Raw genomic sequence first — 41,416 nt, 5'->3', positions numbered from 1 at the left:
CCTATATTCTATTAGGTGTCTATGCCACAGTGCCAGTCACTCACACAATTTAGAATCTTATAGCATTGCAAATGACATATTCAAGTAAAAATCCACGAAGACTCCTGCGGGAATACACGCAATGTAAGACGCAACAGACGACGCGAAAGCGACGGTTGCGGCTTACAACGTGCCCGCGGAAAGCGAAGTGGATTTTTACGTTTTGAGAAACCTATATTCTATTAGGTGTCTATGCCACAGTGCCAGTCACTCACACAATTTAGAATCTTATAGCATTGCAAATGACATATTCAAGTAAAAATCCACTAAGACTCCTGCGGGAACACACGCAATGTAAGACGCAACAGACGACGCGAAAGCGACGGTTGCGGCTTACAACGTGCCCGCGGAAAGTGAAGTGGATTTTTCCGGTTTGAGAAGCCTATATTCTATTAGGTGTCTATGCCATAGTGCCAGTCACTCAAACAATTTAGAATCTTACAACGTGCCCGCGGAAAGCGAAGTGGATTTTTCCGGTTTGAGAAGCCTATGTTCTATTAGGTGTCTATGCTAAGTACCAGTCATTCAACAATCCGCCAGAAAGCGCAGTGGATTTTTTAAGACATAAAAATTCGGGTATTATGCTGATATAGAAGAAATTATGAAGAGTCCTGTAATTTCTATTACATTCACGCATTTTGCCGACATTGCTTTATTTTCCTCGTCACTGTACAACTACGTAGTTTTTCACCATACAATCCCATTAAATTTTTAAATCCTCATTTTTTTAGATTAAATTAATGATTCATTAACATAATAAGTAATGGGCGGCATAAACTATTTAGTAAAGGAGAATGACTCATATGAGAAAATATATATATAATGTTGTCATTATATTATTTGTTTTACAAATGAGTCATGTGCAAGTATTCGCAAATTATGAACAACAAAATATAGCAACGGCTAATTCAATAGAAACATTACAACAGCAAATTCAGAATGAAGTGATGCAATTGTCTACTGAATTTGATATTCGATACACTGGTAATATATCTGACTTAAAAGACCAACTAACAGAGCTTATAAAACATGCCATTACAGATCCATATATTTACGCCAATATTTCTAGTTTCAAATGGAAATATGATGGCTATGCAAATAATATTGTCATTCAATTTCAGTTTACCTATCATATCTCACAGGAAGAGGAGGCATTTGTCGAGCAAAATTTGACAACTATTGTTGCATCTATGCATGGATTAAGCAAACTGGAGAAAATACAGGCTGCACATGATTATATCGTCTTAACTTCTGAGTATTCAAAGGATAGTGAAGGAAGTCAGTATTCCCCATACACGTTGCTAACTGAAAACAAGGGTGTATGTCAGGCCTATGCTTTAGTACTATATCGGATGTTAGAGATGCTAGACTTTGAAGTACAATATGTACCAGGTAAAGTGGGAGAACAATTGCATGCATGGGTATTAGTGAAGCTTGATAATGAGTGGTACCATATTGATGTTACATGGGATGATCCATTGCCCGATCATAAGGGCGAGGTACGCTATAATTATTTTCTCGTTTCTGATAAGCAACTAGCACAAGATCATACATGGGATTATGCAAGTTTTCCAGCGGCAACAAGTGAAAAATATGCTGATTGGCAGCAAATAACTAAAGTTGAAGTTCTTACGAAACCTTTAACTAATTATTTAAATTATAATAGAGGGCTCGCTATGCTAGAAGAAAATACACTTCATATAAAACAATTAGTAGAACCAACGCCTCTGTTATTCAATCAGGATCAAAATAACAGCAAGTCTGTTCAAATAGTTTTCGATGAACAAAATGAAAAATTCATTCTACAGAGAAGTTTTACGCTTCGTCCGATTTTTGTGAATGTAAAAACGAATGCTAAAGTTGGACAAAAGAGGCTCATCAGCGTTGACAGAACTGAAAAGAGAATGCCACAAGAAAAATACGTCATAATAAAGGAGGTGTCCCCTTTGCTTGGGGCACCTCCTTCTTCATATTAACAACTAAGTTTTTTTGTATTACTTATGCTCATTAAGTGCCTTCTCTAATGTTTGCATATTTTTCTTCATCAATGTAAAGTACGTTTCATTATTTTTTACATCATCGCTTGTTAACACACTTAAATTATGCAATACAAGTGATTGAGCACCAACTTCTTTTTGAATGACTTCTGCTAATTTAGAAGAAACATTTTGCTCGAATAAAATGTAATGAATATTTAAGTCATTCGCTTTATCGACAATTGCTGTTAGTTCTTTTTGAGAAGGTTCATTTTGTGAGTTTAAGCCTGCAATTGGGACTTGTGTTAAACCATATTGGCCAGCGATGTAGCCAAATGCTGCATGTGACACAAAAAATGTCTTGTCTTGAGTTGCATCAGCCATCGCTTTGTATTCACTGTCTAAATCTTGTAGCTCTTTTACTAGAGCTTCATAATTTGCTGTAAATGTCGCTTCTTGTGCTGGCATTTTTTCAACTAATGTATTTTTAATAGATAGTGCTAAATCTTGACTAATAATAGGCGAGAGCCATACGTGCGGATCGACACTACCATGATCATGTGCATCATGAGCTTCATGCTCATCATGCTCATCATGATGATCTTCCTCAGTTGCATCATGTGCTTCATGCTCATCATGGTGATCTTCTTCAGTTGCATCATGTTCATGGTCATGATCAGCTTCATCTTCTTCGTCATGCGAATGGCCAGTGCTAACCGCTAATTTTTCATCGGAAATTTGAGCTGCAGTCGCAACCATTGTAACGTCTTCCTTGGCTAAAGTTTTTTTAGCATTTTCAACAAAGCCCTCAAGCCCTAAGCCGATGTAAAAAAATATATTCGCATCTGCTAATTTCATCATATCTTTTTGTGTTGGCTCAAATGTATGCTCGTTTGTACCAGGAGGATAAATAGAAGACACTTCTACAAAATCGCCACCGATTCGCTCTGTAAAATAGCTCAATGGATAGACAGTTGTGTATACGGATAACTTGTCTTTATTGTCCGTCGTCTGTTTCGATGTAGATGATTTATCACCGCAGGCAGCTGTGAATAATGCAAGCACAGTAATTAAGAAAAATAGAAATACTTTTTTCATATGTTAGATACCTCTTTCAAATAGTAATCATTACGATTTATTTTTTTGACAGTTTCTATAATAACGCACATCGGAAAAAAGTACAAGAAAAAATGACCTTCGAAAATTAATTCTTTTTCGAAGGCCATTTTTCAGGCACAGGATCAAAGCCACCAGGATGAAGTGGCTGGCATTTTAAAATACGTATTACGGTTAATATTAGACCTTTAATAGCACCGTGCTTTTGAAAAGCTTCTAGTCCGTATGAGGAGCATGTTGGATAAAAGCGGCACGTTGGTGGCGTCATAGGTGAGATAAATTTTCTGTAAAACTGAATGAGCCATATAAAGGGATATTTCATGCTTGACCATCCTTGTGATGTGAATTTGATTGCTCAGGCTTAGCATCAATTGTTTGTGTAAAAAAGTCGCCTTTTTTCTTGAGAATGACAATGACGGAGACTCCAAACATTAGCATCATCATGGCAATCATAATTATTATTGGTAATGGCACACCCATTGTTTTCACTCCAATTTCTATTCGTTATTGTAATTATAAAAGATGATCTTAAGAATGTGTTTATAATTTGCTTGGCTAGGTTCAAACGATAGCTGAAACAAATTAAGGCCCTGCGACTGTCAACAGATTTTTACAGAAGTTTTCTGATCGGGCTATATAAATCTGGTGCAATTACGTCATGGCGTAATTGATTATTCATCGTGTTGATGAAAACTTTGATTAGGCTTTTCATCAACCGTATGCTTAAAGGCATAAGCACGATTGACACTTACAATGGTAGCAATTGTAACTAAAACAACGATTATGATTGCTACCGTTAAGAGCGAGACTAAACTCATTGCATTCACTCCGTTCTTGTTCATTATACCTATTATAAAATAGATGCTCTAGTTTAGTTGTGAAGGAAGTTTGACATTCCAGCGAATAAAACATTCTGTTTACCACCATACTATGGAAAAAGGGGTGTTATAAATGGATCGTCAGCGTGTATATTTTTCACTTGCTCAAAAAACATATTATACAAATCCATACGAGGGTCAATGGAATTTCGAGCTCAACGTAGATCGACAAGCATTGGATGTTTTCGAAAAAATATTTCAACAAATGCAACTATTAGAAATTGCGAATGGATGGCGTGCGCAATTACCTTATTTGCAATATCATTTGGACAGAGAAAATGACGAATTAGATTTACGGTTAAAGAAAATTTACGCACTCATTCACGAATATGGAGATGACGATACAAAGGAATTTGTAGAACAGCTTCCATATTTCAATAAACGTGTCTAGCTGTTTATGCTAGACATTTTTTATCTTAAATATTTTATTTTAGAAATAGTAATTGGAAAATGATTTCTATAAAAATAATGGAAAGCGTACCAATACTAACTATAGCCATTTTTATTTGAATGTTGTTCTCAAGTGAAGTTATATTACAAACAGAACAGCTTAACGCGACTCTAGAAGGGTTTACCATTGTCATTAATGATGAACTAACATTTTGGATACAAGCGAGTAAAGTGGGAGAAGCTCCAATCTGTATCGCAGTTTCTGTTTGTAATCGAATAAACATCGTATTTGAAGCCGTATTACTACCAGTTAAAAAACCCCCCGTAGCGCCAATTAAAGGTGTAATGAATATAAAAAGTGAACCAAAAGAATGTGCAGCAGTTAAAGATAGTAGCTGAATCATCTTTGCCTCTGACATCATTTCTGAAACAACAATATATAAAAAAGTAGTAAGCAATACTGGGTAACATTTATTGATTGTTAATTTAATGCTATCGATTATTGATGCGCTATTTAAACGGAATAATATACATGTAAAAAGACAAACAATGAAGAGAAAAAATCCAGGCGAATATAAAAAAGATAACTGAAAATGATAAGACTTTATTGTTACGGTAAATAGGTGAGTTAAAAAATCTTTAATGGGCGGAATGGTTCTTGAAATGAACAATAAAACGATTAACAGCAAATATGGAGAAATATTTTTTAACAATGCATTAGAACGATGCTGATTGCTCCTATTGTGTAAAGTAATCATTATAAAAATTGTTATGATAACTGTTAATGAGCCAACTAAACCTGCAAGCTCCACACTGATGAAACGATTACAAATCCACACGCTTAAACCTAATAGCAATCCAATCCATAGTATTTGCAATTGTTTCTTTTTCATTGCTTTTTTTCCCACTCCAATATAAGTAACTAAAAAGGCGAAATAAATATAAATAGGGATACACAGAAGGGCACTACCAACACCTAAATCCTCTAAGGGAATGTTTCCTAATGATGCACCAATCATTGTGCCCATCGCTAACGTCCCCCAAGGAATTATACATAAACTAATTAATGCAATGAGGGAAGATTGGATCGCATTAAATTTTAAAGCTATTAAAATAGGTGCAATAACAATTACCGCTAAGCCAAAGCCACTAACAGATTCAATTAAAGGTGAAAGCCCTAAAGCTAATAACAACACTTGATACGTTTTGTCATCGGTAGAGGTGGCGATGGCAGTAGCTATTTTTTGTATCGCTCCAGATTTATCCATTAAATGAAATAATAAAATGCCAAAAAATAAAATATAAATTACTGGCACTGTTGTAAGAAAACTTTTGATGAAAGGTTTAGGAAGCAACACGACGCTGGTGTGAAATACAGGAGAAATAGCGATAACGGTTGTAAGTATGCAAGCGACAGTGCCAGTAAAAATAGAAGATTTTTTTAAAATGAATATCATAAATAAAATACTAACTAAAGGTAATAGTGCTAAAACGACTTTTATCATTGAACAACACTCCTATGTACTATTTATTCGCTTTAGTATATTTTATTTTCACTAAAGTGTAAATATGTAATGTTAGTTATTTTTTCTGTATTGAGGGGAACCATCTTATAAGTTGATTGTTGTAGATAATGTACAATATCATAGTAGAAGGGCAATCTCTGAAATAAAAATTTCACTAAAGTAAAAATAATAGTAGGACGAACAATAACGAAGTAGTGAGAGGAGCTTTTATAATGGGATTTGGAAAGCAAGTAAATGCTATTAGAAAAAAAAATAAGATGACATTACAGGAGCTTTCAGTCGTCAGTAACGTGAGTGCCTCGATGCTATCTCAAATTGAAAGAGAAGAAAAAAATCCAACTATTCAAATAGCTTGTCAAATTGCGGAGGCATTAAATACAACGCTTTCTGCTTTGTTAGATCAACAGGAAAAAAGGGATATTGTAGTTATAAGAAAAGATGAACGCCCAATATATGTCGACGAAAAGTCTGGGTTTCAACGTCATTTATTATCACCTTCCGTTCCTTCTAGAGGCATTGAGTTTGTTTTAAATATCATTCCAGCCAATAAAGAATCGGGTATATTTCCTGCACATAAATCAGGCGTAAAAGAGTATATTTTTGTTAAAAGCGGGAAGTTACGTGTTGAATTAGGACGTGGCACTTTTTATGAAGAATTAGCAGCAGGGGATTCCTTCTTTTTTGAAGCGGATACAGAGCATCGATTTATCAATATAACAAATGAAGAATGTCACTATTTCCTTGTAATTGATTCCTCACAGTATATGAAGTAATAAGTCAGCAGAACGTAATGAATACATTCGTTACAATATAATAATAGGAGTGGAATGGAATGTTTTCATTTACAGATTTAAATGGTTTTCAAGTCGATTTAAGCTTTACAAGAGGTGAGTTTGAAGTTGAGCCGAAGCATGTACTTATCTTTTTAAAGCATAAAAATAAATGGTTATGCACGATTCATAAGCGTCGTGGCGTAGAAGTTCCAGGTGGTAAGGTAGAACCTGGCGAAACATTAGAACAAGCTGCTGTTAGAGAAGTATTTGAAGAAACAGGTGTACATGTGAAAAATCTTCGTTGGTTCGCAGAATACGCTGTCCATGGTGAACTATTGTTTTGTAAAACAGTCTTTACTGCGCAATTTGTAAGTCAGGAGAAGGTAGAGTTTGACTTGGAGACATCAGGAATGGTCTGGCTAACTGATGAAGAGTTTGTAAGTCACCAAAATTTAAGCTTTCATATGAAGGACGAAGGCATGCAAAAAATGCTAGAGGAGCTGAAGCGTTATGACGATCAATGGTGAAATAGTTGAAAAACGTCCATACCCTTCACCGAATCCAGCTATTCGTTTATCAGAAATTACTTATTTATCACTTGGATTACGGGTTAAAGGCTTGCTAGCAGAGCCTAAGGCAGAAGGTACATACGATGGGTTTTTATATTTACGTGGAGGAATGCAAAGCATCGGCATGGTGAGACCAGCTCGTGTTGCTCAGTTTGCCGCACAAGGTTTTATCGTTTTTGCCCCTTACTATCGAGGGAATAGAGGAGGAGAAGGTCGTGATGAGTTTGCCGGTCAGGATCGTTATGATGCAGTGCATGGAGTAGATGTGCTAAAGCAATTTTGCAATGATAATATTCATGTGTTTGGCTTTTCACGTGGAGGTATTATGGCGCTGTGGACGGCAATTTTACGTAAAGATATTACATCGGTTGTTACGTGGGCAGGTGTTTCAGATGCGACAGCTACTTATTGGGAGCGGACAGATATGCGTCGTATGATGAAACGCGTAATTGGAGGGACACCTAATCGTGTACCAGAGGCTTATGATGCACGTACACCTTTATTTGAAGTTGAACACATTACAGCACCGGTGCTTATTATTCACGGCTATCGTGATGAAAATGTAGATATTGAACATGCAAGGCAATTAGTATTTTTCTTAGAGGACGCCAATAAAAAGTTTGAAACGTGGTATGATTACCGTTTTGCACATCAATATCCACCTGCTCAAAATCGCGAAACTGTGCGCGCTTTGTGCGAATGGATGAAGAAACAGTGAAATTTTAGCAAAGGGATATTTTAAATTGTTTGAGTGACTGGCACATATAAATCATAAAAATCCACTGTGTTTTCCATGGGCACAAGGTAGGCCGCAACCGTCGCTAACTGCGCCGTTTTTGCGGCTTACGCTACTTGTGTTGCCATAGGAATGTTCGTGGATTTTTATTATGTTAGTTATAAAATATAGGACTAGAATAGTAAATTGTGTGAGTGACTGGCACCGATTATTTTGCGTAGGTGCTTAAGAAAGATTGGATTTTTTCCCAATATTTTGCTCCTGCTACATTTTCGGCTCTACCGTGGCCAGCACCTTCAACAAGTAGTTTTTCTTTAGGCACATTGGCTGCTTCATAGACTTCATTTAGCATTGAAGAAGGGACGAATGTGTCGTTACTACCGTGGATAAATAGCATCGGTGTTTGTGATTTTGCAACTTGTTTGACCGTATCAGCTTCACCAAGTGTATAGTCAGCCTTTAATTTCGTTACGGCTGAAGCAAAATACATGATAGGGAAGGCTGGTAAGTGGAAGTTCGCTTTTAGCTGATAAGAAAATTCGCCCCAAACAGAAGAATAGCCACAATCCTCGATGATTGCCTTAACGTTTGTAGGTAATTCTTCGCCAGATGCCATCATTACTGTGGCGCCTCCCATCGAAACACCAAAAAGGACAATTTCTGCATCGTTATTTAATTGAACCGTATTGTCAATCCATGACACGACATCTAAGCGATCATGCCAGCCCATTCCGATATAGTCTCCTTCACTTTTACCATGACCTCTCGCATCAGGAATAAGTACATTATAGCCCATGTCATAGAAGTGTTTTGCATACTTGGTCATCTGTAATCCATCACTTGAATATCCATGAAAAATAATTGCCCATTTGTTTGAATCATTTTGATTTTTAATGGAATAAGCATGTAGTTTTAGTTGATCTACGGATTGAATCGTTGTTTCTTCGTAATGGCTGTTAAACCATGTTTCACGAGCCTCTTGCTCTTTCACTTCATTCGGATTAGAATCAATTAAATTATGTGGTGCATCAAGAACGGCTGATTTATCAGATTGTGGATTTAACGCCAAGTTGTAAAAGTAATTGCCCGCAATAAATCCTGCTCCAATAAACAATACAAATAATGAAACGATGATGCCAACTAGTATTTTGTATTTTTTTTTCATATGTATCCTCCAATACTATCCAAAACATAAAAATTTGAAGAGTATTTTTTATAAAAACGGGTAAAAAAAAGGGAACGAATAAATCGTTCCCTTAGCCGCATTATTATTTTAATGGACCACCAAGTTTAGTGATTGCTTCAGAAACATTTGAGAATTTCTTGAAGTTGTCATTGAATAGACCAGCAAGTTCAGCAGCTTTTACATCATAAGCAGCTTTGTCTGCCCATGCATCGCGTGGGTTAAGCACTTCTGAAGGTACGCCTTCAACTGCTGTAGGAATGTGTAAGCCAAATACAGCATCTTGAGTAGTTTCAACGTTGTTTAGTTTACCATCGATTGCAGCACGTACCATTGTACGAGTGTAAGAAAGCTTCATACGGCTACCTGTACCGTATTCGCCACCAGTCCAGCCAGTGTTTACTAAGAATACTTGTGCGCCATGCTCATCGATTTTTTGACCTAACATTTCAGCATAAACAGTTGCTGGAAGTGGAAGGAAAGGAGAACCGAAGCATGTAGAGAATACTGGTTCTGGCTCTGTTACACCACGTTCAGTACCTGCAAGTTTAGATGTGAAACCACTTAGGAAGTGATACATTGCTTGTTCTTTTGTTAATTTACTGATTGGAGGTAATACACCAAATGCATCAGCAGTTAAGAAAACGATTGTTTTTGGATGACCTGCAACAGATGGATCAACAATATTTTCAATATATTGGATAGGGTAAGCAACACGTGTATTTTCTGTTAATGAAACATCATCGTAATCACAAACACGAGTTTCAGGATCTACAGCTACGTTTTCTAGTACAGAACCGAAGCGGATTGCGTTATAGATTTCAGGTTCTTTTTCAGCAGAAAGGTTAATTGTTTTTGCATAGCAACCACCTTCAATGTTGAATACGCCGTTGTCAGACCAGCCGTGCTCATCATCACCGATTAATTTGCGGTCAGGGTCAGCTGATAAAGTTGTTTTACCAGTACCAGATAAACCGAAGAATAATGCCACATCGCCAGCTTCACCTACGTTTGCTGAACAGTGCATTGATAGGATGCCTTGTTGTGGTAATAGGTAGTTCATAATACCGAAAATAGATTTTTTCATTTCACCAGCATATTCAGTACCACCGATTAGGATGATTTTCTTTTCAAGTGATACAATAATGAATGTTTCAGAAGATGTACCATCGATAGCTGGATCTGCTTTAAAGTTAGGAGCTGAGATAACTGTGAAGTCAGCAACATGAGAAGCTAATTCTTCTTGTGTTGGACGGATAAATAATTGATGGGCGAAAAGATTATGCCAAGCATATTCATTGATTACTTGGATGCTTAATTGTGAATCTTTGTCAGCACCAGCAAAACCGTTGAATACGAATAATTCGTCACGTTCTTTTAAGTATTTAACTACTTTTACATATAAGTTATCGAACACTTCCGAAGAAATTGGTTGGTTTACTTTACCCCAGTCAATTTTATCTTTTGTGCTTTCTTCTTCTACCGTATATTTATCTTTAGGTGAACGACCAGTGTATTTGCCAGTTTCTGCACGAACTGCGCCATCTACTGTTAACATAGCCTCACCACGAGATGTAGCTTTTTCCGCTAATTGTGGTACTGAAAGTTGAACGTTAATGTTCCCGCCGTTTAATAATTCCTTCAGTTCGTTTGCAATTTCTACTGAATTCATCGATTAAATACCATCCTTTTTTATAGTATTCCCTTGAGTTTGAGGGAGTTTTTCTTAATTTCAAAAATAGTATAACACAATTGCTTTAATAATCTATACTAATTCAAAAATTATTTTCGTGTTTTAAATAACTTTCAACAAAAAGTCATAAAATAATTGACAACGTTCGACCTTTTACGTAAGATGAGGAATTGAACGGATACTCTTATCCCGAGCTGGTGGAGGGTCAGGCCCTGTGAAACCCGGCAACCTGCATGAACTATTTCACGACATGCGCTGGTGCCAACCTGATGCAAGGGGAAAACCCTTGAACGATAAGAGTGAAAGGTTACGAAGTCATTATTCCTTTCCTCATGTAAAGTACGTGAGAAAAGGATTTTTTTTATTTTCATAATGAATGTAAAGGTAAGTATATACAATTCTTTCCTTATTATAATGACGGATCTTTCGAAATCCTCATGTTAAAAGCAACAACGGCTTGAAAGTTCTATCCTTCAGGAGCGAACTTGACATGGGTAATGAGTACCGTATTAATTTCGCAAATGCTATTTGTAAGAGTAATAGGAGGAAAATCAAATGACAAACCGTCGATTGTTTACATCAGAGAGTGTAACAGAAGGACATCCCGACAAAATTTGTGACCAAATTTCGGATGCCATTTTAGATGCCATTTTAAAAGAAGATCCAAATGCACGTGTAGCGTGTGAAACAACTGTAACAACAGGATTAGTATTAGTAGCTGGAGAAATCACTACTTCTACTTATGTAGATATTAAAGGTATCGTGCGTGATACAGTAGCAGAAATCGGCTATACACGCGGTAAATATGGCTTTGATGCTGAAAACTTAGCAGTACTAGTTGCAATTGGTGAACAATCACCAGATATTGCCCAAGGTGTAGACCAAGCACTAGAAGCGCGCGAAGGTTCTATGACTGATGCAGATATTGAAGCTATTGGCGCAGGCGACCAAGGTTTAATGTTCGGTTACGCTTGTAACGAAACACCTGAGTTAATGCCATTACCTATTAGTTTAGCGCATAAATTAGCTCGTCGTTTAACAGAAGTACGTAAATCAGGTGAACTAGCATATTTACGTCCAGACGGTAAAACACAGGTGACAATTGAGTATGATGAACACAACATCCCAGTTCGTGTCGATACTATTGTTATTTCAACACAGCATGATGAAGAAGCATCACTTGAACAAATTCAATCAGACTTAAAAGAGTTAGTAATAGCACCAGTAGTACCTAGTGAGTTATTAGATGCTCAAACGAAATATTTCATCAACCCAACAGGTCGTTTTGTTATTGGTGGACCTAAAGGAGATGCTGGACTTACTGGGCGTAAAATCATCGTTGATACATACGGTGGCTATGCACGTCATGGTGGTGGTGCATTCTCTGGTAAGGACGCTACAAAAGTAGACCGTTCAGCTGCATATGCTGCTCGTTATGTGGCAAAAAATATTGTTGCTGCAGGTTTAGCAGAACGTGCTGAAGTCCAACTTGCTTATGCCATTGGTGTAGCACAACCAGTATCAATCGCTGTAGATACATTTGGTACAGGAAAAGTAAGCGAAAGCGAAATCGTACAATGGGTTCGCGAACTATTTGATTTACGTCCAGCAGGCATCATTAAAATGCTAGATCTACGTCGCCCAATTTACAAACAAACGGCTGCTTATGGTCACTTTGGTCGTACAGATTTAAATGTACCTTGGGAAAATACGGACAAGGCTGATGCATTAAGAGAAAAAGCAAGTCTATAAGCTATTTTGTAAAGAGCATTCTAATATGTGGTAAACATATGCAAATGTTTTAGTGAAGGGGCTACGTAATGGCCCCTTTCTAACTTGCTTCAGCATTCACACCCCACTTCTAAAGGTTGGATTTGTATGCTGAAGCAAGTTAAAGGCCCAGACGGATGTCATAGATTTTCTAAGGCGCTTTTAGAGCATACTGTAAAAATTTGGATGAAATGATGCCTAGGCGTAATTGATTGCAAAAAAATTCGCGTCTTTCCGTTTACCTTGGAAGGAAATCGCGAATTTATTTTTTATCCTATATAACTTTGTTTATTACTAGAGCACTTACACCTATATCGCAGCCCGCGTATTTTTAGGGCATCCATTATTTTTGAAGAGATTTGTAATATTGACCTTTTTCGGCGTATTCTCTAACGATACGTTCCATGTCTTCTTTATCTTCAGCATTTAATTCACGTACAACTTTTGCTGGACGACCTAATGCTAAGCAATTAGGAGGAATGACTTTACCTGGAGGTACAAGACTACCCGCACCAATAAATGCACCTTCTCCTATCTCTGCCCCATCCAACACGATTGATCCCATACCTATTAATGCATTTTTTCGAATTGTACAGCTATGTAAAGTTACTTGGTGTCCAACTGTTACTTCATCTTCGATTATTAATGGATATTTTGGACTTTGATGTAGACAGCAAAGATCTTGGATACTTACTCGTTTACCAATTATTGTTGGTGATACATCACCTCGAATAACTGTATTAAACCATATAGTTGTCTCGGCACCAATCGTTACGTCACCAGTAACGGTTGCATAGTCAGCTATAAAAACTGATGGATCGATAGTAGGTGTTTTGTCTTTAAACGGATAAATCATGCTAAACGCCTCTTTTCTTTCTTTGATGTAGTATTATCGTATCAAATGCGCAATTTTATGCAAATATAATTTTATAAAGACGAGAATATTTCGTTATAATCATTGTGTAACTATTTATTTAGGAGGACTATGTGAATGTGGAAATGGGAAGCTGATGGACAAGCGAAGGCTGTGATTGCTATTGTTCACGGTGCTTATGAAAATCACCGTTGGTACGCATGGCTTATTGAAAAACTCAGAATGGAAGGCTTCCACGTAGTCATGGGGGATTTACCGAATCATGGGGCAAATGCAAAACTCTCACGTGTCCATGATGAGGACTTTAAAGAGTATAACAAATATACAAGGCATTTAATTGAAAATGCTTTTTCATATGATTTGCCAGTGTTTTTAATGGGGCACGGACTAGGAGCAACGTTAATCCTTCATACAATGCATAAGAGAAAATATGAGTGTGCAGGAATTATTTTGACATCACCTTGGCTGCATTTGAAATTACAGCCTGGTAAGTTATCAAATGCATTAACGAGCTTAAGTGCTTTAACGGCAAGCGTTAAAATGACACACGATATCTCTTTTGACAAATTAACGCGTAGTGTCGAAGGTAGAGATGAAATGAAGGACGAGTTTCCTTTTAAGTCCGTTATCTCAGTAAAGTGGTATCGTGAATTACAGCAAATGATGCGCAATTTAGCGGTCATGCCAAAAGCAGAGTTTCCGAACACGCCTATGCTTATTATGACTGGGGAAAGAGATAGTATCACGGAAACTAGACAAACACGCAATTGGCTACATCAGCAGGAGTTTGCTGAATTCCAATTTAAAGAATGGGCAAAATGCTACCATAATTTATTCCATGAAATAGAGCGTGAAGAGATTTTTGTCTATATCCGAGATTTTGTTAATAATGCCTTGCGTCGAATTGGATATATAATTCGATAGAATGTTTCCCCTCCGAAAAATATTGTTGAATAAGATGTATAGTAACTTGAAAATAATGTTGTAATTTTCAGAAAAATGTAATACTATAATGTCTTAAAGTAAGAATATTCATATTTTGGGAGGGGTAAAATGGAAGGTATTGTAAGTTTTCTGAACAGTATTTTATGGGGGCCGTGGTTTATTTATGGTATTTTATTGATTGGTTTATTCTTTTCAATCATTACACGGTTCCTGCAAGTAAGACTCATTAAGGATATGTTCGTCTTAATGTTTAAAGGAGAGAAATCGGAAAAAGGAATTTCTTCTTTCCAGGCAATGTCGATTGCATTATCAGGGCGTGTTGGTACAGGTAATATTGCTGGTACGGCAACTGCAATCGCAATGGGGGGTCCTGGTGCAATTTTTTGGATGTGGGCAATTGCCTTCATCGGTGCGGCGACGGCCTATGTTGAGTCGACATTAGCACAAATATATAAAGAAGAGAAAGATACAGAATACCGTGGTGGTCCGGCCTTTTACATTGAAAAAGGAATGGGGCAAAAATGGTTTGCAGTCATTTTTGCGATTGCGGCGTTAATCGCAATGTTAATATTAATGCCTGGCGTTCAATCGAATGCAATTTCGGTTGCTGTTGAAAACGCTTTCGGTATGGAATCTTGGATTACAGGAATAATAATTGTCGTATTATTAGGTGCAATTATTTTCGGTGGGGTTAAATCGATTGCAAATGTAGCACAGGTCGTTGTACCGTTCATGGCTTTAGCATATATTCTAATGGCAATTGTTATCATTTTTATGAATATTTCACAAGTACCTGCTGTATTTTCTTTAATTTTCTCAAGTGCTTTTGGTGCTCAAGAAGTATTTGGGGGTATTATTGGTTCAGCAATCGCTTGGGGTGTTAAGCGTGGTATTTATTCAAACGAAGCTGGTCAAGGAACTGGAGCACATCCAGCTGCAGCTGCAGAAGTTTCACATCCTGCGAAACAAGGTATTGTACAAGCAGCATCTGTGTACATTGATACATTATTAGTTTGTTCGGCTACTGCATTTATGATTTTATTTACAGGTATGTATAATGTTCAAAATGAAAAGGCTGTTGAAGGTGCAGATTCGTTTATTTACGTAGGAGAATTCAATCAAAACGGTCTTACAGGAGACGAACAAATCACGTTTGCGAAAAGTATTAAAGAAGGTGCTGCGTATACACAATATGCAGTGGAATCTTCATTGCCAGGCATTGGATCAGAGTTTGTAGCAATTGCTTTATTCTTCTTTGCATTTACGACAATCATGGCGTACTACTATATAGCTGAAACGAATGTAGCCTACTTATTCACTGGGCAAACCGAAAAGATTTTCATTTGGATAGCTAAGATTGCCTTTTTGATTGCCACATTTTATGGAACGATTCGTACATCTGACCTTGCGTGGGCAATGGGAGATGTTGGTTTAGGTTTAATGGTATGGATAAATGTAATTGCTATCTTAATTATTATGAAACCTGCGATTCTAGCATTAAAAGATTACGAGAAACAGAAAAAAGAGGGCAAAGACCCTGTTTTTGATCCTCGTAAACTAGGAATTAAAGGTGCAGATTTTTGGATTGAATACAATGATAAACGAAAAAATAAATAATATGTAAAAAGGGTCCTCTCATTATGAGAGGGCTTTTTTATTTTTGTTGCTGCAACGGGCGGACGCTTTCTGCGGGCACATTGTAAGCCACAACCCTCTCTATCGCACGGTCTGTTGCGTCTTACGTTTTGTGCGTTATGAGCAGGCGTCGTCGCCCTCCACTCCAATCAACTCGTATAATTGTTTGAGTGCCTGGCACCAATTCTAAGTTAGTGGGGAATTTCATTTTTTTGTAAAAATCAAAAAGATAAAAAAATGATAAAAGTATCAAGCGTTAACTGTTTCATGTCTTTTGTCTAAGATTTTGATGAATAAGTAGAGTCCTATCATAGAAGGCATCTAGCTAAAATTATATAGAAACAGTATTTTCTATATTAAAAAGTATTCCATCATAATTCTTTGTGCCTCTGAGAAAGGAAAAAGCCCGAAATTTCAAGTTCGGGCTTTTGTAAAAAGGGTTATTTGGTAGGTAAGTCTTTCATTTTTTCTAGGGCAATGACAAATGGGGGATCGTTTTGTTGGTTTAGAAATTCGTATTTTAACACATGTACATATTTTTGTGGTAAATGACTGACAAATTCAATAACAGCGTCACGTTCTTCCTTACCACCTGGATGGCCATGGTAGATGACAAGCACAATTAAGCCTCCAATTTTTAGGAGTTGTAGTAAATCTTTAATCGCTTGAATAGTTGTATTCGGTTTTGTCACGATATCATGGTCACTACCAGGTAAATAGCCAAGATTAAAAATTGCAGCAGTAACTGGCTTTTGCACATGTTGGTTTATATTTTCGTGCCCAGTATGTAACACTAGGGCACGGTGCTCTAACGCGTTGTCTAGAAGACGATGTAAAGTAGCGTCAACAGCGCTTTTTTGCACATCAAATGCATAAACTTGTCCGTTATCGCCAACAAGCTGTGCTAAAAATAATGTATCATGGCCGTTTCCAGCTGTGGCATCTACAACTGTATCGCCTTCTTGTATCGTGTCTACTAATAATTGCTGTGCATATTGTAAGACTCGTTGAAGCTTCATTTTGTGACCTCAGCATTATAAAACTTACCTTGCCAACTGCCACGGCGTTCTAACTCCGCATCAATCCCATTCAGTACTTCCCACTTATTGACACTCCACATCGGTCCAATCATTAAATCAATGGGCCCGTCACCTGTTATACGATGAATTACCATATGAGGTGGCAAAATTTCTAACTGATCGGCTACTAGTTTTGTGTAAACATCTTGGTCTAAAAATTCTAGCATGCCTTTTTCATATTGTTTTACCATTGGTGTCCCTTTTAATAGGTGAAGTAAATGGATTTTAATGCCTTGGACATCGAGCTTTGCAACTGCGCGTGCAGTTTCCATCATCATGTCATAGTCTTCTAGTGGAAGCCCATTTATAATATGTGAACATACGCGAATTCCGTGTTTACGAAGTTTTTCAACACCTTCTACATATGTTGCATAGTCATGTGCACGATTAATGAGGTTTGCTGTTTTTTCATGAACTGTTTGAAGTCCGAGTTCAATCCATAAATAAGTGCGTTCGTTTAGTTCTGCCAAATATTCTACAACATCATCAGGAAGGCAGTCTGGACGTGTCGCAATGGAAAGTCCTACTACGCCTTCTTGCGCTAATGCTGCCTCAAATTTCTCCTTTAAGACAGGAAGCGGTGCATGTGTATTTGTATACGCTTGGAAGTAAGCCATATACTTGCCATCTTTCCATTTTTGATGCATTTTGTCACGAATTTCTGCGAACTGCACATCAATTGGGTCTACTTTATTACCCGCAAAGTCTCCTGACCCTGCAGCACTGCAAAATGTACAACCCCCAAATGCAACAGTACCATCACGGTTCGGGCAATCAAAACCTGCATCGAGCGCTACTTTAAATACTTTGTGACCAAACTGATCACGTAAATATCGATTCCATGTATAGTATCTTTTCCCCTCTGTAGGAAAAGGAAAGTTTATTTCTGTCATGTATTTCACTCCTCTAACGTTATATTTTATCATGTGCGTAAGGTTCCGTCATGGATAAGAATTTTAATATGTAGGAATGGTTGAGATATAAGTTTATTCATTTAAATAAGCAATGTGATTTATTGTCCAGATGGAGGAATGCATATCTGCTATAGCAAGAGCACAGTGAGGAAAAAAGTCTATTTAAAAAAGGAATATTTTATGAAGAAAAGGTAAATTTATTTTCCTTGTACTTTTTTATTTTTCAGCATAAACTAGCTATTTAGAGATACGAAATAACGGAGGTCAAGAATATGCCAAAAAGTGTTTGGTTTTTAATTATCGGTATGCTTGTGAACACGACGGGCAACTCTTTTTTATGGCCTTTAAATGCCATTTATATGCATGACTACCTAGGAAAGACACTTGCCATGGCTGGCTTTATTTTAATGTTGAATTCGGCTGCAGGTGTGTTAGGGAATCTTTTAGGTGGATTTTTATTTGATAGAATTGGTGGCTACAAGTCTATTATGCTAGGTATTCTTTTAACAGTTGCCTCGTTAGTCGGCTTAACGATTTGGCATGGTTGGCCTCATTATGTGTGGTTCTTAACTGTCCTTGGATTTAGTGGAGGCATTGTATTTCCAGGAATGTTTGCGCTAGCTGGAGCTGCTTGGCCTGAGGGCGGACGTAAAGCGTTTAATGCGATTTATTTAGCACAAAATGTTGGTGTTGCTGTTGGTCCTGCATTAGCTGGCATTGTTGCAGATTATCAATTTGATTATGTCTTTGTGGTCAATTTAGCAATGTATATTCTATTTTTCCTCATAGCATTGATTACATTTAAAGGAATAGATTCAGAAAGTATAGCGCTGAAAAATGTAGTAAGTGAGAGTAAACGCATTACAAATAAAGCACCATTTTATGCGCTATTAATTTTAAGCACGTCTTCTGTATTATGCTGGCTTGCTTATTCACAATGGAGTGCGACGATTTCTTCGTATACACAAGATTTAGGTTTAGGGTTAAAGCAATATAGTTTACTTTGGACTATTAATGGACTTCTCATAGTGATTGGGCAGCCATTAATCGCTCCACTTGTGAGGCGCTGGGAGCATCAAATAAAGCGACAATTAGTATTTGGTATTACGCTTATAGCAGCTTCATTTGGAATTATAGCATTTGCTGAAGATTTTAAAATGTTTGCAGCTGCAATGGTCGTACTAACATTTGGAGAAATGTTTTATACACCAGCATTACCTACAATCGCGAATCAGCTTGCACCAAAAGGCCGAGAGGGTTTCTACCAAGGGATTATCAATAGTGCGGCAACAGCAGGCCGTATGATAGGTCCATTGTTCGGCGGCATAATGGTAGATCAGTTTGGAATGATTGCACTCGTTTCTATTTTAGTAGTCGTTGTATTAATGGGTATTTTCCCATGCCTTATGTATGACCGACCGTTGCTGATGAGTGACAGGCACGGAAACAATTCTGAAAATTAAAGACGATTTATATTAAAGCGAATGAAAATCATTCGCTTTTTTTATTTTTTGGATTGAAATTGACCTCGCAAAACGATACAATCATACATATTCAAATATTTGAATATGTAGACATAATAATGGGGGGATTAACGTGGAAGAGGGCTTACAACAGTTTAAAGCCGATTTTTTTAAAGCTTTAGCACACCCGTTACGAATTAGAATTCTTGAATTATTGGTAGATGGTAAGAAAAGTGTTAATGAGATTCAAAGTTGCCTTGAAAAAGAGGGCTCAGCAGTTTCGCAGCAGCTAAGTGTATTACGGGCGAAAAATATTGTTTATGGCACGAAGGAAGGAAAAAAAGTTTACTATTCTTTGAGTGATCCGATGATTGTTGAGTTGCTACGTGTTGCCAAAGACATTTTTAACAACCATTTAATTCATACAATTTCAAGATTAGAAGAAATGACCGTCAGTGAAAATGATGAAGAGATGATGTAAGGTCATATTTTCATTTCCCCCTTAGAAAACAGCCTAGTATTGAATAAAAGAACGGTCTGGATTCAAAGAATTTATTATTTCGAAGGGAAGATTACTATATGAAGTCACTGTTTACGGGGCGGTTTGAAGGTTATTCTGTAAATCTTTTCAAAAAGGATTTATTGTCTGGGATTATTGTTGGTATTGTTGCAATTCCTTTAGCGATGTCTTTTGCAATTGCATCAGGTGTAAAACCAGAATACGGCATTTATACAGCGTGTATTGCAGGCATACTAATTTCACTTTTTGGTGGTTCAAAATATCAAATTGGCGGTCCTACTGGTGCTTTTGTGCCCATTTTATTAGGAATTGTCTTATCATACGGCTATGAAAATCTATTGATTGCGGGGTTAATGGCGGGTGTCTTGCTATGCTTAATGGGCATTTTCAAGCTGGGCTCCCTAATAAAATTTATTCCGCGTCCTGTAACGATAGGGTTTACTGCGGGTATTGCGGTCATTATTTTTACGGGGCAAATAGCCAATTTTTTAGGACTGACAAATATTACACGGCATGAATATTTTATCACTAATATGAAAGAGCTCTTTGTGCATATTGGTACAACAAATTATTATAGTATTTTTATAGCAATCATTTGTCTTGTAATAATATTAGTGACACCTAAAGTTTTTCCAAAAGTACCTGGCGCATTGGTAGGTATTGTTGTTTCTACACTTGTTGCTAGCTTCTTTTTTTCAGGACAAGTTGCAACAATTGCTACAGCTTACGGCCAAATTCCAAATACTTTACCGGCGTTTTCAATACCTGAAATTACCTTTGAACGAATGCAATTATTAATTGGTCCTGCATTTGTCATTGCTATGTTGGGAGGAATTGAATCTCTTTTATCAGCGGTAGTTGCTGACGGAATGACAAATAGTAAGCATAATAGTAATCGTGAGCTAGTAGGGCAAGGCATAGCGAACATTGTAACACCTTTATTTGGAGGGATTCCTGCTACAGGGGCAATCGCGCGTACTGCAACAAATATAAAAACGGGTGCGGCATCCCCAATGTCAGGTATTATTCATGGTGTTTTTGTATTAGTCACGTTATTGTTGTTAGCGCCTTTTGCTTCTCATATTCCGTTAGCTAGTATGGCACCGGTGTTGATGGTCGTAGCGTGGAATATGAGTGAACGAAAGCATTTCGCCCATATTGTGAAAGCGAAATCAGGAGATTCACTTGTTTTAATGATTACGTTTTTACTTACGGTTTTCGCTAGCTTAACGATAGCTGTAGAAGTAGGGCTTGGTTTGGCAATTGTGTTATTTGTTAAACGAATGAGTGAGAAGTTGGTTGTAGATAAGGTTTTACCAGATCATACAAAAAATAATGGCAAGGTACAGCCGCATGTTGTCAATCAAAAGCATGACTGCCCACAAATTAGTATTTATTCAATTGAGGGGCCGCTATTTTTTGGTGCAGCACAAACCTTTGAGCAGACATTACAACATTCAATGAACGACCATCCAAGAGTTTTAATTTTGCGTATGAGTAAAGTGCCTTTTATGGATTCTACGGGAGAGTCTTATTTTAGCAATATCGTGCAAAACTTCACAACACAAGGTGGCATCGTTTTAGTAACGGGTGTCTCTAAAGATTTAAAAGTGGCACTGCTTCGTAATGGTTTATACGATCAAATTGGAAAAGATAATTTCTATGAACATACAGGAGATGCTATTAACAGGGCATTAAAGGATTTAGATATGAACAAATGCATCGGCTGCAAACATTTTGCCTTCCACGAATGCGTGGACTTTTCCTCAGGTGACCCTCGAGTGACAGGCACAGAAAAGATTCTGACAATTGAAGCTGGGTTAAATAAAAGCTCCACATGATGAATTATCGTGTGGAGCCTTTTTCAGTTTGTACTGCATTAGCAATTACTCGCTTTGCTGTACTTCGCAATATTGACAATAGGATGGAGGATGAAACTGTGATGTTTGAAGTAAACAATTTTTGAGAATACTCGTATTAAGAAATGGGTAATCTGGTGATGTATTATGCTTATAAAGATGATAGGAGCTATATGGATAATCTTCCATGTTCGCAACAATAGGTGGAGCTGTTGAAATAGGATTGCGATGGATATAGCGACTAACACTCAGCATATCTAGTTGTGAGGGAACAAGATCTGCAAAATAGCGACTCTCATACAGATGACCGCAATATTGATATTTCTTTTTAAAGTAATTACTGTAGCGCCAATTGATGACCGCCATCAATTTCCCTAGTGGAACTTCAGGTGACTGAATTAGAAGATGATAGTGGTTAGACATAATGCAATAAGCAACAATGCTAAAAGTGTATTTTTGATAAGCATATTGCAGTACACGAAAAAAAGCATTGTAATCAGCAACATTCAAAAAAATAGGTTGACGATTGTTGCCACGCATTACTACATGATGATAATGATGTGGAGACCAAAGTCGTTTTTTTCTTGGCACACGATACTTCCTCCTTTTTCGTTTTCTATAGCATAAAAATGAATGAAAATAACGTCAAATATAGGAAAGTATCAGAAGCAACTAATAATTTTATTTTTATCAAGGAAAAAGGGTGAAATATCACGAATCTATCCAAAAATCATGGGAAATAATTTTTTTCGCTAATTGTGTGTGAATTGTGTGCGTGCCTGGCACCGATAAAAAGAGGCTTGTGCTTTTTAGGACTTTCCATTAGAATAAATGCAATACATGTAAAGACATTGATGAGGAATAGTAAATTTGTGGTTCTTTTTAGAGAGCTAGCGGTTGGTGGAAGCTAGTAGGGATGCAAATTGAACTCGCCTGCTGAGTCTGCGTACATAAGTGTTATGTGTGCCGTCATTTCCGCGTTAAGGAAGCTTGAGCCGAGTGTAATCACTAATTTGGGTGGTACCGCGGGAGATAAGAATGCTCTCGTCCCTTCTGACAAAGGAAGGGGCGAGTTTTTTTATTTTTTAAATATTTTGTCAATTCTTACGATAAGTGGTATTGAACATATATAAGGAGGAAATATTATGAGCTTTAATCATCAACAAGTTGAAAAAAAGTGGCAGCAATATTGGGATGTCAACAAAACATTCAAAACAGAAAATGAAACGGATAAACCGAAATTTTATGCACTTGATATGTTCCCATATCCATCAGGAGCGGGACTTCACGTAGGGCATCCTGAAGGGTATACAGCAACAGATATCCTTTCACGTTTCAAACGTATGCAGGGCTTTAATGTTTTACATCCAATGGGATGGGATGCATTCGGTTTACCTGCAGAGCAATATGCATTAGATACAGGGAATGACCCAGCAGAATTTACGGCAAAAAATATTGCAACATTTAAGCGTCAAATTCAAGAACTAGGATTTAGCTATGATTGGGATCGTGAAATTAACACAACAGATCCTGAATACTACAAATGGACACAATGGATTTTCATTCAATTATATAAAAAAGGCTTAGCGTATGTAGATGAAGTGGCTGTAAACTGGTGCCCAGCATTAGGTACAGTGCTTGCCAATGAAGAAGTCATTGATGGGAAATCTGAGCGCGGAGGACATCCGGTAGAACGTCGCCCAATGAAACAATGGATGCTGAAAATTACTGCCTATGCGGATCGTCTAATTGATGATTTAGAAGAAGTTGATTGGCCAGAATCGATTAAAGATATGCAACGTAACTGGATTGGACGCTCTGAAGGTGCTGAAGTAACATTTGGCATTGAAGGAACAGATAAAAACTTTACGGTATTTACTACACGCCCTGATACGTTATTCGGTGCTACTTATACAGTACTTGCACCTGAGCATAAACTAGTAGCTGAAATTACAACAGCTGAACAACAAGCTGCTGTAGAAGCGTATCTTGAAAAGGTAAAAATGAAATCGGATTTAGAGCGTACTGATTTAGCTAAAGAAAAAACAGGTGTATTTACTGGCGCTTATGCAGTGAATCCTATTAACGGTAAAAAAGTGCCGATTTGGATTGCTGATTATGTGTTAGCTACGTACGGCACTGGTGCTATTATGGCGGTTCCTGCTCACGACGAACGTGATTATGAATTTGCCAAAGAGTTCGGCTTAGACATCGTAGCTGTGCTTGAAGGTGGAGACATCGACAAAGAAGCATTTACAGGTGACGGTCAGCACATTAACTCTGACTTCCTTGACGGCTTAAATAAAGCAGATGGTATTGCTAAAGCGATTGAATGGTTAGAAGAAAAAGGTGTAGGTGAGAAAAAAGTATCTTATCGTCTTCGTGACTGGTTATTCTCTCGTCAACGTTATTGGGGAGAGCCAATTCCAATGATTCATTGGGAAGATGGCACAACGACTCCAGTTCCAGAAGCAGAATTACCTTTAATGCTTCCGAAAACAGATAATATTCGTCCATCAGGAACAGGAGAATCTCCATTAGCTAATATTACAGATTGGGTAAATGTTGTAGATCCTGAAACAGGTATGAAGGGTCGCCGTGAAACAAATACAATGCCTCAATGGGCAGGTTCAAGCTGGTACTTCTTACGTTATATTGATCCGAACAATACGGAAGCGATTGCTGACCCAGAGTTACTAAAACGTTGGTTACCAGTCGATATTTATATCGGAGGAGCAGAGCATGCAGTATTGCACTTACTATACGCACGCTTCTGGCACAAAGTACTATATGATCTAGGTGTAGTTCACACGAAAGAGCCATTCCAAAAATTATTTAACCAAGGCATGATTCTTGGTGAAGGTAATGAAAAAATGTCTAAATCAAAAGGCAATGTCGTGAACCCAGATGAGATTATTGAGTCTCACGGTGCAGATACACTACGCCTTTATGAAATGTTCATGGGTCCATTAGAAGCATCAGTTGCATGGTCTACTAATGGCTTAGATGGTGCTCGTCGATTCCTAGACCGTATTTGGCGTTTATTCGTCAGTGAGGAAGATTGTACATTATCAGCGAAGGTTCAAACTTCAGACGATAAATTCCTAGAAAAGTCATATCACCAAACAGTGAAAAAAGTGACAGAAGACTACGAAGGAATTCGTTTCAATACAGCCATTTCACAAATGATGGTATTCATTAATGATTGCTACAAAGCAGAAGTTATTCCAACGGCTTACGCTGAAGGGTTTGTGAAAATGCTAGCACCAATTGCACCACATGTCGCAGAGGAGCTATGGCAGCTGTTAGGTCATGAAGAAACATTGTCTTACGAGCAATGGCCAGCATACGATGCGTCTAAACTAGTAGACGATGAAGTAGAAGTTGCTGTTCAAGTGGCTGGTAAAGTACGTGCAAAAATCATCGTTGCAAAAGATGCTTCAAAAGAAGAAATCGAAAAAGTAGCATTAGCTGATGAAAAAGTACAAGAATATATGGCGGGTAAAGACTTGGTAAAAATTATTGTAATTCCAGGTAAACTTGTTAATATCGTTGTTAAATAAAAATAGGAAGAACCGTGAAATACGCTTTTCAATAGCGTACTTCACGGTTTTTTTTTCGCCAAAATGCCAATCGTAAATTAGAAAAGTAAGCGACATGATTTGACAAGACTTAGGTAAAAAAGATGTTATTTTAGATTTTTATAGCAAAATATGTATCTTTTGGCGTTAATAAAGGTTAAAATTCTCTATGTATATAGTAATGAAAACGATGCGAAAAGGAGAATATTTATGAAAAAGTCACAGAGATTGAGCGATAAGGTATTATTGTTCGCTAGTATTGTGGTAGTCCTAATTGTAGGACTAGTGATAGGTATTTTATATATGAATACGAATAATTCCGTGGAAGGAGCAATAGGTCGTGATGGCGTAACGAAAGCACAAACAATCGCCTCACTTGTAGATGTGGAGGCGTATAAAAAATTAATTGACTCAGATGATGCAAAGTCAACGTTATATAAAGATTTGCGGGAAGAGTTAAATACATTACGTATACATAATGGTCTTTTATATGCTTATGTTTTATATCCCCCAACAGAGGGAGAAAATTTGAAATTTTTAGTCGACGGTTTACCGTTAGATGAAGAAATGGCTGGTGCTATGGGGGATCCATCTGAGGTTCTTACATATAAAGATGGTCAAAAGGCTATTGATAAGAATGGCTATTATTCAGCAATACAAAAAAGTGAAACATACGGTTCTTTAATGTCTGCAATTACACCATTAAAAGATAGTTCAGGAAATACGGTTGCCTTTGTCGGTGTAGACATGATGGCAAATGATGTACAGGCTGTTCAAAGCGATGTGTTAAAACATACGATTCCTTATATTGTTATTATTTTATTAATTGGTGGAGTAATTTTAATTGGTATTATTCGCTTTTATACAAATCGCTTATTACAGCCTCTTGTTGTTTTAAAAGATGTAGCAGAGCAATTCGCTGATGGAGATATTCGCAGTGCTGAAAAAGGCTTAGATGAGATTAAAGTGGCAGGAAACAATGAAATTTCTGCTTTTGCTAAAGCATTTACACAATCCATGTACAAATTAAAAGAAACATTCCATTTGATTCATGGGACAGCTGTTAATTTACAACAGGCGATTGATAATATTCATACTTCGACGGGAACGGTGAGTAGTTCAAACAGTGAAGTGGCGAGTAGTATTGTGACGATTGCAAGTGGTAGCGAACAGCAACGTGCTAACAATGAAGAAGTTGTTCGTGCGATGGAGGAGATGGTATCAGGAATTCAACGTATGGCAGACGCTACATCGAATGTGGCGGAGTCATCGAACGATATTACGGATCGTGTCCAAACAGGTGTAGCAGATTCTGAAAATGTTGTATTTAAAATTCATCAAGTTGAAAAATCGGTACTAGCTACATCTGATCATGTTACGGAGATGGGTAAACAATTCCGTTCTATTGAAGAAATGGTAGCTGTTATTACAAGTATCGCAGATCAAACCAATTTACTAGCATTAAATGCAGCGATTGAAGCAGCCCGTGCAGGCGAGGCAGGAAAAGGGTTTGCGGTAGTCGCTGACGAAGTAAGAAAATTAGCTGAAATGTCTCGTGTTTCGGCTGAAAATATTCAAAATCAATTGCAAAGTTTTAGCATTACAACAACTAAAGCATTGGAAGAGATGCAAACTAGTGCTACAAGTGTTAAAGATGGAAGCGAAGAAGTAGGTAAAATAGGCCAAGCATTAGTAATGATCTTACAAGGTGTGCAAAGTGTGAACCAAGAAATACAGGAAAACTCGGCTATTATCGAGCAAATGTCAGCAAGCTCAGAGGAAGTATTAGCATCTGCTGAGCAAATGAATAATGTAATAGTTATGAATGCCAATCGTGCGGAAAGTGTAGCACAAGCTTCAGACCAACAAATGGAAATAGTCCATGATTTAGAGTCTGTTGTTGAAGAATTAGAAAACAGTTCTAAAAAAATGTTTGATGCTATTAATCATTTTAAAATTTAAGGGACTTGTGTTGAGCGTTTAACATTTGCCAAAGTATAGTTAAGAAAAAAGTGTCCGAAATATGGGCACTTTTTTCGTTTTCGTGAAACTATCTTAAAGGATTTTACGACTATAGGATGAATGGAAAAGGGGGGGCTCTCGTGAGTGAGCATTTAACAGCCATTATGGAAGAGCACGGCGAATATTGCCTACGTGTGGCTTATTTATATGTGCGAGACTGGTCTATTGCTGAAGAAATTGTGCAAGATGTATTTCTCGCCTATTACTTGCAACAGGATCGCTTTGAACAAAGAGCTTCGCTTAAAACCTATTTAGTAAAAATTACAGTACATAAAAGTCATGATTATTTAAGAAGCTGGAAAAATAAACGCCATCAATTATTTGGCAAGCTTCATTTTGGTGTAAGTAAAAGGACTCCAGAAATAGATCTCATCAGAGCAGATGAACGAGTGACGTTGAAAGCAGCTTTATTTGAGTTACCCATTTCTTATAGGGAAGTGTTAATTCTTTATTATTATCAGGAATTAAAAGTACGTGAAATAGCAGATGTGCTTGGTTGTACTGAAAATACAGTAAAAACAAGGTTACGTAGAGCAAGGAAAATGCTACAAGACAAACTCGAACGAAGCGATTGGGAGGTGCTAGGAGATGACATCTTTTAAAAAGAAGCTGAATGAGGAAATAGGAGAAGCACCACGTTTTACGAAAGCATTACAGGAGCGTATTGTACATCGTACGGAGCAACATCATCGGCACAAACAATATGGCGGTTGGCAGTACCCTACAATTATAGTAGGCGCAATAGTGACGTTGCTTTTTTTAATCGCTGTTGGACCGTGGCAACGAACAGAGTATGTTCAGCATGCTTCAATTGTTGAACTAGCGCAAAATGAAGAAATACAACAATTGTCCATTGTACAAAATTGGGATGAAGATTCATTTAATGCTGGCAGAATAGGTTGGATTATAGGGCAACAAGAGTACTTAAAAGGGGCTGACACGAAGCTTCTAGAAAGCATACTTCAGAAGGCAGTTGTAGCACAGAAATCGGATGATTATTATGTGGTTCGAGATTTTTGGATAGAATTTAGTAATGGGCAAGCAGTTAAGCTAAAAATGTTAAAAAATAATGAACAAATCGCCTTTCTCGATGTAAAGACCAATCAGTTTTATAAAGTCAATGATGAGGAGGCTACATTAGCATTTGCAGACTTTGATTTTCAGGATATAGAATTTAACTTTATAGCATTTCTTATATGGATCGGCGGTATTATACTAGTAGGGTGGGTAGCTGATAGGGCGGTTCGTTGGAAATTTAACATCCCAAAAGAGCCGAAGTATGTAAGTGACAACCATCGACGCACGGTTTTTATTTTTAAGTTCATAAACTTTATTGCGTTTGCTACATTTAATCTAAAAGGTTGGATTATATATATTGCTGCTGATTTTACGCTTATTTTTATATTATTGTTAATTAATACAGCAATCGAATATTATTTTGGACGACATGAAAAAAGGCATTACTTGGCATTAACAACTACGATTTTTTCGTTTATTATATTTATCGCTTTTGTCATTTGGGTTTAAAAACAGAAAAAAAGATGTTTCGCTAGTTTGCGAAGCATCTTTTTTGTATTTGTATATGGAGACTAGTCGTCTGCTGATGGAAAACGTCTAGCCTGCTGAAGCATAAATTGATAAATGCAAGAGATGATAAAGCTTACAGCTAGACCGTATAGAGCACTAAAATAGAGGCCAACAATAATGCCAATCATAATAGAGAGCAATATCGCTAACCAACTATGTTTATGAATCGTTCGCTTCGTAAATAAAAGAATAATGATAAACGGCAACATTGTGATATGGATAAACGCAAAGCTATAAATGACGCCTAAAATAGTTATTTTGATTGATAAAAATAGACTAAATAAAAGTAGCATTAAGCCTATCAAATAGTAATAATAGGGTCTACGTGTAGTAAAGAAGCGTTTTGTTGCTCGCATTTCTACAAGTAGTGTTGTCACAATTGCTAAAAGCGTAATTACAAGGAAAGCAAATGTAAGCAAACCTGGCTGTACCTCATATAAAAATGTCAGCACTAAAATTTGAAATTGGCCGTATGAGCCACTATACAGTGCAATCATTAAGATTGCTGTAAAGGACAACGTTAATAACGCTAAAACGACACCTGAAGAAAATAGGCTACGGCGTACTTTTTTAGGTTTGATAAAGGCAATCAAATACCAAGTAGACTTATCAAATAACACTTGTCCTAAAATAGCTAATTGGATTACAACATAAAACAACAGAATTTCACTGTTTTTAAAGTAAAATAAATACGGATGGTATAAACGAATTCCTTCATAAACCGTACTGGCTCCATTTTGCACAAAATAAAAAATAGGGATAAATATGAGGAGAGAAAATAACATAATAATAAACAACGTATCTAGCCATAATATCCCCTTTAAAGACATTAATCGGTCCAATAATAGCATGCCAATTAGAAACATTGCTAAAGTAATCGGCACTGGTATATTGAACATAATGGTTGATAATACACTAATGCTAATGAATTGAATAAGCCATATTTCTATGCCTGTTAGTAAGTAAAACAGCCGTACAACTTTTAAGTTCATACCACTTAGTTTGTCCTGCATTTTCATCATTAAAAAACTTTGTTGGTGTTGGCTTTGTGAATAGCCACTTTTATTTAAAAAAGAACCTAGCACGATAAACGAAATGGCTGTTGCTAATGTATAACAAATACCTGCCATAAAACCATAAGAAATAAGTGCGGATGGGGAAGATAATAAAAAATTACCACTAATCCATCTTGCTAATAATATGATGACGCCAGCTGTTGTACTTAAACTTGCAAGCGGTACAAGAAGTGAAAGTTTTTTAAAATACATATTTTTTACTGACCTTTATACTTTTGTGATACTTTGTATTGTCGTGGAGACTGATTATATTTTTTCTTAAAAGCTACACTGAAATAATGCTGACTATTAAAACCACAGCTTTCTGCAATAGTAGACATACTAGCTTCCATGTTTTCATTCATCTTCTTAATAGCAATCTCTAAGCGATAATTATTAATATACTCGTTAATGCCAATTGATTGCTCCTCTAAAAATTTACGGCTTAAATAGCTTGGATTTAAATGTATTTTTTCAGCTATAATATTGAGCGTAAGTTTTTCGTGATAATTTTCATGAATATAAGAAAGTGCACTTTGAATTGCATCATGGTTGGAGCTCCAAGCCTTATATTTTTCGACAATAGCGTTTAATTCACTAGCAATAACAGGCTTTGTTAAATAATCAGTCACTCCGATTCTTAAAGCTTTTTGTGCGTATTCAAAGGTCTGAAATGCAGTGACCATAATAATATCTAATTCATAAAGATTTTTTAATTCCTTGCTTAGTGTTATACCATCCTTTCCAGGCATTTGAATATCTAAAAAGGCGATGGTCATACGATGCTTTTTCGCTAATTGTAGTGCTTGAGAAGCATCTAGAGCAGTGTGGAATTTCCAATTTGGAAAATGTGGCTTTAATAAATAAATCATTTGTTCTAATTCTAATGGCTCGTCATCGGCGATTAGTATATTCATGTTGCTTCATCCTTTCCTTTAGGATCTACTTTTATTGCTTACGCAGGAACATGAATAGTAACGGTATAAAGTTGCTCCTCGCTAATGGTTGAAAATAAAATATTTTCAAGTCCATATATAAGTTGGAGACGTTTTTGAACATTTTCAAGTCCGTAGCCTTGCTGCAATTCATCTTCGGTATGATTAAGTGCCGTATCGATTGGCTGTGTATTTTTTATTTCAATCAATAAAATGTTGTCCAATTTTTTTATATAAATAGACAGCTCGGCAGGTCCTACATGCTTCTCAAATCCATGTTTAAAGGCATTTTCAATAATCGTTTGAAAAATAAACGGAGGTATTTTTACTGAAAGAGCATCATTATCGATAAATTTGTTTATCGTTAAACGATGCCCGAAGCGTAGCTGCTGAATATTTAAATAGCTTTCAACAAATTGGACCTCATTTTTTAAGGCAATTAAGACATCGTGATCATTATATTTAAATTTAAAAAACGTTGCTAAAGCTTCAATACCTGCAACTAAATCTTCTTTACGATTAATGCGGGCTAGACTTAACAAAGAATTTAAGGCATTAAAAAAGAAGTGTGGCTGTATTTGTTGGTTGAGTTGAAGGATATTCGCACGCTGTAAATCCTGCTCTAGCTCCAAATGTCTTTTTTCTTCTTCAAGACTATCAATTTGTTTTTCAAAAATAAATATAAATGTAAGCAGAAAAGCTCCAATGATTGGAGCAATTACACATAGGAGAATATATATGTTGAATGTTTCTAGTTGTAACATAATGAAAATGACCTCTCCAGTTTTATATAAGTGTAAGTTACATTAAACTAAATTTTCTGCAAAATGGCAAGCTACCTTATGTGTGGCATTTATTTCCCGCAACGCTGGAATTTCAACTTTACATCTGTCGGTTGCAAATGGACAGCGTGTGTGAAAGCTACAACCTGTAGGTGGATTAAGAGGGGATGGAATATCTCCCTTCAAAATAATGCGTTCCTTACGATGCTGCTTGTCGATAATTGGTATAGACGAAAATAGTGCTTTTGTATAAGGGTGAAGCGGCTGAGAGAAAAGGGAATGCTTGTCGGCTATTTCGACGACTTTTCCGAGATACATTACCATGACACGATCAGATATATGTCGAACGACACTTAAATCATGAGAGATAAATAAAAACGTTAAATCCAAATCGCGTTGTAGTTTTTTTAGTAAATTTAAAATTTGAGCTTGAATGGACACGTCTAAAGCTGAAACCGATTCATCACAAATAATAATTTTTGGATTGACTGCAAGTGCTCTTGCTATACCAATACGTTGTCGTTGCCCGCCAGAAAATTCATGTGGATAGCGCTCGAGATATTCTGGACGTAAACCAACGAGTGACATTAATTCTAGCATACGAGATTCCTGCTGCTCTGGCGGTACAATTTTTTGGATAGACATGGCCTCCGTCAGCATTTTGCGAATCGTTCTTCGCGGATTGAGGGAAGCGTAAGGGTCTTGAAAAATAATCTGAATATCTTTTCTTGCCGCTCGCAGTTCTTTTTTGTTCATTTCTACTAAGTTTTTGCCGAACAATAATACTTCACCAGATGTCGGTTCATCCAATCGTAAAATAGCACGACCTGTTGTCGATTTCCCACAGCCCGATTCACCAACGATGCTTAGCGTTTCACCTGGCATAATATTGAAAGAAACACCATCTACAGCTTTTACAACTTGTTGTGAACCAAAAAGTCTTTCTTTTTTCAAGAAAAAATGCTGTTTTAACTCGTTTACTTGTAATAATGGTTGCATATTTTCATTCATTGTCATACCATCATCTCCTCCATCGCTGATTCTCCTTGCCATTGTTCGCTATACATCCAGCATCTTACCTTTTTATCCGATTCTATCGTAATGAGCTCTGGTTGCTGTGCATGACATAGCTCAGTTGCAAATGGACAGCGTTCAGCATAACGACAGCCGTTTGGATAGTGATATGGACTTGGTACAGTGCCGTGAATCGTCGATAGCTCTTCTTGATCTTCATAAAGCTTTGGTAGTGATTGAATTAAGCCATTTGTATAAGGATGAAGAGGCTTTGCAAAAAGGCTATCTGTAGAACCTTCTTCTACTACTTGACCCGCGTACATAACCGCAATTTTATCGCAAATTTCAGCCACTACACCGAGATCATGTGTAATAAAAATAATGCTCATCCCTAATTGCTGTTGCAAGTTTCTAATAATATCGATAATCTGTGCTTGAATCGTCACATCAAGCGCTGTTGTTGGCTCGTCAGCAATTAATACATCTGGTGTACAAGCTAAAGCCATCGCAATCATAATGCGCTGTCGCATCCCGCCACTTAGTTGATAAGGCTCCTGTTTTGCTCTTTTTTCTGGTGCAGGTATGCCGACAAGACGAATCATTTCAACTGCCTGTTGCCATGCTTCTTTGCGGGACAAACCTTGATGTAAGCGTATTGTCTCAGCAATTTGTTCACCAACTGTTAATACGGGGTTTAGGCTCGTCATAGGCTCCTGAAAAATCATCGATATTTTATTGCCTCTTATTTTCCGTAGCTCTTCTTCTGATAATTTCAGTAAATCTGTATTGTTTAGTAGTATTTCACCATTAATGATTTTACCTGGTGGTGAAGGTACTAATCTTAGGAGGGAGAGTGAGGTCATTGATTTTCCGCATCCCGATTCACCAACAATTCCTAACGTTTCTCCTTTATGAAGTGTAAATGACACACCATCTACAGCCTTTGCGACCCCTTCACTGGAATAAAAATATGTTTGTAAGTTTTTTACTTCCAATACCGTATCTCGTTTCATGTTCATGTCCCCCCTAATTTAAATCAATTCGTTTATTAAATATTCTGTATAAAATATCGACAAATAGATTGATAACAACAAATATTAATGAAGCAACTAGTACGCCACCTTGCACAATTGGTATATCTCGAGTACGAATAGCATCAACTATCATTCGGCCAAGGCCGTTCACAGCAAAAACAGATTCTACTAATACTGTTCCACCAAGTAAAGTACCAAACTGTAATCCTACTACTGTAATAACAGGTATTAATGCATTACGTAATGCGTGTTTTAGAATAATAACGTAGCCTTTTAAACCTTTTGCTTTTGCTGTACGGATGTAATCTTGATTGACAACTTCAAGCATACTGGAGCGCGTCATACGGGCTACGATGGCAGCACCACCAGCACCGAGTGTGATGGCTGGCAAAATAATATGTTTTGCACTTTCCCATCCCGCCACAGGCAGCCAATGTAGCTGTACTGAAAATACATACATTAATAAAATTCCAAGCCAAAAGCTTGGCAAAGAAATACCGAGTAGCGCAACAATCATTAATCCAACATCTAAAATAGAATAGGGACGTATTGCTGAAATAATGCCGGCAATAAGACCTAACACAATGGTGATTAAAATACTGTATATCGCAAGCTCAATTGTAATCGGTAAACGTGCCGTAATTTCCTCAAGAACGGGCTGCTTATTTTTTAAAGAATTCCCCATATCACCATGTAAAAGATTGTTGATATATTCACCGTATTGAACATATAAAGGCTTGTTCAACCCTAAATTCTCGCGTAACTCTTCAACCGTTTCATTGGAAGCACCTTCACCAGCTAATATTAATGCAGGATCACCTGGTATCATCTGCATAATTAAAAATACAACGAGGGTTACACCTAATGTCACAGGGACAATTTGCACAATTCGTTTTAAGATAAATAGTGTCATATCGCTACACTCCTTTAATTTTTCATTCTTGGATCAAGTGCATCGCGCAAACCATCTCCAAATAAGTTAAATCCAAGTACAAGTATCGAAATCATCAGTCCAGGGAACATCGCCATATATGGAGCAGTAAAAATAAAGTCTCTACCGTTAGAGAGCATTGCTCCCCATTCTGGTGATGGAGGCTGAGCACCTAAACCTAAAAATGATAAGCCAGCTGCAGATAAAATGGCTGTAGCTAAGCGCATAGATGCTTGTACAATAATTGGTGATAAAATATTAGGGAAAACATGCTTCGCTAAAATCGTCACATCGTTCGCACCAAGTGTTCTAACAGCATCAATGTATTCCAATTTTTTAACTTCCATCGTAGAACCACGTACGATACGAGCGAACATAGGTATTGAGAAAAAGCCAACAGCAATTGTAACGTTAATTAGGCTTGGACCTAATGCACTGACAATCGCCAAAGCTAGTAAAATACCAGGGAAAGCTAGCATGATATCTAAAATACGACTAATAATGGAGTCAATCCATCTGCCGTAATAGCCAGCAACAAGCCCTAATAACGTGCCAATCGTTCCACCAAAAAGTACGGCTGAAAAACCAACACCAATTGATAGGCGTGAGCCATATAATATGCGACTAAAAATATCACGGCCTTTATCATCCGTACCCATGAGATGATCCAAACTAGGTGCTTGTAATTTCTGATCCAATTGCACATCGTATGGATCGTAAGGAGCAATGATAGGCCCGATAAGAAACATAATTAAATAAAGAACAATAATAATACCACCTGCAACAGCCGCTTTATTTTTTTTAATTTTGTTGAGAAAACTGATCATATTTTTTTTCCGAGATGCTTTGCGTGCATCCGATAAAATCGAATGATCTATCGTTGTAGTTACTTTCTCCATAATGATTTCTCCTTTTTTTTTAGATGTGATATCAATTTATTGAAAAGAGCAAAGAAAGTAAATGTTTTAGAAGCTATTAGTCAGAAAATTTAAAAAACAAGTAAAGATTTTAAAAAACAAGTAAATTTTATTTCTTTATAATTCGAAATGTAAGCAACAATTTAACAAGGAGGAGTAATTTATGAAGAGAATGAAAGTGTTTTTATTTTTAGCGCTTATGACTGTCGTTATTTTGCAAGCTTGTTCGACTGCAAGTAATAATAGTACGGAGGGCTCCAAGGAAGGATCTAAAAGTGTTGGAGGGGAACTTATCGTATTAAGAGCTTCAGATGCTACTAGTCTTGACCCGCACTTTATAACAGATATTCCTTCAGCAAATATTATTCATGGTAAAGTCTATGAGACATTAGTAGCTTTTGATAGAGATCGAAAAATTGTTCCGTTACTAGCAAAATCATGGGAGCAAAAGGACGAGTTAACGTGGACATTTACTTTAAATGAAGGCATTAAGTTTCATGATGGTGAAGAGTTTAATGCAGAGGCTGTAAAAGCGACATTCAATCGAATTTTAGATCCAGCGACAGGTTCACCACAACGCGATAAGCTATCTATGATTAGCGAAGTTGTTGTTGATGATACGTATGTTGTGACATTAAAATTAAAAAATCCTTATGCACCGCTTCTTTCTATTTTAGCGAGCCAAGAAGGTAGCATTATTAGTCCGAAATCAATTAGTGAATCAGCAGATCAGCTTGCGACAAATCCAGTGGGTACGGGTCCATTTATTTTTGAGTCGTGGAAATCTGGTCAAGCAATTACATTAAATACAAATAAGGATTATTGGGGTACTGTACCGAAGATTGATAAAGTGACATTTAAAATCGTACCTGAAGATTCAACACGTTTAGCTATGATTGAAAGCGGTGAAGCGCATATTGCCGACCAAGTACCTGTGACGGATATTGCCAGAATTGAAAATTCTTCAACGATGAATTTATTCCGCACAGAAGGACTTGCCGTTGAGTTTATCGGCTTTAATGTGAAAGATTCATTATTATCAAATGTCAAAGTACGTCAGGCTATTAGCTATGCAGTTGACCGCGAGGCAATTATTAGTGGAATTTATAATAATGTAGGTACACTTGCAAATTCAGCAATGAGTCCAAAGGTTATTGGTTATTCAAGTGAAACGAAGGCATATGATTATGATGTTGTAAAGGCGAAGCAACTGTTAAAAGAGGCAGGAATTAAAGAAGGCACTAAAATCAAATTACTGACAAGTGATCGCAAAGAACGCATTAATATGGCTGAGGTTGTGCAATCTCAATTAAAAGGGATTGGCTTAGATGTTGAAATTCAAGTAATGGAATACGGTGCATTTATTTCAGAAATTACGAAAGAACAGCATCAAATATTTATTAGTGGCTGGGGTAATGCTACCGGTGACGCTGATTATAACCAATACAATCTGTTCCATACAGCTTCAATGGGCGCACCAGGAAATCACTTCTATTATAGTAATCCAGAAATTGATAAGTTAATAGAAGAAGGACGTACTGAATCAGACCAAGCTACTCGTAATGAAATCTACAAAAAAGCGATGCAATTAGAGCTAGATGAAGCGGTATATATTCCTGTTCGAAATTACGAGCATTTAGCAGTTTATAGTAATGGAGTAAAGGGCTTTTGGTTAGATGCATCAAATTACACAATGGTTAGCGGAGTAGAAATTGTCCAGTAAGTACATTCGTTGTACCTGTTTAGTGAAACAAACATCAAAATACTAATTAGGAGAGTAAACTATGAGCACACTATTGCTAAAAAATGTGAGACTGGAAGAAGCTTTTGAACATGAAAAAGAGCACATTGTTGCAACTCGTACTGCAATTTATGATGTCCTAATTGAAGATGGACATGTAAAAAAGGTAGATAAAAATATAGTTGTGACCGAAGATATTGAGGTGTTGGATGCACAACATCAATTATTAGTACCTTCCTTCCGCGAAATGCATATTCATATCGATAAAACGTATTTTGGTGGTGAATGGCAAGCGCCTAGACCAATAACAAAAGGAATATTAACACGTATTGAGGAAGAGCAGACACTTTTACCGAAGCAATTGCCGACCGCAGCTTATCGTGCCGAGGAGATGGTGAAATGGCTTATTGCACAGGGGCATACACATATTCGTTCCCATTGTAATGTTGATCCACAAATTGGCACAAAGCATATCGAAATTACAAAGCAAGTTTTAGAAAAATATAAGGAACAAATTACGTATGATATTGTTGCTTTTCCACAGCATGGTCTTCTACGTTCAAATGTAGAAGGGTTAATCCGAGAGGCAATGACAATGGGGGCAACGTTAGTTGGAGGTGTTGATCCATCGATTGTTGATCGCAATATTGAAAAATCACTCCAAACAACAATGCAAATTGCACAAGATTATAACACTGGCATCGATATTCATATTCATACAGCCAATACATTGGGAGAATTTGAGTTTTATAAACTGATTGATTTGACAAAGCAGGCCAAAAAAGAGGGACAAGTGACAATTAGTCATGCGATGGCACTGGCTGATTTAGCGCAGCCACAACTAGAAAATCTTGTACAAGCAATGGCTTCTGTCCAAATGGATGTGACAACAACGGTACCAATTGCTATTAATCGTTCAACAATTCCGATTCCATATTTATATGAAAAAGGGGTTAAGGTTTCAGTAGGGCATGATAGTTTAACAGATCATTGGTCCCCATATGGCACAGGCAACACAATTACAAAATTAAATGTTATGGCTGAAAGATTCCGTTTCATGGATGAATATTCTTTAAGTCGTGCATGGAAATATGCTTCTGGCGGTATAACACCTTTGAACGATGAGGGTGAGCGTGTATGGCCAAAGGCTGGTGATGTTGCTAATATGCTGCTAGTAGATGGCGTTAGTACGGCACATGTTGTAGCTAGAAGATGTCCAATCTCTACAGTCATTTCACAAGGCAAAATTATTCACCAGCAGGAAGTAGGAGAGTTGAAAGGAGAATTCAGATGAAGCAGTGGCTTACAAACGTTCTACTTGAAACAGGCGAGTATATAAAAGATAATGATACAGTTGGTACAAAGGTTGAGCTTTTCAACATTGAAATTACGGAAGGTTTAATTTCGCAAATTATTCCAGCAACACAAGCAATCGATGCGTCGCAAAACGCTACAGATATGAAGGGCAAGCTCCTTTTACCTGCTTTTAAGGAAATGCATAATCATTTAGATAAAACCTATTTATCATTACCTTGGAAGGCAGTAATACCATCAAAAAATTTAAAAGATCGATTGGAGCAAGAAGCAAGGGAGCTACCTATTTTAGCGCATACAGGAAAGCAGCGTGCTGTTGCAATGATTGAAAAAATTATTAACAACGGAACGAATCATATACGTACCCATGTAAATATTGATCCGTATATAGGGTTAAAAAATTTAGAGGGTGTATTAGCAGCGTTAGATGATTATAAAGATATTGTGACAGCCGAGGTAATCGCTTTTCCGCAGCACGGCTTACTAAGAGATAATGTGCCACAGTTAATACGTGAGGCATTACGCAACGGTGCTACAATGATTGGTGGACTTGATCCGGCTGGAATCGATAATACTATTGAGCGTTCTCTATACGAAACAATGGATATTGCCCATGAATTTAATGTCGATGTTGATATTCATTTACATGATGGCGGTCACGTTGGCTACTATACAATAGATAAGTGGCTTGATATAGTCGAAGAGACAAATTACCAAGGCAGAACAGCTATAAGTCATGCCTTTGCATTAGGTGATGTTTCTATTATGGAGCAACATAATATTGCAAATCGTCTTGCACAGCAACAGGTGAAAATCATGTCTACAGTGCCATATAATATCAACCGTGTGATGCCACCAATCGATTTACTGTCAGAGCATGGAGTCGATGTGCATTTTGGTTGTGATGGATTTTTTGATTCATGGAGCCCATATGGTTCTGGAGATATTTTAGAAAAAGTAACTACTTTTGCAGACATTTCTCGAAAACTAGATGAACGTTCCATACGTCAAACATTGAAATACATTACAAATGGTATTACGCCATTAGATACAAATGGTCAGAAAGTTTGGCCAAATATTAACGATGAAGCAAGTTTCGTATTTTTTGACGCAGTATCAAGCGCCGAAGTCATTGCAAGAAGACCTTTAGATCGTACTGTCATGTCTAAAGGAAAATTTATTCGTTAAACATAATGGAGAGGCATACTGAAATTGTGCCGTGCTAATAATAAAATTATCCCCCTTAAATAATTTTATATAGACGAAAATCCACTTACATTCCTATGCTGAAGTATCGCTTTCATGGTGAAAGCGATACTGGCAAAGGAAGGCGAAGCGGTTTTTTTAATTTGTAGCAAATGTTTTATCAGTGGGATTCAAACTCCGGCTGAATCAAGAAAAAAATCTCGCCGTAATTGCGCAGAGATGTAAATGATTATTTTTCATGTGAGAAGGAGCAATAAATGAAACAACTAACAACATACATGATTTTATTTAGCTGTGTATTTTTTTGGGCTAGTAACTTTATTATTGGCGCTATTTTAATTCATCATTGGGATCCTATAGTGATTTCCATTTACAGACTGATTGTAATTGTTCTATTTTTAGGGTGTATAAGTTGGCGATTTATCATCCATTTATCCGTTACGCGCCGCGATATTTTATTATTAATTGTAGCTGGCATTTTAGGTGTTGCGATTAATCACTATAGTTTTTATGCAAGTCTTCAGCATACTACTCCAATAACAGCAGCTCTCATTTTAGCTTGTGCACCGATTGTGACGTCGTTACTTAATAAAATAATCTATAAAGAATATCGAAATAGTATTTTTTGGATTGGTGCTATTATTTCAATAGTTGGCGTTTCAATGATTATTACAAAAGGAGCATTTATCGGCATTTCAATCGGTAAAGGTGAAATTTTAAGCTTGATTACGATGTTAAGTTTTGCACTGTTCCTAATTATTGTAAATGACCTTAGCGCCAGAATTTCTGCGGCGGCTATTACTTTTTATACAAACTTGATTGGTCTAATTGTTCTCATGCCATTCGGAGCATCTATAGTAGCCCAAAAGAATATGCAAGTAGCATTTCCATATTGGTTACTGCTAATTATTTCAGCTATCGTTATTCATGGAATTAGTAATTTAATGTGGAATAGAAAAATGAAAGAAATAGGGTCGACAAATGCATCGCTTTTGTTAAATTTTGAACCAGCTATCGCGATGATTCTAAGTGCTATTATTTTAAATCAGCTGCCAACTAGCATCCAAATTTACGGTTCTTTGTTGATTCTATTAGGAATAATCCTTTGTATTTACTATAAAGAAATAAAGGGGTTAGTTTATAAATAAGAGGGCTATTGCTATCGTTGATTTCCGCTACGGGCGGGCGCTTTCCGCGGGCACAACGTAAGCCACAACCGTCGCTGTCGCGCCGTCTGTTGCGTCTTACGTTTTGTGCTGTTCCCGCAGGAGTCGCCCGTCCTTCGCTCCAATCAACAGAAAATTGTTTGAGTGTCTGGCACTAAGCGTATTCTAAATAAGAACTATTGCCACCGTTGAT

37 protein-coding genes, 1 riboswitch and 1 other annotated feature are annotated in these 41,416 nt (G+C 37.1%); of the genes, 19 read left to right on the top strand and 18 right to left on the bottom strand.

All coding sequences use genetic code 11. From position 1 onward, the window contains the following. The first annotated feature begins 842 nt into the window (after window positions 1-842). The gene (locus tag ACIP9G_RS16775; protein WP_401020840.1) at window positions 843-2,015 is read left to right on the top strand and encodes a transglutaminase domain-containing protein; all 1,173 of its coding nucleotides are present in this window, start codon (window positions 843-845) and stop codon (window positions 2,013-2,015) included. 18 nt (window positions 2,016-2,033) lie between these two features. On the opposite strand, the gene ACIP9G_RS16770 is transcribed toward ACIP9G_RS16775, so the two are convergent. From ACIP9G_RS16770 to ytzI, 4 genes are all read right to left on the bottom strand, one after another. Next, window positions 2,034-3,113, bottom strand: a complete 1,080-nt coding sequence (locus ACIP9G_RS16770; protein WP_401020838.1) for a metal ABC transporter solute-binding protein, Zn/Mn family — start codon at window positions 3,111-3,113, stop codon at window positions 2,034-2,036. A 106-nt stretch (window positions 3,114-3,219) separates the two neighbouring features. After that, window positions 3,220-3,453: a membrane protein insertion efficiency factor YidD gene (yidD, locus tag ACIP9G_RS16765; RefSeq protein ID WP_340822904.1), complete on the bottom strand. Its 234-nt coding sequence runs from the start codon at window positions 3,451-3,453 to the stop codon at window positions 3,220-3,222. Continuing rightward, window positions 3,450-3,611: a hypothetical protein gene (locus ACIP9G_RS16760; protein ID WP_340822905.1), complete on the bottom strand. Its 162-nt coding sequence runs from the start codon at window positions 3,609-3,611 to the stop codon at window positions 3,450-3,452. Before ACIP9G_RS16760 ends, yidD begins: the two co-directional genes overlap by 4 nt. Window positions 3,612-3,802: 191 nt before the next feature. Continuing rightward, window positions 3,803-3,949, bottom strand: coding sequence for a YtzI protein (ytzI, locus tag ACIP9G_RS16755; RefSeq protein WP_340822907.1), 147 nt, complete (start codon window positions 3,947-3,949; stop codon window positions 3,803-3,805). A 133-nt stretch (window positions 3,950-4,082) separates the two neighbouring features. Here ytzI and ACIP9G_RS16750 point away from each other — a divergent pair, with 133 nt between their 5' ends. After that, on the top strand, window positions 4,083-4,400 hold the full coding sequence (locus tag ACIP9G_RS16750; protein WP_340822908.1) for a transposase: 318 nt from the start codon (window positions 4,083-4,085) through the stop codon (window positions 4,398-4,400). Window positions 4,401-4,434: 34 nt separating this feature from the next. Here the strand turns inward: ACIP9G_RS16750 and ACIP9G_RS16745 are convergent, their stop codons facing one another. Next, entirely contained in the window at window positions 4,435-5,904 is a 1,470-nt protein-coding gene (locus ACIP9G_RS16745) for an L-lactate permease (RefSeq protein ID WP_401020833.1), read from the bottom strand. Between the two features lie 233 nt (window positions 5,905-6,137). On the opposite strand from ACIP9G_RS16745, the gene ACIP9G_RS16740 reads away from it, so the two are divergent. The 3 genes from ACIP9G_RS16740 to ACIP9G_RS16730 are packed head-to-tail and all read left to right on the top strand — an operon-like array spanning window position 6,138 to window position 7,985. Then, window positions 6,138-6,698, top strand: a complete 561-nt coding sequence (locus ACIP9G_RS16740) for a helix-turn-helix domain-containing protein (protein WP_340822912.1) — start codon at window positions 6,138-6,140, stop codon at window positions 6,696-6,698. A gap of 59 nt (window positions 6,699-6,757) precedes the next feature. After that, window positions 6,758-7,225, top strand: coding sequence for an NUDIX domain-containing protein (locus tag ACIP9G_RS16735; protein WP_340822913.1), 468 nt, complete (start codon window positions 6,758-6,760; stop codon window positions 7,223-7,225). Then, window positions 7,209-7,985 carry an alpha/beta hydrolase family protein gene (locus ACIP9G_RS16730; protein ID WP_340822914.1) on the top strand — a complete coding sequence of 259 codons (777 nt, stop codon included), beginning with the start codon at window positions 7,209-7,211 and terminating at the stop codon, window positions 7,983-7,985. The genes ACIP9G_RS16735 and ACIP9G_RS16730 overlap by 17 nt, the downstream gene beginning before the upstream one ends. Window positions 7,986-8,211: 226 nt before the next feature. Here ACIP9G_RS16730 and ACIP9G_RS16725 read toward each other — a convergent pair whose 3' ends face one another. Together ACIP9G_RS16725 and pckA are read right to left on the bottom strand one after the other, a co-directional pair. Beyond that, on the bottom strand, window positions 8,212-9,168 hold the full coding sequence (locus ACIP9G_RS16725; protein ID WP_401020830.1) for an alpha/beta hydrolase: 957 nt from the start codon (window positions 9,166-9,168) through the stop codon (window positions 8,212-8,214). Window positions 9,169-9,271: 103 nt separating this feature from the next. After that, window positions 9,272-10,858, bottom strand: a complete 1,587-nt coding sequence (pckA, locus tag ACIP9G_RS16720; RefSeq protein WP_401009134.1) for a phosphoenolpyruvate carboxykinase (ATP) — start codon at window positions 10,856-10,858, stop codon at window positions 9,272-9,274. A gap of 202 nt (window positions 10,859-11,060) precedes the next feature. After that, window positions 11,061-11,179: riboswitch (SAM riboswitch) on the top strand. A 255-nt stretch (window positions 11,180-11,434) separates the two neighbouring features. Here pckA and metK point away from each other — a divergent pair. Next, window positions 11,435-12,631 (top strand): methionine adenosyltransferase, encoded by a 1,197-nt coding sequence (metK, locus tag ACIP9G_RS16715; protein WP_340822917.1) that lies wholly within the window; start codon window positions 11,435-11,437, stop codon window positions 12,629-12,631. A gap of 361 nt (window positions 12,632-12,992) precedes the next feature. Here the strand turns inward: metK and ACIP9G_RS16710 are convergent, their stop codons facing one another. Further along, window positions 12,993-13,505 carry a gamma carbonic anhydrase gene (locus tag ACIP9G_RS16710; protein ID WP_024363704.1) on the bottom strand — a complete coding sequence of 171 codons (513 nt, stop codon included), beginning with the start codon at window positions 13,503-13,505 and terminating at the stop codon, window positions 12,993-12,995. Window positions 13,506-13,640: 135 nt separating this feature from the next. Here ACIP9G_RS16710 and ACIP9G_RS16705 point away from each other — a divergent pair, with 135 nt between their 5' ends. Then, the gene (locus ACIP9G_RS16705) at window positions 13,641-14,447 is read left to right on the top strand and encodes an alpha/beta hydrolase (RefSeq protein ID WP_340822920.1); all 807 of its coding nucleotides are present in this window, start codon (window positions 13,641-13,643) and stop codon (window positions 14,445-14,447) included. 129 nt (window positions 14,448-14,576) lie between these two features. Further along, window positions 14,577-16,085 (top strand): alanine/glycine:cation symporter family protein, encoded by a 1,509-nt coding sequence (locus tag ACIP9G_RS16700; RefSeq protein ID WP_401020826.1) that lies wholly within the window; start codon window positions 14,577-14,579, stop codon window positions 16,083-16,085. Window positions 16,086-16,543: 458 nt separating this feature from the next. Here ACIP9G_RS16700 and mnmM read toward each other — a convergent pair whose 3' ends face one another. Together mnmM and mnmL are read right to left on the bottom strand one after the other, a co-directional pair. Next, window positions 16,544-17,122 (bottom strand): tRNA 5-(aminomethyl)-2-thiouridylate-methyltransferase MnmM, encoded by a 579-nt coding sequence (mnmM, locus tag ACIP9G_RS16695; protein ID WP_401020824.1) that lies wholly within the window; start codon window positions 17,120-17,122, stop codon window positions 16,544-16,546. Next, entirely contained in the window at window positions 17,119-18,075 is a 957-nt protein-coding gene (mnmL, locus tag ACIP9G_RS16690; RefSeq protein WP_340822924.1) for a tRNA modification radical SAM protein MnmL/YtqA, read from the bottom strand. The genes mnmM and mnmL overlap by 4 nt, the downstream gene beginning before the upstream one ends. A 293-nt stretch (window positions 18,076-18,368) precedes the next feature. Here mnmL and ACIP9G_RS16685 point away from each other — a divergent pair, with 293 nt between their 5' ends. From ACIP9G_RS16685 to ACIP9G_RS16675, 3 genes are all read left to right on the top strand, one after another. Further along, complete coding sequence (locus ACIP9G_RS16685; RefSeq protein ID WP_340822925.1) at window positions 18,369-19,559, top strand: MDR family MFS transporter; 1,191 nt, start codon at window positions 18,369-18,371, stop codon at window positions 19,557-19,559. Window positions 19,560-19,692: 133 nt separating this feature from the next. Next, window positions 19,693-20,040, top strand: a complete 348-nt coding sequence (locus ACIP9G_RS16680) for an ArsR/SmtB family transcription factor (protein ID WP_340822926.1) — start codon at window positions 19,693-19,695, stop codon at window positions 20,038-20,040. Between the two features lie 98 nt (window positions 20,041-20,138). Further along, complete coding sequence (locus ACIP9G_RS16675; RefSeq protein ID WP_401020820.1) at window positions 20,139-21,920, top strand: SulP family inorganic anion transporter; 1,782 nt, start codon at window positions 20,139-20,141, stop codon at window positions 21,918-21,920. A 45-nt stretch (window positions 21,921-21,965) separates the two neighbouring features. On the opposite strand, the gene ACIP9G_RS16670 is transcribed toward ACIP9G_RS16675, so the two are convergent. Beyond that, a complete protein-coding gene (locus ACIP9G_RS16670; protein ID WP_401020817.1) occupies window positions 21,966-22,529 on the bottom strand; it encodes a transposase in 564 nt (187 codons plus the stop codon). Between the two features lie 251 nt (window positions 22,530-22,780). Next, window positions 22,781-22,993: a binding site (T-box leader), on the top strand. A 90-nt stretch (window positions 22,994-23,083) separates the two neighbouring features. On the opposite strand from ACIP9G_RS16670, the gene leuS reads away from it, so the two are divergent. The 4 genes from leuS to ACIP9G_RS16645 all read left to right on the top strand — a co-directional run bounded on the left by leuS (window position 23,084) and on the right by ACIP9G_RS16645 (window position 29,068). Beyond that, window positions 23,084-25,501 carry a leucine--tRNA ligase gene (gene leuS / locus ACIP9G_RS16665; protein WP_401020815.1) on the top strand — a complete coding sequence of 806 codons (2,418 nt, stop codon included), beginning with the start codon at window positions 23,084-23,086 and terminating at the stop codon, window positions 25,499-25,501. Window positions 25,502-25,729: 228 nt separating this feature from the next. After that, a complete protein-coding gene (locus ACIP9G_RS22705) occupies window positions 25,730-27,481 on the top strand; it encodes a methyl-accepting chemotaxis protein (RefSeq protein ID WP_483869664.1) in 1,752 nt (583 codons plus the stop codon). 140 nt (window positions 27,482-27,621) lie between these two features. Further along, complete coding sequence (locus ACIP9G_RS16650) at window positions 27,622-28,143, top strand: sigma-70 family RNA polymerase sigma factor (protein WP_401020813.1); 522 nt, start codon at window positions 27,622-27,624, stop codon at window positions 28,141-28,143. Then, window positions 28,130-29,068, top strand: coding sequence for a hypothetical protein (locus ACIP9G_RS16645; protein WP_401020811.1), 939 nt, complete (start codon window positions 28,130-28,132; stop codon window positions 29,066-29,068). The genes ACIP9G_RS16650 and ACIP9G_RS16645 overlap by 14 nt, the downstream gene beginning before the upstream one ends. A 62-nt stretch (window positions 29,069-29,130) precedes the next feature. Here the strand turns inward: ACIP9G_RS16645 and ACIP9G_RS16640 are convergent, their stop codons facing one another. The 7 genes from ACIP9G_RS16640 to nikC are packed head-to-tail and all read right to left on the bottom strand — an operon-like array spanning window position 29,131 to window position 35,778. Further along, window positions 29,131-30,396 carry a permease gene (locus tag ACIP9G_RS16640; RefSeq protein ID WP_401020810.1) on the bottom strand — a complete coding sequence of 422 codons (1,266 nt, stop codon included), beginning with the start codon at window positions 30,394-30,396 and terminating at the stop codon, window positions 29,131-29,133. A gap of 5 nt (window positions 30,397-30,401) precedes the next feature. Beyond that, a complete protein-coding gene (locus ACIP9G_RS16635; RefSeq protein ID WP_401020808.1) occupies window positions 30,402-31,100 on the bottom strand; it encodes a response regulator transcription factor in 699 nt (232 codons plus the stop codon). Window positions 31,101-31,138: 38 nt separating this feature from the next. Then, on the bottom strand, window positions 31,139-31,882 hold the full coding sequence (locus tag ACIP9G_RS16630) for a sensor histidine kinase (protein WP_340822939.1): 744 nt from the start codon (window positions 31,880-31,882) through the stop codon (window positions 31,139-31,141). Between the two features lie 42 nt (window positions 31,883-31,924). Next, window positions 31,925-32,917 carry an ABC transporter ATP-binding protein gene (locus tag ACIP9G_RS16625; protein ID WP_340822941.1) on the bottom strand — a complete coding sequence of 331 codons (993 nt, stop codon included), beginning with the start codon at window positions 32,915-32,917 and terminating at the stop codon, window positions 31,925-31,927. Beyond that, a complete protein-coding gene (locus tag ACIP9G_RS16620) occupies window positions 32,914-33,927 on the bottom strand; it encodes an ABC transporter ATP-binding protein (protein ID WP_340822943.1) in 1,014 nt (337 codons plus the stop codon). Before ACIP9G_RS16620 ends, ACIP9G_RS16625 begins: the two co-directional genes overlap by 4 nt. 13 nt (window positions 33,928-33,940) lie before the next feature. Next, window positions 33,941-34,861 (bottom strand): nickel ABC transporter permease, encoded by a 921-nt coding sequence (nikB, locus tag ACIP9G_RS16615; protein WP_340822945.1) that lies wholly within the window; start codon window positions 34,859-34,861, stop codon window positions 33,941-33,943. Between the two features lie 14 nt (window positions 34,862-34,875). Further along, on the bottom strand, window positions 34,876-35,778 hold the full coding sequence (gene nikC / locus ACIP9G_RS16610) for a nickel transporter permease (protein WP_340822946.1): 903 nt from the start codon (window positions 35,776-35,778) through the stop codon (window positions 34,876-34,878). 181 nt (window positions 35,779-35,959) lie between these two features. Here nikC and ACIP9G_RS16605 point away from each other — a divergent pair, with 181 nt between their 5' ends. The 4 genes from ACIP9G_RS16605 to ACIP9G_RS16590 all read left to right on the top strand — a co-directional run bounded on the left by ACIP9G_RS16605 (window position 35,960) and on the right by ACIP9G_RS16590 (window position 41,205). Next, a complete protein-coding gene (locus tag ACIP9G_RS16605) occupies window positions 35,960-37,519 on the top strand; it encodes a glutathione ABC transporter substrate-binding protein (protein ID WP_401020802.1) in 1,560 nt (519 codons plus the stop codon). A 61-nt stretch (window positions 37,520-37,580) separates the two neighbouring features. Continuing rightward, a complete protein-coding gene (locus ACIP9G_RS16600) occupies window positions 37,581-38,831 on the top strand; it encodes an amidohydrolase family protein (RefSeq protein WP_340822950.1) in 1,251 nt (416 codons plus the stop codon). After that, window positions 38,828-40,039: an amidohydrolase gene (locus tag ACIP9G_RS16595; protein WP_401020799.1), complete on the top strand. Its 1,212-nt coding sequence runs from the start codon at window positions 38,828-38,830 to the stop codon at window positions 40,037-40,039. The genes ACIP9G_RS16600 and ACIP9G_RS16595 overlap by 4 nt, the downstream gene beginning before the upstream one ends. Window positions 40,040-40,314: 275 nt before the next feature. Beyond that, window positions 40,315-41,205, top strand: coding sequence for a DMT family transporter (locus ACIP9G_RS16590; RefSeq protein ID WP_340822954.1), 891 nt, complete (start codon window positions 40,315-40,317; stop codon window positions 41,203-41,205). The last annotated feature ends 211 nt before the right edge of the window (window positions 41,206-41,416 follow it).

It is taken from the genome of Lysinibacillus sp. NPDC093197 (assembly GCF_044754025.1).
Lineage (GTDB): Bacteria > Bacillota > Bacilli > Bacillales_A > Planococcaceae > Lysinibacillus.
This window is presented reverse-complemented; position numbering and strand designations above follow the sequence as displayed.

Coding starts and splice junctions, on each gene's coding strand:
- ACIP9G_RS16775 (WP_401020840.1), top strand. CDS start 843: ATGAGAAAATATATATATAATGTTGTCATTATATTATTTGTTTTACAA.
- ACIP9G_RS16770 (WP_401020838.1), bottom strand. CDS start 3,113: ATGAAAAAAGTATTTCTATTTTTCTTAATTACTGTGCTTGCATTATTC.
- yidD (WP_340822904.1), bottom strand. CDS start 3,453: ATGAAATATCCCTTTATATGGCTCATTCAGTTTTACAGAAAATTTATC.
- ACIP9G_RS16760 (WP_340822905.1), bottom strand. CDS start 3,611: ATGGGTGTGCCATTACCAATAATAATTATGATTGCCATGATGATGCTA.
- ytzI (WP_340822907.1), bottom strand. CDS start 3,949: ATGAGTTTAGTCTCGCTCTTAACGGTAGCAATCATAATCGTTGTTTTA.
- ACIP9G_RS16750 (WP_340822908.1), top strand. CDS start 4,083: ATGGATCGTCAGCGTGTATATTTTTCACTTGCTCAAAAAACATATTAT.
- ACIP9G_RS16745 (WP_401020833.1), bottom strand. CDS start 5,904: ATGATAAAAGTCGTTTTAGCACTATTACCTTTAGTTAGTATTTTATTT.
- ACIP9G_RS16740 (WP_340822912.1), top strand. CDS start 6,138: ATGGGATTTGGAAAGCAAGTAAATGCTATTAGAAAAAAAAATAAGATG.
- ACIP9G_RS16735 (WP_340822913.1), top strand. CDS start 6,758: ATGTTTTCATTTACAGATTTAAATGGTTTTCAAGTCGATTTAAGCTTT.
- ACIP9G_RS16730 (WP_340822914.1), top strand. CDS start 7,209: ATGACGATCAATGGTGAAATAGTTGAAAAACGTCCATACCCTTCACCG.
- ACIP9G_RS16725 (WP_401020830.1), bottom strand. CDS start 9,168: ATGAAAAAAAAATACAAAATACTAGTTGGCATCATCGTTTCATTATTT.
- pckA (WP_401009134.1), bottom strand. CDS start 10,858: ATGAATTCAGTAGAAATTGCAAACGAACTGAAGGAATTATTAAACGGC.
- metK (WP_340822917.1), top strand. CDS start 11,435: ATGACAAACCGTCGATTGTTTACATCAGAGAGTGTAACAGAAGGACAT.
- ACIP9G_RS16710 (WP_024363704.1), bottom strand. CDS start 13,505: ATGATTTATCCGTTTAAAGACAAAACACCTACTATCGATCCATCAGTT.
- ACIP9G_RS16705 (WP_340822920.1), top strand. CDS start 13,641: ATGTGGAAATGGGAAGCTGATGGACAAGCGAAGGCTGTGATTGCTATT.
- ACIP9G_RS16700 (WP_401020826.1), top strand. CDS start 14,577: ATGGAAGGTATTGTAAGTTTTCTGAACAGTATTTTATGGGGGCCGTGG.
- mnmM (WP_401020824.1), bottom strand. CDS start 17,122: ATGAAGCTTCAACGAGTCTTACAATATGCACAGCAATTATTAGTAGAC.
- mnmL (WP_340822924.1), bottom strand. CDS start 18,075: ATGACAGAAATAAACTTTCCTTTTCCTACAGAGGGGAAAAGATACTAT.
- ACIP9G_RS16685 (WP_340822925.1), top strand. CDS start 18,369: ATGCCAAAAAGTGTTTGGTTTTTAATTATCGGTATGCTTGTGAACACG.
- ACIP9G_RS16675 (WP_401020820.1), top strand. CDS start 20,139: ATGAAGTCACTGTTTACGGGGCGGTTTGAAGGTTATTCTGTAAATCTT.
- leuS (WP_401020815.1), top strand. CDS start 23,084: ATGAGCTTTAATCATCAACAAGTTGAAAAAAAGTGGCAGCAATATTGG.
- ACIP9G_RS22705 (WP_483869664.1), top strand. CDS start 25,730: ATGAAAAAGTCACAGAGATTGAGCGATAAGGTATTATTGTTCGCTAGT.
- ACIP9G_RS16645 (WP_401020811.1), top strand. CDS start 28,130: ATGACATCTTTTAAAAAGAAGCTGAATGAGGAAATAGGAGAAGCACCA.
- ACIP9G_RS16640 (WP_401020810.1), bottom strand. CDS start 30,396: ATGTATTTTAAAAAACTTTCACTTCTTGTACCGCTTGCAAGTTTAAGT.
- ACIP9G_RS16635 (WP_401020808.1), bottom strand. CDS start 31,100: ATGAATATACTAATCGCCGATGACGAGCCATTAGAATTAGAACAAATG.
- ACIP9G_RS16630 (WP_340822939.1), bottom strand. CDS start 31,882: ATGTTACAACTAGAAACATTCAACATATATATTCTCCTATGTGTAATT.
- ACIP9G_RS16625 (WP_340822941.1), bottom strand. CDS start 32,917: ATGACAATGAATGAAAATATGCAACCATTATTACAAGTAAACGAGTTA.
- ACIP9G_RS16620 (WP_340822943.1), bottom strand. CDS start 33,927: ATGAAACGAGATACGGTATTGGAAGTAAAAAACTTACAAACATATTTT.
- nikB (WP_340822945.1), bottom strand. CDS start 34,861: ATGACACTATTTATCTTAAAACGAATTGTGCAAATTGTCCCTGTGACA.
- nikC (WP_340822946.1), bottom strand. CDS start 35,778: ATGGAGAAAGTAACTACAACGATAGATCATTCGATTTTATCGGATGCA.
- ACIP9G_RS16605 (WP_401020802.1), top strand. CDS start 35,960: ATGAAGAGAATGAAAGTGTTTTTATTTTTAGCGCTTATGACTGTCGTT.
- ACIP9G_RS16600 (WP_340822950.1), top strand. CDS start 37,581: ATGAGCACACTATTGCTAAAAAATGTGAGACTGGAAGAAGCTTTTGAA.
- ACIP9G_RS16595 (WP_401020799.1), top strand. CDS start 38,828: ATGAAGCAGTGGCTTACAAACGTTCTACTTGAAACAGGCGAGTATATA.
- ACIP9G_RS16590 (WP_340822954.1), top strand. CDS start 40,315: ATGAAACAACTAACAACATACATGATTTTATTTAGCTGTGTATTTTTT.